Origin of the sequence: Allobosea sp. CS1GBMeth4 (assembly GCF_900185715.1) — a bacterium.
GTDB lineage: Bacteria > Pseudomonadota > Alphaproteobacteria > Rhizobiales > Beijerinckiaceae > Allobosea.
Genome location: NZ_FYAS01000007.1, coordinates 220,082 through 276,760, shown reverse-complemented (window position 1 = coordinate 276,760; position 56,679 = coordinate 220,082). Strand labels below are relative to the sequence as shown.

General features: G+C 67.6%; 48 protein-coding genes and 3 tRNA genes (2 of these 51 only partly in view). 21 read left to right on the top strand and 30 right to left on the bottom strand.

Features of this window, described 5'->3' with window-relative positions; all coding sequences use genetic code 11:
• From CS1GBM4_RS04685 to CS1GBM4_RS04670, 4 genes are all read right to left on the bottom strand, one after another.
• On the bottom strand, nt 1-1,455 hold the 5' portion of the coding sequence (locus CS1GBM4_RS04685; RefSeq protein WP_186417513.1) for an ABC transporter substrate-binding protein. Its footprint begins 57 nt before the window's first position; the window shows 1,455 of its 1,512 coding nt (coding positions 1-1,455); its start codon is at nt 1,453-1,455; the stop codon falls past the left edge of the window.
• A gap of 61 nt (nt 1,456-1,516) precedes the next feature.
• Nucleotides 1,517-3,025, bottom strand: a complete 1,509-nt coding sequence (locus CS1GBM4_RS04680) for a M81 family metallopeptidase (RefSeq protein WP_186417512.1) — start codon at nt 3,023-3,025, stop codon at nt 1,517-1,519.
• Nucleotides 3,026-3,141: 116 nt separating this feature from the next.
• Nucleotides 3,142-4,449 (bottom strand): alanine racemase, encoded by a 1,308-nt coding sequence (locus tag CS1GBM4_RS04675; protein ID WP_186417511.1) that lies wholly within the window; start codon nt 4,447-4,449, stop codon nt 3,142-3,144.
• Entirely contained in the window at nt 4,440-5,900 is a 1,461-nt protein-coding gene (locus tag CS1GBM4_RS04670; protein WP_186417510.1) for a M81 family metallopeptidase, read from the bottom strand. Before CS1GBM4_RS04670 ends, CS1GBM4_RS04675 begins: the two co-directional genes overlap by 10 nt.
• 181 nt (nt 5,901-6,081) lie before the next feature.
• Between CS1GBM4_RS04670 and CS1GBM4_RS04665 the strand changes: the two genes are divergently transcribed.
• The 10 genes from CS1GBM4_RS04665 (at nt 6,082) to CS1GBM4_RS04620 (ending at nt 17,186) form a co-directional block, all read left to right on the top strand.
• Nucleotides 6,082-7,584, top strand: a complete 1,503-nt coding sequence (locus CS1GBM4_RS04665) for a M81 family metallopeptidase (protein ID WP_186417509.1) — start codon at nt 6,082-6,084, stop codon at nt 7,582-7,584.
• A gap of 589 nt (nt 7,585-8,173) precedes the next feature.
• Nucleotides 8,174-9,760, top strand: a complete 1,587-nt coding sequence (locus tag CS1GBM4_RS04660) for an ABC transporter substrate-binding protein (protein ID WP_210201526.1) — start codon at nt 8,174-8,176, stop codon at nt 9,758-9,760.
• Between the two features lie 96 nt (nt 9,761-9,856).
• Nucleotides 9,857-11,281 carry an amidase gene (locus CS1GBM4_RS04655; RefSeq protein WP_186417508.1) on the top strand — a complete coding sequence of 475 codons (1,425 nt, stop codon included), beginning with the start codon at nt 9,857-9,859 and terminating at the stop codon, nt 11,279-11,281.
• Nucleotides 11,282-11,321: 40 nt separating this feature from the next.
• Complete coding sequence (locus CS1GBM4_RS04650; protein ID WP_186417507.1) at nt 11,322-11,513, top strand: hypothetical protein; 192 nt, start codon at nt 11,322-11,324, stop codon at nt 11,511-11,513.
• A gap of 8 nt (nt 11,514-11,521) precedes the next feature.
• Nucleotides 11,522-12,940, top strand: a complete 1,419-nt coding sequence (locus CS1GBM4_RS04645; protein ID WP_210201525.1) for an amidase — start codon at nt 11,522-11,524, stop codon at nt 12,938-12,940.
• 31 nt (nt 12,941-12,971) lie between these two features.
• Nucleotides 12,972-13,160 (top strand): hypothetical protein, encoded by a 189-nt coding sequence (locus CS1GBM4_RS04640; protein WP_186417505.1) that lies wholly within the window; start codon nt 12,972-12,974, stop codon nt 13,158-13,160.
• Nucleotide 13,161: 1 nt separating this feature from the next.
• A complete protein-coding gene (locus CS1GBM4_RS04635; RefSeq protein WP_186417504.1) occupies nt 13,162-14,568 on the top strand; it encodes an amidase in 1,407 nt (468 codons plus the stop codon).
• A 66-nt stretch (nt 14,569-14,634) separates the two neighbouring features.
• Entirely contained in the window at nt 14,635-15,513 is an 879-nt protein-coding gene (locus CS1GBM4_RS04630; RefSeq protein ID WP_186417503.1) for a DMT family transporter, read from the top strand.
• Between the two features lie 63 nt (nt 15,514-15,576).
• On the top strand, nt 15,577-15,780 hold the full coding sequence (locus CS1GBM4_RS04625) for a hypothetical protein (RefSeq protein WP_186417502.1): 204 nt from the start codon (nt 15,577-15,579) through the stop codon (nt 15,778-15,780).
• Entirely contained in the window at nt 15,777-17,186 is a 1,410-nt protein-coding gene (locus tag CS1GBM4_RS04620) for an amidase (protein WP_186417501.1), read from the top strand. Before CS1GBM4_RS04625 ends, CS1GBM4_RS04620 begins: the two co-directional genes overlap by 4 nt.
• 43 nt (nt 17,187-17,229) lie before the next feature.
• On the opposite strand, the gene CS1GBM4_RS04615 is transcribed toward CS1GBM4_RS04620, so the two are convergent.
• The 11 genes from CS1GBM4_RS04615 to CS1GBM4_RS04565 all read right to left on the bottom strand — a co-directional run bounded on the left by CS1GBM4_RS04615 (nt 17,230) and on the right by CS1GBM4_RS04565 (nt 28,866).
• The gene (locus CS1GBM4_RS04615; RefSeq protein WP_186417500.1) at nt 17,230-17,931 is read right to left on the bottom strand and encodes a GntR family transcriptional regulator; all 702 of its coding nucleotides are present in this window, start codon (nt 17,929-17,931) and stop codon (nt 17,230-17,232) included.
• 214 nt (nt 17,932-18,145) lie between these two features.
• Nucleotides 18,146-19,303, bottom strand: a complete 1,158-nt coding sequence (locus CS1GBM4_RS04610; RefSeq protein WP_186417499.1) for an AbrB family transcriptional regulator — start codon at nt 19,301-19,303, stop codon at nt 18,146-18,148.
• Nucleotides 19,300-20,214 carry a DMT family transporter gene (locus CS1GBM4_RS04605; RefSeq protein ID WP_186417498.1) on the bottom strand — a complete coding sequence of 305 codons (915 nt, stop codon included), beginning with the start codon at nt 20,212-20,214 and terminating at the stop codon, nt 19,300-19,302. The genes CS1GBM4_RS04610 and CS1GBM4_RS04605 overlap by 4 nt, the downstream gene beginning before the upstream one ends.
• A 2-nt stretch (nt 20,215-20,216) precedes the next feature.
• Nucleotides 20,217-21,218, bottom strand: a complete 1,002-nt coding sequence (locus tag CS1GBM4_RS04600) for an asparaginase (RefSeq protein WP_186417497.1) — start codon at nt 21,216-21,218, stop codon at nt 20,217-20,219.
• 33 nt (nt 21,219-21,251) lie between these two features.
• Nucleotides 21,252-21,962 (bottom strand): isochorismatase family cysteine hydrolase, encoded by a 711-nt coding sequence (locus tag CS1GBM4_RS04595; protein WP_186417496.1) that lies wholly within the window; start codon nt 21,960-21,962, stop codon nt 21,252-21,254.
• Nucleotides 21,963-21,986: 24 nt separating this feature from the next.
• Nucleotides 21,987-22,994 (bottom strand): ABC transporter ATP-binding protein, encoded by a 1,008-nt coding sequence (locus CS1GBM4_RS04590; protein WP_186417495.1) that lies wholly within the window; start codon nt 22,992-22,994, stop codon nt 21,987-21,989.
• Nucleotides 22,995-23,031: 37 nt separating this feature from the next.
• Entirely contained in the window at nt 23,032-24,078 is a 1,047-nt protein-coding gene (locus tag CS1GBM4_RS04585) for an ABC transporter ATP-binding protein (protein ID WP_244607056.1), read from the bottom strand.
• A 104-nt stretch (nt 24,079-24,182) separates the two neighbouring features.
• Complete coding sequence (locus CS1GBM4_RS04580) at nt 24,183-25,085, bottom strand: ABC transporter permease (protein ID WP_186417493.1); 903 nt, start codon at nt 25,083-25,085, stop codon at nt 24,183-24,185.
• Between the two features lie 10 nt (nt 25,086-25,095).
• Nucleotides 25,096-26,052: an ABC transporter permease gene (locus CS1GBM4_RS04575; protein WP_186417492.1), complete on the bottom strand. Its 957-nt coding sequence runs from the start codon at nt 26,050-26,052 to the stop codon at nt 25,096-25,098.
• An 88-nt stretch (nt 26,053-26,140) separates the two neighbouring features.
• Nucleotides 26,141-27,748 carry an ABC transporter substrate-binding protein gene (locus CS1GBM4_RS04570; RefSeq protein ID WP_186417491.1) on the bottom strand — a complete coding sequence of 536 codons (1,608 nt, stop codon included), beginning with the start codon at nt 27,746-27,748 and terminating at the stop codon, nt 26,141-26,143.
• A 410-nt stretch (nt 27,749-28,158) separates the two neighbouring features.
• A complete protein-coding gene (locus CS1GBM4_RS04565; RefSeq protein WP_186417490.1) occupies nt 28,159-28,866 on the bottom strand; it encodes an isochorismatase family cysteine hydrolase in 708 nt (235 codons plus the stop codon).
• A 381-nt stretch (nt 28,867-29,247) separates the two neighbouring features.
• Between CS1GBM4_RS04565 and CS1GBM4_RS04560 the strand changes: the two genes are divergently transcribed.
• The 5 genes from CS1GBM4_RS04560 to CS1GBM4_RS04540 are packed head-to-tail and all read left to right on the top strand — an operon-like array spanning nt 29,248 to nt 33,759.
• The gene (locus CS1GBM4_RS04560; RefSeq protein ID WP_186417489.1) at nt 29,248-29,457 is read left to right on the top strand and encodes a hypothetical protein; all 210 of its coding nucleotides are present in this window, start codon (nt 29,248-29,250) and stop codon (nt 29,455-29,457) included.
• A 1-nt stretch (nt 29,458) separates the two neighbouring features.
• Complete coding sequence (locus CS1GBM4_RS04555) at nt 29,459-30,892, top strand: amidase (protein ID WP_186417488.1); 1,434 nt, start codon at nt 29,459-29,461, stop codon at nt 30,890-30,892.
• 37 nt (nt 30,893-30,929) lie between these two features.
• On the top strand, nt 30,930-32,009 hold the full coding sequence (locus CS1GBM4_RS04550; RefSeq protein WP_186417487.1) for a DMT family transporter: 1,080 nt from the start codon (nt 30,930-30,932) through the stop codon (nt 32,007-32,009).
• 15 nt (nt 32,010-32,024) lie between these two features.
• On the top strand, nt 32,025-32,978 hold the full coding sequence (locus CS1GBM4_RS04545) for an acetamidase/formamidase family protein (protein WP_186417486.1): 954 nt from the start codon (nt 32,025-32,027) through the stop codon (nt 32,976-32,978).
• A 1-nt stretch (nt 32,979) separates the two neighbouring features.
• Nucleotides 32,980-33,759, top strand: a complete 780-nt coding sequence (locus tag CS1GBM4_RS04540; RefSeq protein WP_186417485.1) for an SDR family oxidoreductase — start codon at nt 32,980-32,982, stop codon at nt 33,757-33,759.
• 47 nt (nt 33,760-33,806) lie between these two features.
• On the opposite strand, the gene CS1GBM4_RS04535 is transcribed toward CS1GBM4_RS04540, so the two are convergent.
• The 3 genes from CS1GBM4_RS04535 to CS1GBM4_RS04525 all read right to left on the bottom strand — a co-directional run bounded on the left by CS1GBM4_RS04535 (nt 33,807) and on the right by CS1GBM4_RS04525 (nt 36,006).
• On the bottom strand, nt 33,807-35,240 hold the full coding sequence (locus CS1GBM4_RS04535; RefSeq protein WP_186417484.1) for an amidase: 1,434 nt from the start codon (nt 35,238-35,240) through the stop codon (nt 33,807-33,809).
• A complete protein-coding gene (locus CS1GBM4_RS04530; protein WP_186417483.1) occupies nt 35,237-35,443 on the bottom strand; it encodes a hypothetical protein in 207 nt (68 codons plus the stop codon). Before CS1GBM4_RS04530 ends, CS1GBM4_RS04535 begins: the two co-directional genes overlap by 4 nt.
• A gap of 486 nt (nt 35,444-35,929) precedes the next feature.
• Nucleotides 35,930-36,006: transfer RNA gene (locus tag CS1GBM4_RS04525), tRNA-Asp, on the bottom strand.
• Nucleotides 36,007-36,306: 300 nt separating this feature from the next.
• On the opposite strand from CS1GBM4_RS04525, the gene CS1GBM4_RS04520 reads away from it, so the two are divergent.
• Nucleotides 36,307-36,382, top strand: a tRNA-Val gene (locus tag CS1GBM4_RS04520).
• Between the two features lie 102 nt (nt 36,383-36,484).
• On the opposite strand, the gene CS1GBM4_RS04515 is transcribed toward CS1GBM4_RS04520, so the two are convergent.
• The 6 genes from CS1GBM4_RS04515 to CS1GBM4_RS04490 all read right to left on the bottom strand — a co-directional run bounded on the left by CS1GBM4_RS04515 (nt 36,485) and on the right by CS1GBM4_RS04490 (nt 45,089).
• Nucleotides 36,485-38,287 (bottom strand): methyl-accepting chemotaxis protein, encoded by a 1,803-nt coding sequence (locus tag CS1GBM4_RS04515; RefSeq protein WP_186417482.1) that lies wholly within the window; start codon nt 38,285-38,287, stop codon nt 36,485-36,487.
• A 140-nt stretch (nt 38,288-38,427) separates the two neighbouring features.
• Nucleotides 38,428-40,857: an endopeptidase La gene (gene lon, locus CS1GBM4_RS04510; protein WP_186417481.1), complete on the bottom strand. Its 2,430-nt coding sequence runs from the start codon at nt 40,855-40,857 to the stop codon at nt 38,428-38,430.
• A 335-nt stretch (nt 40,858-41,192) separates the two neighbouring features.
• Complete coding sequence (gene clpX, locus CS1GBM4_RS04505) at nt 41,193-42,461, bottom strand: ATP-dependent Clp protease ATP-binding subunit ClpX (protein ID WP_186417480.1); 1,269 nt, start codon at nt 42,459-42,461, stop codon at nt 41,193-41,195.
• A 269-nt stretch (nt 42,462-42,730) separates the two neighbouring features.
• Nucleotides 42,731-43,351 carry an ATP-dependent Clp protease proteolytic subunit gene (locus CS1GBM4_RS04500; RefSeq protein ID WP_186417479.1) on the bottom strand — a complete coding sequence of 207 codons (621 nt, stop codon included), beginning with the start codon at nt 43,349-43,351 and terminating at the stop codon, nt 42,731-42,733.
• Nucleotides 43,352-43,495: 144 nt separating this feature from the next.
• On the bottom strand, nt 43,496-44,920 hold the full coding sequence (gene tig / locus CS1GBM4_RS04495) for a trigger factor (RefSeq protein ID WP_186417478.1): 1,425 nt from the start codon (nt 44,918-44,920) through the stop codon (nt 43,496-43,498).
• An 84-nt stretch (nt 44,921-45,004) separates the two neighbouring features.
• Nucleotides 45,005-45,089: transfer RNA gene (locus CS1GBM4_RS04490), tRNA-Leu, on the bottom strand.
• Between the two features lie 168 nt (nt 45,090-45,257).
• Here CS1GBM4_RS04490 and CS1GBM4_RS04485 point away from each other — a divergent pair.
• Nucleotides 45,258-46,703, top strand: a complete 1,446-nt coding sequence (locus CS1GBM4_RS04485) for a multicopper oxidase family protein (protein ID WP_186417477.1) — start codon at nt 45,258-45,260, stop codon at nt 46,701-46,703.
• Between the two features lie 34 nt (nt 46,704-46,737).
• On the opposite strand, the gene CS1GBM4_RS04480 is transcribed toward CS1GBM4_RS04485, so the two are convergent.
• On the bottom strand, nt 46,738-48,357 hold the full coding sequence (locus CS1GBM4_RS04480) for a D-glucuronyl C5-epimerase family protein (RefSeq protein ID WP_186417476.1): 1,620 nt from the start codon (nt 48,355-48,357) through the stop codon (nt 46,738-46,740).
• A 176-nt stretch (nt 48,358-48,533) separates the two neighbouring features.
• Here CS1GBM4_RS04480 and kdsA point away from each other — a divergent pair, with 176 nt between their 5' ends.
• The gene (gene kdsA, locus CS1GBM4_RS04475) at nt 48,534-49,403 is read left to right on the top strand and encodes a 3-deoxy-8-phosphooctulonate synthase (protein ID WP_186417475.1); all 870 of its coding nucleotides are present in this window, start codon (nt 48,534-48,536) and stop codon (nt 49,401-49,403) included.
• Nucleotides 49,396-50,616, top strand: coding sequence for an MFS transporter (locus tag CS1GBM4_RS04470; RefSeq protein WP_186417474.1), 1,221 nt, complete (start codon nt 49,396-49,398; stop codon nt 50,614-50,616). Before kdsA ends, CS1GBM4_RS04470 begins: the two co-directional genes overlap by 8 nt.
• Before the next feature lie 4 nt (nt 50,617-50,620).
• Here the strand turns inward: CS1GBM4_RS04470 and queF are convergent, their stop codons facing one another.
• Nucleotides 50,621-51,076 carry a preQ(1) synthase gene (gene queF, locus CS1GBM4_RS04465; protein ID WP_092154312.1) on the bottom strand — a complete coding sequence of 152 codons (456 nt, stop codon included), beginning with the start codon at nt 51,074-51,076 and terminating at the stop codon, nt 50,621-50,623.
• A 159-nt stretch (nt 51,077-51,235) separates the two neighbouring features.
• On the opposite strand from queF, the gene eno reads away from it, so the two are divergent.
• Together eno and CS1GBM4_RS04455 are read left to right on the top strand one after the other, a co-directional pair.
• Complete coding sequence (gene eno / locus CS1GBM4_RS04460; RefSeq protein ID WP_186417473.1) at nt 51,236-52,519, top strand: phosphopyruvate hydratase; 1,284 nt, start codon at nt 51,236-51,238, stop codon at nt 52,517-52,519.
• 92 nt (nt 52,520-52,611) lie between these two features.
• The gene (locus CS1GBM4_RS04455) at nt 52,612-53,532 is read left to right on the top strand and encodes a DMT family transporter (RefSeq protein WP_186417472.1); all 921 of its coding nucleotides are present in this window, start codon (nt 52,612-52,614) and stop codon (nt 53,530-53,532) included.
• Between the two features lie 47 nt (nt 53,533-53,579).
• Here the strand turns inward: CS1GBM4_RS04455 and CS1GBM4_RS04450 are convergent, their stop codons facing one another.
• From CS1GBM4_RS04450 to CS1GBM4_RS04435, 4 genes are all read right to left on the bottom strand, one after another.
• The gene (locus tag CS1GBM4_RS04450; protein WP_244607049.1) at nt 53,580-54,404 is read right to left on the bottom strand and encodes a hypothetical protein; all 825 of its coding nucleotides are present in this window, start codon (nt 54,402-54,404) and stop codon (nt 53,580-53,582) included.
• Nucleotides 54,401-55,537: a tRNA guanosine(34) transglycosylase Tgt gene (gene tgt / locus CS1GBM4_RS04445; protein WP_186417471.1), complete on the bottom strand. Its 1,137-nt coding sequence runs from the start codon at nt 55,535-55,537 to the stop codon at nt 54,401-54,403. The genes CS1GBM4_RS04450 and tgt overlap by 4 nt, the downstream gene beginning before the upstream one ends.
• 144 nt (nt 55,538-55,681) lie before the next feature.
• Nucleotides 55,682-56,029 (bottom strand): ArsC family reductase, encoded by a 348-nt coding sequence (locus CS1GBM4_RS04440; protein ID WP_186417470.1) that lies wholly within the window; start codon nt 56,027-56,029, stop codon nt 55,682-55,684.
• A gap of 59 nt (nt 56,030-56,088) precedes the next feature.
• Nucleotides 56,089-56,679: the 3' portion of a hypothetical protein gene (locus CS1GBM4_RS04435; RefSeq protein WP_186417469.1), read on the bottom strand. 63 nt of this gene lie beyond the right edge of the window; the window shows 591 of its 654 coding nt (coding positions 64-654); the start codon falls outside the window, past its right edge — the gene reads right to left on this strand; the stop codon is at nt 56,089-56,091.

The following is a 56,679-nucleotide window of genomic DNA, read 5'->3' as shown; positions in this document are numbered from 1 at the left end:
GCCGATCTTCCCGGAGGCGACGATCAGGCCGACATCGTAGGAATTGGTCGGGATCCCGAACGCTTCATCGACCAGCACGCGGTTGAGGTTGTCATAGGCCGCCTTCACCTCCGCCTCCCCGCCGGCCGCGGCATCCACCTTGGCGATCGCGGCGACATAGGCCGGGTGCGGGTGCGGATCCTTGAGGATCGGATTGCCGGAGGTGCGGTAGATCGAATTCGTCGTGACGCGGGACGGGAACTTCTGGACGTTACCGACCGCGCCGAAGGTCGCGGCGAAGTCGCCGCCGAGCAGCGCCGTGACGTATTCGGCGCCCTGGCGCATGTCGAGCTCGATCGGAATGCCGACCTTCTGCAGCGAGCCCTGCACGATCTGGCTGATCGCGATCGAGGGCTCGTCGCTGCCGTTGACCAGCAGCTTCCAGCCCTTCATCTCGTCTGCCGACAGCCCGGAGGCGGCGATCAGCTTCTTCGCCTTGTCGAGATCGTAGGCGTAGGCCTTGGTGTAGCCCTCGTCGAAGGCCGGGCTCGCCGGCGCCCAGGGCAGCGCCACCACCTTGCCCATGCCGGCATAGCCGACACGCAGGATGCTGGCGCGATCCATCAGATGGTTGAAGGCCTGCCGAAACGACTTGTTGCGGAAGGGGCCGCGCGTCGAGTTGATGCGGAAGACCTGCACCAGCGGCCCGGGGCCGGCGAAGACCTGGTAGCCCGCGCCCTTCAGCCGGACGGCGCTGCGCGAGGAGCCGTTGTAGACGATGTCGACCGCGCCCGATTCCAGCGCGGCGGTGGCGGCCGCGTCCTCGCTGAACACGGTGAAGACGAGATCCTGCGCGATCGGCTGCTTCTCGCGCCAGTATTTCGGGTTGGCCTTGAGCGTCAGCCCCTGCCCGACCGCGCGGTTGACCAGCGTGTAGGGTCCGGTGCCGGCCGGGATGGTCTCGACCGTGTCGATACCCTTGGGATCGATCGGGATCAGGAACTGCAGGAGATCGAGGATCTGCCGCTCCGGAGCCGGCGCCTTGAAGTTGATCACGACCGTGCGCTCGTCCGGCGCCGACCAGTCCTTCACGATGGACATGGTCGAGAAGACGTTCTTGCCGCGCTTGGGGTCCGCGCCCTTCTGCAGCGTCGCCAGCACGGAATCGGATTTGAACGGCGCGCCGCTGTGGAAGCTGACGCCGTCGCGCAGCGTCAGCTTCACCGAGCTCTTGTCCGGCGCGATGGTCCAGGCGCTCGCCAGGCCCGGCTGCGGCTTTCCGTCCGGCGTGTATTCGATCAGGCTGTCATAGAGGTTCTTGATGACGTGGAAGTTGACCGTGGAGAGTTGCTGCGGGTCGAAATTGGCGAGCTCGCTCAACACGGCGACGCGCAGCGTGCCGCCCTTGAGCTGCTGAGCCGCTGCCGCTCCGGCGGCCAGCAGCGGCGCCGCTCCCGCCAGGGCAAGACCGGTCATGCAGACTTGACGTCGCGACAGCTTCATCATCGCTCTCCCCTCTTCTTGTTCGGATCGACCATCAGCCCGTTCCCGCTCCCGGCCGGGACGAATGCGCCCGCCAGTCGCTGATCGCTTCCAATGGATAGACAGGCCGCGGGATGCGCTGCCACGGCAGGGTGAACACGTCCGACTGGCCCGGCCCGCGCGTGTCGGCGCGGATCACCTGCGAGGTGATCGGCGCGAAATACTGGAAGTTCGAGGCCGTCTTGAGCACCGCAATCTTGTAGTCGGCGAGGTCGATGCCGAAGGCTTCGTAAACGCCGGGGACGTTGCCGGCGACGCCGCGGAGCTCGCTGATCAGCAGGGTCGCCGGCCCGACGTCGAAGACCACGGCGCGGCCCATCTCGACCTCGGTCTGGTGATTGAAGGCGAGCGGGATCGAGCCGCCGCCGATGCGCCGCACCCGACCGGTCACCGTGAGCGGCTCGAAGAACGCCGTCGCGGCGTCGCCGCCGAGCGGCAGGGTCACCTGCGCCCCCTCGCCGGCAGCGACCAGCGTCGCCACCGCCCGCGGCGAGATCAGCGGGATCAGGGCGCGGCTCCGGATGCCCTGCCGCAGGATCGATTCGAGGATCAGGTTGCTGTCGCCGGCCGCACCGCCGAAGACCGTATCGCCGGTGTCGCTCAGCACCACCATGCCGCGCTCGGCCTCCTCGGCCAGGCGCACCGCCTCGTCGACCGGAACCGCGTCGCGTCGCTGGAAATCGTCGCGCATCGACCAGGCGAGATCGGCGAGCTCGTCCGCCAGCCGTTCGGCCAGTCCCTGGTCGCCATCGGTGACGACGATGGTCGACCAGCCGCCCTCCGCGACGTCGAGCCAGGGCTGCATCGGATAGTTCGAGGCCTGCAGCACGCGCGGGTCGGCCTCGAGCGCCCTCGCCCGGTCGAACCAGCGCTTCATCGGGCCCTTCGAGGTCAGGAACTGCTCCTGATGCGAGAGCAGCGGGATCTTGCGCCAGGCCATCACCGGCTTCAGCTTGCCGGTCAGGATGCGCAGCAGCACCTGCGTGCCGACCTTGCCGGTGTCGAAGACATCGTGCGGCTGGGTGCGGTGCCCGACGATGGCCGTGCAATTGGCCATGATCTTGTCGGTGACGTTGGCATGATGATCGAGCCCGAGCAGGATCGGGACGTCGGGGCCGAGGATCCGCCGGCAGAGCTCGGCCTGCTCGCCCTCGACATCGTCGATGCCCTCGGCGGCGCAGGCGCCGTGCAGATGCAGGACGAGCCCGTCGACCGGCCCGACGGCTTCGAGGCCGAGGCGGATCTTCTCCTGGAAGAAATCGAAGGCCTCGCGCGAGATCCGGCCGCCCGCCACCGCCCAGGCACGGATGATCGGGACTGTTTCGACCGCGAGACCCGACTCGCGGATGGCGGCATAGTGGCCGCCGATCTGGCCGATATGGCCGAAATGCCGGGCGATCTCCTCGCCTTCGTAGAGGCCGAAGGCCTGGAAGTCGGCGAGCGTCGTCAGCACCGGATTGAAGTCGTTCGTCTCCTGCACGATGTGGATCAGGGCAAGACGCACTTCGCACCTCCGGACGTCGGCCTGCGGGCGGGACCAGAGGCCTGCGCCATTTCGGAAAGCGTAGTTGCGGCATATTCCGCGTCAAGGATCGCCCGTTTCATGGAGAGAAACGCCGATCAGAAGAAGGTCCGGATCGCACCGGTCACGCCCCAGGCGTCGTCGACCAGCATCAGCAGCCCCCATTTGTCGAAGGTCGTGCAGGGATGGCCGATGCCGAAGGCGACCATGTCGCCGACCCGGAGCGGGCTCTCCTCGGGGGTGCCGAGATGGCAGTGCTGATCGTTCAGCGCCAGCACCACATGCCCCGGCGGCATCGGCTCGGGCCGCGCCATGGTGGCGCCCGGCCGATACCAGCGCAGCGGCACCGGCAGTCCGGAATCATAGCTGATGTCGCGCTTGCCGACCGTCAGCAGGCTGCGCCCGCGCTCGGGCCGCGATTGGACATAGGCCCAGACCTCCAGAGCCGATTCCAGCCCGCCCGGCGGCAGGACGAGGCTGGTCTCCGACGCGATGCGGCGGAACGAAGCCGTGTAGGTCGTCGAGTCGTGGGTGAGATAGCAGCCGGAGCGCAGCAGCTTCAACACCGGCCGCGCGAAAGAGGCCGCGTTGAAACGCTCGCCCGCCCGGTCGAAGAGCGAGGTTCCGCCGGCGCTCAGCACCATGGGTTCGGGGCCGAGCAGCCTCTCTGCATCCGCCGCCGCGGCCGTCGCGACCACCTCGTCGAGCAGTCGGTCCGCCGCCCCGGTCTCGCTCAGCAGGCCCTCGAAGCATTCGAAGCCGGCGAGCCGCAGCCCCGGTGCGGCGGCGACGGCGCGCGCCACCGCCAGAGCCTCCTCCCGGCTGCGCGCGCCGGTGCGCCCGCCCATGAAGCCGATCTCGACGAGGATGCGCAGCGGATTGGCGTTGCGATGCCTCGCGGCCGCCTCCGCCAGCAGCCCCACGCCGGCGAGGCTGTCGGCGAGGCAATAGAGCTCGAATCCCGGTTGTCCCAGCGAGTCGAAGCAGGCGGCGATCTCCTGCCGGCCGACCGGCTGGTTGGCGAGGATGACGCGCTCGACGCCGAAATGGCGGCAGACGACGAGCTGCTGCACCGTCGCCACGGTGATCGCCCAGGCACCGTCGGCGATCTGCAGATCGAAGAGCTGCGGCGCCATCGTCGTCTTGCCGTGCGGAGCGATCAGCAGATCGTTGGCGGTGGTGAAGGCGGCCATCCAGGCGCTGTTGGCCTCGAGGACGCTCTCGCGAATGACGGCGAGCGGCAGCGGCATATCACCGGCGAGGAGGTTCCAGCCCTGGCGGCCGACATCGCCGAGCCGCAAAGAGGCGCCGGGCGGCACGCCCTTGATCGTGCCGTCGAGATGCTGGTTCTCAATCTCGGCGAGCGACAGGCGCGGCAGGACCGCGGCGGGACGAGCTACAGCCATGGGTTGGGATCCAGCGGAGAGAAGGGGCGCCTGACCTTGGTGTAGGGGATCTTGCTCGCATCGGGTGGATAGGGGCCGCCGCTGTCGAGATAGAGCACCTCTGCCGCGATCGGCGCGAAGGCGGCATGGAAGTGGTTCGAGGACTTGACCACGACCAGCGTCTTGCCGGCGAGATCGATGCCGAGATCGGTGAAGACCGGCGGGCTGAAGGTCTGGGCCCGGGTCGAGGCCAGGACGATGTCGAGCCGGCCGATGCGGATCGCGGCCGCCGGGCCGAGCGAGACCCGGCTCTGCTCGAACGGGATCAGCAGGTCCGCACTCGTGCCGACCACCTCGACCACCGCATCGATCGGCCGGCCCGAGCTCGGCGCCGCCTTGCCGGCGAAGCGCAGCGGAATCCGCGCCCCAGCGCCTGCGGCGCGGCACAGGCCGACCGCGACCGGGTCCCAGAGCGCGCCGATCGCAGCCGGGATGTCGGGATGGCGCAGCAGCGCCTCGACCATCACCGAGGAATCGCCGGCGACGCCGCCACCGGGATTATCCCAGCGATCGGCGAGGATGACGGGCCGGCCGGGCTCGGCCAGTTCGATGGCCGCCACAATCCCTTCCTCCGGTTTGTAGTGCCTGGGCGAAGCGCCCTGCCCCCAGCCGAGGATCTCGAGTCCGAGCCGTTTCGCCAGCGCCGCCGCCTTGTCCCGGTCGCCATCGGCGATGACGAGCACCTTGGTGCCGAGATCGGCGACATCCGCCGCCTGGAAGCCATGCGCGACGGAGACGCTGAGGATGCCGTCCCGGCCTTCCATCGCCTTGATGCGGTCGACGAAGCCGCGGCCCGGCTCGCGGCTGGTCATGAAGGCGGCGAGCCCGCGGCAGTCGAAGACGGCGCTCGCGGGCTTCACCTCGCCGCGCGCCGCCCTGAGGCAGAGCTCCAGCAGGTCTTCCGCCCGGGCCAGGAAATCGGTGTGGGGGAACTCCTTGAAGGCGACGACGATGTCGGCGTTGTCGACCATCCGCGCGCTCAGATGGCAGTGCATGTCGAGCTCGACGCCGATGACGCAGGCCGGCCCGGCGAGCGCCCGCGCGCGCTCGATCAGATCGCCCTCGCAATCATCGTAACCCTGCGCCACCATCGCGCCGTGCAGGCCGAGGAGCACGATGTCGACCGGCAGCGCCGCCTGCAACTGGCCGAGGATCTCGTCGCGCAGGCTCTCATAGCCCTCCCGCGAGACCAGGCCGGCCGGCTCGGCCCAGGTCGCCGTGCCCTCGATGAGGTCGTAGCCCTCGGCGGCGGCGCGGCGGCGTGCCGCGACGATCGGGGCCGAGCACAGGGTCGGCGTCTCGGGATGGCTCCCCGGCGGGCAGTAGAAGGCGTTCTCGAAGGCACTGCGGTCGACAAAGAGCGGCGCGAAGGTGTTGGTTTCCGTCGCCAGCGACGCGGTGAAGACGCGCATGCGGATCCGTTCCCGAGCAAGGCGGCGCCCACCCCTCCGGCCGCCCGCCGACCATGAAACCGGCAGCGGGCGCGCACTGTCAAAGCATCGACGTTCCTCCCAGCGGAACAATGCGGGCTTGATCCGGAACAGAGCCGCGGCCGAGATGCTCCGGCTTCGTCCGCAGGGAGCGGCCCGGATCATGCCCAAGCGTCGCAGGATCCTGCTCGGATCGCTCTTCCACGAGACCCACAGCTTCGTCGACGAGATCACGACACTGGCGGATTTCACCATCCGCGCGGGCGAGCAGCTGCTGCAGCGGCGCGGCGACGGCTCGACCGTCGACGGCTTCCTCGCGGTCGCCGCGGCGGAAGACTGGGAGGTCCTGCCGACCGTGGATTACACCGCCCTGCCCGCCGGCACGGTCGATCACGCCGTGTTCGAACGCTTCCTCAGCGAATTCGACGGCGGGCTGCGGGCCGCGCTCGCCTCCGGCGGCCTCGACGGCATCTGGCTGGCGCTGCACGGCGCGATGGTCACGACCGGGAACCTCGACCCCGAAGGCGCGCTGCTCGCCCATATCCGCTCGGTACCCGGCTGCGAGGCGCTGCCCGTCTTCGGCGTCTTCGACCTGCACGCCAATTTCACCGCCGCGATGGCGCGGCACGCCAGCGCGCTCGTCGCCTATCGCGAGAACCCGCACACGGATGCGCGGGAATCCGCCGTGCGCTCGGCCGAGCTGCTGGCGCGGGCCCTGAATACCGGCGAGGTGCCGCGCATGCTCTCGGCCAACGCGCCGGTGATGTGGCCGCCGACCGGAACCGGCACGGCCGACCGGCCGATGAAGGACCTCGAGGTGCTGGCGCGCCGGATCGAGGAGGAGAATCCGGCCATCTGGGTCACGAACGTCGTCGGTGGCTATTCGTTCTCGGATGTCCCGGAGGCGGGCGTCGCCTTCGCGGTCGCCTTCACCGGGCCGGACGATGACGCCGGAGACGCGCTCGCCCGCCTGATACGGACCACGACGGACTTGCGCGAACTCGGCCTGCCGGCGGAGTGGGACATCGACCACGCGATCACGGAGCTCCGGCGCGCGGCGGGCGGGCCCTATATCGTCGTCGAGCCGGCCGACAATATCGGCGGCGGTGCACCGGGCGACGGCACCTCGGTGCTGCGCGCCTTCCTGCGGCACCGCGTCGAGAACTGCGCCGTCGCCATCGCCGACCCGGCGGCGGTCGCCGCGATGGCGGGTGCAAGGCCCGGCGAGATCCGCCGGCTTTCGGTCGGCGGCAAGGGCAGCGCGATCGCCGAAGGGCCGGTCGAGATCGAGGCCGCCTTCGTCAGCGCGAGCGACGGCGCGTTCGCGCTCGAAGACCTCAACAGTCATCTCGCCGCCTCGCAGGGCTCGCATTTCGACATGGGAGCGTGCGCCGTGGTGAGGACCGGCGGCGTCACCATCCTGCTGACCAGCCGCAAGACGCCGCCCTTCGACCTCGGGCAATGGCGCTCGCAAGGCATCGAGCCGCGAGGGCTCAAGGCCATCGGCGTCAAGGCGGCGGTGGCCCATCGGCGCGCCTATGACGGCATCGCGAAGGGCAGCTTCACCGTTGCGACGCCCGGCCCCTGCACCAGCCGGATCGAGACCCTGCCGTTCCGGCGGCTGCGGCCCGGCGTCTTTCCGATCGATCGGCGCGCGTTCCGCTGACGGAATGCGGAGCGACCGAGGCTGGTGGCCCGAGCCTGTGCTGCCGGCCCAGCGGGACGGCCTTCATCGGGCGGGCTCGTCGTGCCGGACCACTCGATCGGGAGCAGGTCGGGTCCGGACAATCCGGCATCTCATCGAACGGCGTAGCAACGCGCACGGGCCTGCTGAAATTGCGCGCATCAGAGTAAATTGTATCCATTTGTGAGGCGCACGCCCCGTCGAGAGCGGCGGGCGGCGACTCGCGACCACGGCTCGCTTCATCCGGTCGGATTCGTCGCTTCAGATGTGTCGATAGCGCCCACGTGCTGGCCCGACGATGCAATTTCGGCGATTTCGTCGAGTCTTTTGGAGAGCCCAGCAGCGATCGACGTGGATGCAATCGCTCCAGAGACATTCGCGAATACGCGTCGAAATCCCCGCCCCTCGCCTCATGAAGAGGGGGTCTCCAGTCAATTGGATACAATAACGGATCGTTGGCACGGCGATTGCAGAAGAGTCTCTCGAGCCCTTTCAGCGTCCAGCAGTCGCCCATTCCGGAGGTCACATGCGGTTCCCGGCATCGCTCCCGAAGTCCAAGCCCGGCGCTCCGGTGTCTTTTCCAGCCATGGTCGCCGGGCTGACCCTCGGTGTCGCCGCACTGTTTGGTTCGGCCGCGCCGGCTCTTTCGGGGGAGAGCGTATTGCGGCTGGCCATGACGGCCGGCGACATTCCGGACTGGACCGGCCATCCCGATCAGGGCGCCGAAGGCCAGCGCTTCGTCGGCTTCTCGCTTTACGACAGCTTCCTGAACTGGGACCTCACGAGCTCGGAGCGCGAGGCGGTGCCGACCGCGGGGCTGGCCTCGAAGTGGTATCCCGACCCCGCAAACAACAGGCGCTGGATCTTCGAACTCCGGCGCGACGTGAAATTCCATGACGGCTGCCCCTGGAATGCGGAGGCGGCGCTGTGGAACATCGCCCGTATCACCGACGACAAGGCACCGCAGTTCAATCCGGTGCATTTCGCGCGCAACCGATCGCGCACCGTCAACGTCGCCGGCGCCGTCAAGATCGACGACTACACGATCGCGATCGACACCAAGGTGCCGGAATCGGTCTTCCCCTACAACATGGCCGTCTGGTTCGTGATCTCGAAATGCGCGCTGGAAAAGGCGGGCAACGACTACAAGGTCTATGCGCTCTCGCCGCAAGGGTCCGGGCCCTACAAGTTCGGCTCGGTCGTACCGCGCGAGCGGCTGGAACTCGTGAAGAACCCGGATTACTGGAACCCGGCGCGCATCCCCAAGCACGACCGGATGGTACTGATCCCGATGCCGGAGGCAACGACCCGGGCTGCGGCGCTGCTGTCCGGTCAGGTCGACTTCATCGAGGCGCCGTCGCCCGACACGTTGCCACGGCTGCGGGCAGCCGGCATGCGCGTGACCACGCTGACCTACCCTCACAACTGGCACTACCAGTTCAATTTCCAGCGTGGCGCCTTCAAGGACATCCGTGTCCGCCAGGCGGCCAACCATGCGATGGATCGGAAGGAGATGGTCGAGATGCTCGGCGGGATCGCCGAGGCCAGCGAAGCGCTGTTCACACCGCACCAGGCGATCTACGGCAAGCCGAAGACCTACCCCTACGACCCGAAGAAGGCGACCGCCCTGCTCAAGGAGGCAGGCTGCTACCCCTGCGCCATCACCGTCGGCATCTCGACCTCGGGGTCCGGCCAGATGCAGCCTCTGCCGATGAACGAGCTGGTCAAGGCGCAGCTCGAGGCGGTGGGCTTCCGCGTCAAGTTCGAGGTGCTGGACTGGAACGCCCTGCTCGACCTGTTCTTCAAGGGCTGGGAGCGCGCGCCCACCTACGACGCGATCAACATCTCGCTGGGCTCGGTCGATCCCGTATCCGGCATGATCAGCCATTTCGCCACGGCCCGGCGCGCGCCCGGCGGGCTCAACTGGGGCTGGTTCGACAACAAGGAATTCGACGAGCTCGCGGACAAGGCGATGAACACCTTCGAGCCCGAGAAGTCGCTCGCCATGTTCATTCGCCTGCACGAGATCGTCAGCGAGCAGGCAGGCCGGCTCTTCATCGTCCATGACCTGAACCCCCGCGCCATGTCGCCCAAGGTCAAGGGCTTCGTGCCGGCCCAGAGCTGGATGCAGGACTTCGTGACGATCAGCCTCGACTGATGCTTGCCGGGGGCGGGCTCCTCCCTGGCCCGCTTCCCCGCCCCCACCAATTTGTCCGGTCCCGCCGCGAGTCGGCGCCGCCAGAAGGCCCGTGCCATGTCCGCTCCACTGCATTTCATGACCGTCGCCGAACTTGCCGGGGCCATCGCCGCCAGGACCATCTCCCCGGTGGAGCTGACGAAGGCCCTGATCGCTCGGGTCGCCGCGCTCGACGGGCTGACCCACGCCTTCATCGAAGTCACGGCCGATCTCGCTTTGGCCCAGGCCAGGAAGGCGGAGGGCGAGGTCATGGCCGGCATCAGCCGCGGGCCCTTGCACGGCGTGCCCGTGGGGCTGAAGGACATCATCGACCTCAAGGGCGTGCGGACCACCGCCCATTCGCATCAGCTCATCGACAACTGGGCGAAGGACGACGCCGCCGTCACGCGGAAGCTGAAGGCGGCGGGCGCCGTCATCCTGGGCAAGCTCGCGACCCATGAATTCGCGATGGGCGGCCCCTCCTTCGACCTGCCGTTCCCGCCGGCGCGCAACCCCTGGAAGCTCGCGCATTTCACCGGCGGGTCCTCGTCGGGCTCGGGCGCCGCGGTGGCGGCGGGCTATGTGCCCGCGGCGCTGGGCACCGATACGGGCGGCTCGATCCGCCTGCCGGCGGCGTTCTGCGGGATCGTCGGGATGAAGCCGACCTATGGACTGGTGAGCCGGCGCGGGGTGCTGCCGCTCGCGCAGAGCCTCGACCATATCGGGCCGATGACCTGGACGGTCGAGGACAACGCGCTGCTGATGAAGGTGCTCGCCGGGCACGACCCGCTCGATCCCGCCAGTGCCGACCGTCCCGATCCCGCGCCGGAAGCGCTGCTGGAGGCCGGCGTGAAGGGGCTCCGCATCGGCTATGTGCCCTCGCTCGGGGCGCAGGCCGAGGCCACCGAGGAGGTCCAGAGCGCGGTCGCCGGTGTGGCTGCAACGCTGGCCGGTCTCGGCGCGGTGGTCGAGGAGGTGGCGCTGCCGCCGCTGGCCGATTTCGCCGCCTGCGGCTTGATGATCCTGCTGTCGGAGGCCTTCGCCGTTCATGAGCCCAACATCCAGGCCAGACCGGAACTCTATGGCGAGATCCTGCGCGATCGACTGCTGCTCGCCGGCATGATCGATGCGAGCGACTATGTCCAGGCGCTGCGCCTGCGCGCGGAACTGGTCGCGGCAGTGGCGCAAACCATGTCGCGCTTCGACATCATGGTCTGCGCCGCGACCGCGACTCCGGCCCCGGCGATCACCGAGGTCCCGAAGTTCGGCCTGTTCACCAAGCCGCCGCTGACCTTCCCCTTCAACGTCACCGGCATGCCGGCGCTGACGATGTGCTGCGGCTTCTCGGCTGCAGGGCTGCCGCTCTCCGTGCAGATCGCCGGCCATGCCTTCGGCGAGGCGACGATCTACCGCGCCGCCCAGGCCTACGAGGCCGCCACCGCCTGGCGCGCGCGCCGGCCCGATCTCGAAGCTGCGGGGCCGGCGAGCCTCGCGGCCGAATAGCCGCCGCCTGCTCCCCTCCGCCTGTCCCCGAGAGGCCATCATGACCGACAACTCCGACAAGCCGCTCCCGATCGAGGCCAAGCTCGCCGAATACGGCCTGAAGGTCGGCCCCGAGACGCTCGCGGCGCTGAAGGGCGCCGTCACCGATCTGGAAACCGCCGCCCGCTCCATCCGGGTCAAGCGCAGCTATCTGCAGGAGCCGGCCCACACCCTCCGTCTCTGGACGAAATGAGGTCCGCCATGACCGCGCTGTACGACCTGACGATCGCCGAGGCCGCCCCGCTGCTGAAGGCCAAGACGCTTTCCCCGGTGGAGCTGACAGCCGCCTACCTCTCCCGCATCGAGGCCTTCGACGGGCAGCTCAACGCCTATATCCGCGTGCTGCCGGAGCAGGCGATGGCCGCCGCCCGGAAGGCCGAAGCCGAGATCATGAAGGGCGGCTACAAGGGGCCGCTGCATGGGGTGCCGATCGGCCTCAAGGACATCTACAACACCAGGGGCATCCCCACGACCGGCCATTCCGCCCTCTACCGGGACCATGTCCCTGAAGAGGATGCGACGACGACTCGTCTGTTGGCGGAGGCCGGCACGATCCTGCTCGGCAAATTGTCGACCTGGGAATTCGCCATCGGCGGCACCTCCTTCGATCTGCCTTGGCCTCCGGCCAGGAACCCCTGGAACCTCGCGCATGATCCGGCGGGATCGTCCTCCGGTGCGGGGGCCGCGATCGCCGCCGGGCTGGCGATGGGCTCGATGGGAACGGACACGGGCGGCTCGATCCGCGGGCCGGCGGCCTGGTGCGGCATCGCGGGGCTCAAGCCGACCTATGGACTGGTCAGCCGCCGAGGCATCCTGCCGCTCTCCTTCAGCCTCGACCATGGCGGCCCGATGTGCTGGACCAGCGAGGACTGCGCGCTGATGATGGACGTGCTGGCGCAGCACGATCCGCTTGATCCCGGCAGCGCCGATGTCGCGAAGCCGGACTTCCGCGGCTCCCTGCAGAAGGATGTGAAGGGACTGCGCATCGGCGTCGTCCGGCATTTCTTCGAGACGGATGCCGAGAGCGATCCCGAGATCAAGGCGGGTATCGAGGCGGCGCTGACGACCTTCCGGGACCTCGGCTGCGAGGTAATCGACGTCACCCTGTCGCCGCTCTCCGCCTATGGCGATGTGGCCGCGTTGATCTCGCGCTCGGAAGCCTTCGCCTTCCACGAGGAGACCCTGAAGGCGACGCCGGAGCTGTATGGCGAGCTCGCCCGCCAGCGCATCATGATGGGGGCCTTCGTGCGGGCCTGCGACTATGTCAACGCGCTGCGCGAGCGCGGGCGCCTGATTGCGGAGATCGCGACGGTGTTCGAGGCCGTCGACGCCCTGATCTGCCCGACGATGCCGGGCGTCGCTCCGAAGCTCGGCGAGCTCGGCAACATGATGTCCCGCTCGCGGCCGTCCTTCACCCGCGTCTTCAACGTCACCGGATCCCCCGCGCTGTCGGTCTGCACCGGCTTCTCGGCGGCAGGGCTGCCGCTGAACATGCAGATCGTCGGGCGGCCCTTCCAGGACGATCTCGTGCTGAGAGTCGGCAGCGCTTTCGAGAAGGCGACGAGCTTTCGTGACCGGCGCCCCGCGCAATGGGCGCAGCCGGCTCTGGCAGCCGAGTGAGCCGACGCCCCCAACCGAACAGGAGTGGATCATGAGCGAGACGATCTCGGTCGAAGCCTTCAGGCTGCTGCTCGACAGGGCAGGCATCCGCGTCAAGCCGGAGAGTTTCGAGGACATGCGCAACGCCTACACGTTGCTTCAGGCGATGCGGGAGCGCGTCCGCACATCGCGGGGCTACGACGCCGAGCCCGCTCACATTTTCACCCCGGCGGACCGCTGAGATGGTCAGCGATCCCACCCTGCTCACGATCCGCGAGGCCTCCACCCTGATCGCGACCCGCGAGCTCTCGCCCGTGGAGCTGACCCAAGCCTGCATCGCCCGCACCGAAGCCCTCGATGCAACGCTCAGCACCTATGTCGCCTTCACTCCCGAGCAGGCTCTCGATGCGGCAAAGGCGGCCGAAGCCGAGATCCGCGCCGGCCATCACCGTGGCCCGATGCACGGAATCCCGATCGGGCTGAAGGACATCTACGACACGGCGGGAGTGGCGACGACCGGCCATTCGAGACTGCTGCAGAGCCGCGTTCCGGCAGAGGATGCCTTTACGGTGGCGAAGCTCCGGGAAAGCGGTGCGATCATCACCGGCAAGTTCGGCACCTATGAATTCGCTATCGGCGGCCCCTCCTTCGACCTGTTCACGCCGCCCGCACGCAATCCCTGGGATCCCTCCCGAACCACAGGCGGCTCGTCCTCGGGCTCCGCCGCCGCGGTCGCCACCGGGATGGTCCTCGGCGCGACCGGCTCGGATACCGGCGGCTCCATCCGCAGCCCGTCCTCCCTGTGCGGGCTGGCCGGCATCAAGCCGACCTATGGGCTGCTCTCGCGCCGCGGTATCCTGCCGCTGTCGCAGTCGCTCGACCATGCCGGCCCGATGTGCTGGACGGTCGAGGATGCGGCTCTGATGCTGCAGGCGATGGCGGGGCACGACCCGCTCGACCCGGCCTGCGCGAATGTCGCGGTGCCCGACTTCGCCGGGACGCTCGGAGCGCCGGTCAAGGGCAAGACCATCGGCCTGATCCGCCACTTCCACGAGACCGACCACGAGGCCGCGCCGCCGGTACTGGCCGCCATCGAGGCGGCGATCGCCGTGTTCCGCTCGCTGGGCTGCGTCGTCAAGGAGGTGACGCTGCCGCCGCTCATGGATTTCGCGGCCGTGGGGCTCATCATCATGTCCTCCGAAGCCTTCGCGATTCACGAGGCGGATCTGCGGGCGACGCCGGAACTCTATGGAGAGATCGCTCGCGACCGGATCAGCCTGGGCGGCCTGCTGACAGGAGCCGACTACGTGCAGGCACTGCGGCGGCGCCGGGAGCTCTGTGCCGCCGTCGCAGAGGCGATGATCGGCGTCGATGCGCTGCTGACAGCGGGCTCGCCTTTTCCGGCCCAGCCGATTGACCAGGTCCCGAAGTGGCTGATGTACCAGAAGCCTTCGATCACCATGCCGTTCAACGTCACGGGCCTGCCGGCGCTCGCGCTGTGTGCCGGCTACGAGGAGAAGACGGGTCTGCCGGTCGCGATCCAGCTCGCCGGCCGCCCCTTCGCGGAGACGACCGTGTTCCAGCTCGGCCACGCCTACGAGCAGGCCACCGACTGGCGCGCGAGGCGGCCCGGACTGCTGGCCGCCTGACCGTTTCGCCGGGCGGCCGCTCCGGGTCGCCCGCTCCTCCCCACCGACACAGGAATCCGCCACGCCATGGCCGAGGCCCGCAACACCGTCCAGGCCGGCATCCTCTGGATGATCCTGAGCACGGCCTTCCTGGCGGGCGGCAACTCGCTGGTCAGGCTGATCGCGACGGAACTGCACCCGTTTCAGATCAGCTTCCTGACCAACCTGATCATGCTCGTCTTCGTGTGGCCTCAGCTCCGGGGCGATGCGGCGCTGCCGGACCTGCGCGAGAAGCGCAAGCTCTACGGGCTCATGACCGCGATCGGCTGCATCTCGAACCTGACCTGGTTCTACGCGCTCGCCCACGTGCCGCTCGCCAAGGCCACCGCCCTGACCTTTGCGGCCCCGATCATCGTAACGGCGCTGGCCGGGGTGCTGCTCGGGGAGACCGTCTCGCGCAGCCGCTGGGCGGCGGTGCTGGTCGGCTTCGTCGGCGTGATGGTGATTTCGCGACCCGGCTTCGTCGCGCTCGATGGCGGGACGGTTGCGTTGATGATCTCGACCCTGTCGATGGCGTCGGGTTACCTGATCTCGAAGCGGCTCACGCAGATCGAGCGCATGAGCCGCATTGTTGCCGTCACCACCCTGATCCCGGTGGTCACCGGACTGACCCCGGCCGTGCTGTACTGGCGGACACCGTCCCTCGACATGATGCTGTTCCTCGTGGCGATGGCGGTGGCGATGTTCGTGGGTCGGCTGACGCTGTTCCTGGCTTTGCGCAATGCGCCGGCCTCAACGGTCATGCCCTTCGATTTCGCGCGCCTGCCCTTCGTCGCGCTGTTCGCCTGGCTGGCCTACCGGGAGATCCCGGATCGCTGGGTGCTGGTCGGCGCGGCCATCGTGATGGGCGCGACCCTCTTCATCTTCCAGGAAGAACAGCGCAAGCGCCGCCAGCTGGCCGCCTAGCGGTTTCCACCCTCGCCGCCCGCATGGTGCGGGCATCCGCATAAGCCGAAGGAGACGCGAGCCATGCCCACCCCGATCGCATCCGAAGCCGAGATGAGCGCCCTTCTGGCGCGCACGGGCTTCCAGCTGACGCCAGAGCAGATCGCCGAATATGCGCAAGCCTATGGCTACATCGTCGAGATGTCCGCCCGGATCCGGGGCGAGCGCAGCTACATGGCCGAGCCGGCCCACGTCTTCGGCTTCCCGAACGAGGAGGCCGCCCGATGAGCACGGACATCCTGACCATCGCCGAGGCCGCCGCCTTGATCAGCGCGGGCAAGCTTTCTCCGGTCGAGCTCACGGAGGCCTGTCTCGCCCGCGTGAAGGTCTTCGAGCCCGAGCTGCACGCCTTCGTCACCCTGACCGAGGAACGTGCCCGCGCCGACGCCCGCCGGGCCGAGGCCGAAATCAGGGCCTCGGGGCCGAAGTCGCCGCTGCACGGCATCCCGATCGGCCTGAAGGACATCATCGACACCAAGGGCATCCTGACGACCTGCCAGTCGGCCCACAACATCGGCAATGTGCCCGGCAAGGACGCCGCATCCGCCGCGGCGCTCGACGCCGCCGGCACCGTGCTGATGGGCAAGCTCACCACCCACGAATTCGCCGACGGCGGCCCGTCATTCGACCTGCCCTGGCCACCCGCGCGCAATCCATGGGACACACAGCGCTTCACGGCCGGCTCCTCGAGCGGCACAGGCGCTGCCGTCGCGGCCGGGCTCGTGCTCGGCGGGCTCGGCACGGATACGGGCGGCTCGATCCGCGGCCCGGCGGCCCTGTGCGGCATCGTCGGTCTGAAGCCGACATATGGGCTGGTCAGCCGCGCGGGCGTCGCGCCGGCGGCCTATTCGCTCGACCATATCGGCCCGATGGCCTGGACGACGGAGGACTGCGCGCTGATGCTGCAGGCGCTGGCCGGCCATGACCCGGCCGATCCCGCCAGCGCCGACCGGCCGGTGCCCGATTACACGGCGGGGCTGGCCAAGGGGGCGAAGGGGCTCAAAATCGGTGTGCTGCAGCGCTGGCACGAGAGCGACCGCCCGGTCGCACCGGCCGTCCAGGCCGGTATCGACGCAGCGATCGCCGCCTATCGGAGCCTGGGCGCCGAGGTCGTCGAGATCAAGCTCTCGGCACTGCAGGAATATACGGCCGCCGGCTTCTTCATTGCGACCGTCGAGCGCGGCGCCGCCTATGAGCGCATGATGCTGAAGAACCCCGAGAAATTCGGACAGCGCTATCGCGACCGCCTCGTCTTCGCCGCCCTCTGCACGGGCATGGACTATGTCCAGGCGCTGCGGCGGCGACGCGAGCTGATCGCGGAAATGACGGCGGCGATGGCCGGAGTCGACGTGGTGCTCACGGCCGGCAACCCGGACGAGGCCCCGCCGATCGATCAGGTGCCGCGCTGGGACAATCTCGACAAGCCGAATTTCACCATGGCCTTCAACCTGACCGGGATGCCCGCGATCTGCGTGCCCTCGGGCTTCGGGCCTAACGGCCTGCCGGTGTCGATCCAGCTCGCGGCACGCCCATTCGGCGAGGCGGTGCTGCTGCAGGCGGCTCATGCCTTCGAAAAGGCCACGCCCTGGCGGCAGCGACGGCCGGCCATGCTCGGCCTCGCGGAGGCCGCCTGACGCGATTCCCGCCGCGGCACGCTCCCTGCCGCGGCGGGTGCCATCAGGCCGCGCGGGCCTTGGCGGCCGCGGCCGGCTTGCGCGTGTCCATCTTGCGCCAATGCTCGATGATGCGCTGGCCCGAGCGGTAGACGTGTTCTGCAGCAATGCTTTCGGCGCGCACGACCTGCCCGCTCGTGATGGCGGCGAAAACCTGGCAGTGGTCGTCATGCGAACGAGCGAGAGTCGCCACGTCGAACCAGCGGAACTTGAGCTGGTTGAGCAGCGGAATCGCCCGCGACTTGCGGAGCATCATCGCCAGATGGGAGTTGCCCGAGGCCTCGATGAGCGTGTTGTGGAATCGGTCGTTCAGATCCCGCCAGACGTCCGACACCTCGTCGGTCCAATCTTCGGCGTTCTGAAGCTGCTCGCTCTCCTCCAGCACCTTGTGAATGAGGCCGCGATGGAGGTCCGACAGGCCCTGCTGCGCCACGAGACGGGCGCACAGCCCCTCGAGATCGGCCCGCACCACATAGATGCCCTCGATATCCTTGGCGGCGAAGGCCTTCACCACATAGCCGCTGTTGGGGCGATATTCGAGCAGCCCCTCGGCCGCCAGCGTGGAGAGAGCGGCCCGGATCGGTGTCCGCGACACCGCGAGAGCCTCGGCCAGATCGACCTCGTTCAGACGCGTGCCGCCGGCATAATCGCCCCCGAGCACGGCCTCCCTGAGCTTGTTCGTGACCGAGACGCCGCGCGTCGCCATGATGTGCCATCCCCTCGAAGAAGCAGCTGGCGAAGGCCTGCCGCAGCGCCGACCTGACTACGTCGGCAGCAGGCACACGCCGATCGTGTACAGTCGGGAGGCAGCTAGTGCGTTTACGGCGGCTAGTCAACGCCGGATCGGCATTATCGAGCGGTCAATGTGCATAATGCCTGCCCACCAGCTTTGAATGTATGCAATCGCCATGATCCCCAGCTCACTCCGCCGGAATTCGTGACGGCGACGAGCCGGCTTCGATACCGCGGCTGCGGAGGCGGTCCAGCAACGCGTAGACGGGGGCGGCCGCGACCATCACGACGAAGATGCGGATGATATGATGAGCGGCCACGAAGGCGACCTCGGCTTGGACCGCGAGCGCGATCAGGCTCATCTCGGCGAGCCCCCCGGGTGAATAGGCCATCAGCAGCGAGATGGCCCGATGTTCGGTCAGCCAGGATACCGCGCCGGCGCACACAGCCGTCCAGAACAGCAGGATTGCGGTCGACCCCAACGAGAGCAGGATAATGTGTCCGACGGTTCGCGACGGCGTGCCGGCAAAGCGGCAACCGATGACCACCCCCAGGATCAGCTGCGCGGCGTTCACGATCTCGAATGGCGGCTTGAAGTCGCTCCACCCCGCGAGATGGACGAGGGCGCTGGCGAGCATCGGCCCGAGAAGATATCTGGCGGGCAGGTTGAGCCTATAGCCGAGGAAACAGCCGGCGAGACCACAGCCCAAAAGCCAGAGCTCGGAGATCACGGGCGTGGAAAACAGGGAGACGGCACCCGCCATCCGGTTCAGCGACACGCTCTCCAGCCATTGAATGGCGAAGGGCAATGTCATCACGATCAGCAGAATTCGAACCGAATGGACCAGCGCGATGACCTGGCCGTCACCGCCACGCTCCTCCCCCAGGCTGATCATCTCGACCAGCCCGCCGGGCATGCCGGCGAAATAAGCCGTCGTCCGGTCATAGCCGCCCACCCTGCGGAAATACCAGACGACCGAACCGCCGCAGAGCGTGATGAAGGCCAGCAGCCCGAGGATCGCCGGCCACCACTGCAGGATGCGGGTCATCAGATCGGGGCTGAAGGCGGCGCCGAGCATGACGCCGATCACCATCGTCATGGGCGGGCGAATGACCGGCGGCGCCGCGACCGGCACGCGCATCAGCGCCGCGACCGTGCAGGTCAGCATCGGCCCCATCATCCAGGGCAGCGGAAGCGCCAGGCGCAGAAACAGCAGACCACCGCCGAAGCCCAGCACCAGAGCCAGACAGAAGCGCCGATACGGAAAGCGCGACGGTTTCAGGGCGGAGAAACCGGCCCGGACGTCGTCCAACCAAGCGGCGATCGAGGAGATCGGGGAGATCATGGGGCCTCTTCGAGCCGAGCCGCCGCGGGCACGGGTCTCGGCGCCAGATAGACAAGGGCACTCGCCGCGATGACGATCGCCGAACCGGCGAGCACGAGCATGGTCGGCACGTCCCCGAACCAGACGAAGCCGACGATCAGCGCCCACAACATCTTGGTGTAGGACAGGGGCGCGATCATCGCGACGGGCGCGTGGAAGAGCGCGCGGGTGGTCAGGTATTGGCAGGCCCCCGAGGCCAGGCCGTTGCCAATCAGCAGGGCCCACTGGGCGGACGTCGGCTGAACCCAGTTGAACGGCAGGCTCGGCAGCACCAGCAAGGCTGATCCCGCCAGGGTCCAGAAGGCGATCGCGAGCGACGTCTCGTTGCGCGAGAGATTGCGCTGCTGGATCAGCGAGAGCGCGCTGAAGACCGTGCCGATCACCGACATGCCGAGACCGAAGAGGCTGCCGCCGCCGCTCGGCCGCACCATCAGCAGGACGCCGCCCAGCCCGAGCAGCAGCGCGAGCCAGCCCAGCCGCGTCACCTTCTCGCCGAGCAGCGGTGCGGAGAGCAGCATCACCAGAACCGGCTGCAGGAAGGAGATCGCGGTGGCGTCCGCCAGAGGCATGTGGCGATAGGCCACGAAGATGAAGAGCAGCACGGCGGTGAACTGCACCGCCTGCAGCGCCATGCCCCGCCGGTTCCGGACGCGCAACGCCGACACGCCACCCAGCCCTCGCGCCATCATCAGCAGGGTGATCAGCGCGATGCCGTTGCGGAAGAAGACGATCTGGTTGACCGCAAAGCTCTCGGCCAGCGCCTTGACCACGCCGTTCAGCATCGAGAACAGCGCGAGACCGACGAGCATCATCACCACGCCGCGCCGCGCGTCACGCTCCTCCCCGAGGGTCGCCTTCAGGATCGTTCCCATCGTCAATAGGTCAGGAAGGCGCGTTCGATCTCGGCCGGCTCGGCACTGATCGTCAGCGCCAGCGCGAGCAGGAGCCGCGCCTTTTGCGGGGTGAGATTGTCCGTCGTCAGGAAGCCGGCCTCGCGCAGGCGCTTGCCCTTGAATGTGCGGCCGGATCCGGCGCGGGTCGACTGCATCACCACGACGCCGTCCGCCGCCGCCTGCTTGAGGACCTCGAAATCGGCGGGGCCGGCGAAGCCGGGAGCGAAGCCGGCGGAGACGATGCCCCTGGCGCCGGCCGCGACGAGGGCGCGCGCGGCCGTGCCGTCCGAGCCGGTATAGGCGAGGACGATATCGACGCGCGGCAGGGCGGCGAGCTCGCGGATGTCGAACTCGGTGTCCGGGGCCGCGCGCCGCATCGGCCGCCGGTAGAACACGACCGCATCGCCATCGGCATGGCCGAGAACGCCGAAATCCGGCGAGCGGAAGGTCTGCAGACGAAAAGTCGAGGTCTTGGTGACCTCTCGGGCTGCGTGGATCTCGTCGTTGAGGAGGACGAGAACGCCGAGGCCGCGCGCCTCAGGCGAGGCAGCGGTCCGGATCGCATTGGCGAGATTCATCCCGGCATCGGTCGAGAGTGCGCTCGCCGGGCGCTGCGAGCCGACGACGACCACGGGCACGGATACCTTGACCGTGAGGCTGAGGAAATAGGCGGTTTCCTCCAGCGACGCGGTGCCGTGCAGGATCACGATCCCGGCGAGATCGCGATGCTCGGCGACCAGACGATCGCACGTCAGGACAAGCGCCTTCCAATCGTCGAAGAAGATGTTCGGGCTCGGCACCGCCTTGAACGGAACGGCGACGATCTCGGCGAGCTGGGCGACTTCGGGGAACTTTGCCACGAGCGCGTCGGCGTGCAGCATCGTCTCGTTGGCGCCGTAGTCGAGGATGTCGAAGGGGCCGACTCCGACAGAACAGATCGTGCCGCCGGTCCCGACGACCGCGACTTTGGGCAGAGCAGACATGGGCTTCTCTAGGCTGCGGGCGCGTGCGCCGGTTTATTCGGCCGCCTCGCTGAAGCGGGCGTTGCTCTCCAGGCATGCGATCAGCATGTCCGTATCCATGATGTCGCCGAAGGTGAGATAGAACGCGATCAGCGAGGCGTTGTGCTCTGCGTCGGAGTTCGCGGCGTTTCCGTCCGTCACCATGATGGTCCTGAAATTCAGCATCATGGCGTCGCGCGCGGTGGACTCGCAGCAGACATTCGTCACCGTGCCGGTGATGATCAGCGTGTCGTAGCCCTGCGCCCGCAGCCTCGCCTCGAGATCGGAAGAGCCCTGGATGAAGGCGCTGAACCGTGTCTTCTGGACGATCTCGTCTTCCGGCTTGACCTCGAGATCGGCCCAGAGCTCATGACCGAGCTTGCCGGCCGACATGGACTCCACGCGAGCGGCGCGGCGCTCCGGCCTCGTCAGGTCCTCGTGGAGATGCGACCAGGAGGCCAGGCAGCTCTCATCGTGGGTGTTCTTGATCCAGAACACCTTGCCACCGGTCCGGCGCACGGCGTCGGCGATGCGATTGACGTTGGGAACGATCTCGCGCGCGGTGTCGCAGAGGGCATGCGCGACGCCCGGCATCATGAAGCCGTTCTGCAGATCGACGACGATCAGCGCCGTCCGGGCGGGATCGAGATCGGCATAGACATGCTCCACTCCGCGACGGGCGAGCACACGCTGGGTGACATGGGCGGGAATCTCGACCTTGTGCATGGCAGGTTCCTTCCTGGAGATGGTTCAGGACGACAGGATGGGCGAGCCGGCCTTGAAGCAGCAGACCGAGCGATCCGCCGCGAGGGAGGTTTCCGGCGGGCTCGCAGACCGGCACTGCTCGTCGGCGAATTTGCAGCGCGGCGCGAAGGCGCAGCCCGGCGGCAGGCGGCGCATATCCGGCGGCGAGCCGGGAATCGCCTCGATGTCGACGCCGCGCGGGCTGCCGTGCACGGACGAGGCGAGCATGCCGCGGGTGTAGGGGTGCTGCGGATCCATCAGGACGTCGCGCACCGGTCCCGCCTCCACGACGCGGCCTGCATACATCACGGCGACCCGATCGGCGATCTGGGCCGCGACGCCCAGATCGTGAGTGACGAAGATCACGCTCATGCCCATCTCGCGCTGGAGCTTGCGCAGGAGCACCAGAACCTGGATCTGAACGGTGGCGTCGAGCGCGGTCGTCGGCTCGTCGGCGAGCAACAGCTGGGGCCGGCAGGACAGCGCCATCGCGATCATCGCGCGCTGTCGAAGACCGCCGGAGAGTTCGTGCGGATAGGCCTTCAGGCGACGCTCCGGCGAGGGCACCTTGACGAATTCGAGCAGTTCCAGACCCCGCTTCAGCCCGTCGGCATAAGAGCACCCTTCGTGCTTGACCACGGTCTCGGCGATCTGGTGGCCGATCGTATAGACCGGATCGAGTGCGGTCATCGGCTCCTGAAAGATCATCGAGATCGTCGCGCCCCGGATCTGCGTCAGCTCCTTGTCGCTCAGCCCCACGATGTCATGGTCGCCAACGCGCATCCGGCCGCCGATCCTCGTGCGCCCCTTGGGCAGGAGCCGCATCAGCGCGCGCATCGTCACGGACTTGCCCGAGCCGGATTCGCCGATGATGCACAGCACCTCGCCGGGCTGGATCGCGAAAGAGACGCCGTTCACGGCCGAGACCGTGGCCTCGCGGCTGACGAATTGGACACGGAGATCCTCGACCTCGACGAGCGGCCTTGCGGCCGCAAGGGCGACGGGACCGGTCATGGCGGAGGTTGCTGTCATTGTCGTCATCGGCCTGTCCTCAAGCGGTGGCGGCGAGAGCGGCGGCGGCTTGCGGCCTGGAGACCAGCACCGGCGCCTTGCCCGCCAGGCTGTGGCCGGATCCGGGGGTCTGCACGTGGCAAGCCGCGACATGCGTGTCGGCAGGCACCGCACCCACAAGACGCGGCGAGGTCTGCTCGCAGACGCTTTCCGCCATGGGGCAGCGGGTGCGGAAGCGGCAGCCCGAGGGCGGGTTGATGGGATTGGGCGGGTCGCCGGTCAACGGCGCCTCGTGGACGCGCTCGGCGGGGTCGAAGGAGAGCCGCGAGGCCAGGAGCGCACGGGTATATGGGTGCTTGGGATGCTCGTAGATCGCGTCGACGGGACCGATCTCGACGATCTCCCCAAGATACATCACCAGGACGCGGTCCGAGATGTATTGCACCACGTCGAGATCGTGGCTGATGAACACGTAGGTCAGGTTGAAGTGACGCTTCAGCTGGCGCAGCAGGTTCAGCACCTGCGCCTCGACCGACTTGTCGAGCGCCGAAACCGCCTCGTCGAGGATCAGCAGCCGCGGCTCGAGCGCCAGGGCGCGGGCGATGTTGACGCGCTGCTTCTGGCCGCCCGAGAGCTCGTGCGGATAGCGCTGGGCGAAGAGATCGGGCTTGAGCCCGACCTTGGTGAGGAGCTCGCGCGCGATCTGCCTTGCTTGCGAGACCGGTGTGCCGTGGACCCGCGGGCCATAGGCGATCGATTCCTCCACCGGCAGCCGCGGATTGAGGGAGGAGTAGCTGTCCTGGAACACCATCTGCATGGCGCGCCGGAACTCCCTCATGGTCAGGCCGCGGACACCGCCGATCGTCTCGCCGTCGAACAGCACCTCGCCCTCGTCATACGGGATGAGGTGCATCAGGAGCCGAGCCAAGGTGGATTTGCCACAGCCCGATTCGCCGACGACGCCCAGGGTTTCGCCCTTGAGCACGGTGAAGGAGACGCCGTCGACGGCTCTGACATACCCCTGGGTCCGGTTGAGAACTCCCCCCTTGATCGCAAAGTGCTTCCTGAGATCGGACACGATCAGCATCGGCTGGGAGGGGCCGCCGCGATCACGGAGATCCCCTTCCGGAACCGAAGAGAGCTGGGGCGGGCGGGCGATCGGCGCGGTCGTCGTTGACATGGCAGCCCCTTTCACAGTCTGACGTCCATCGCCTGGCGCAGCCCATCGCTGAGCATGTTGAAGGCGAGTGAGGTGACGAAGATCATCACGCCCGGCAGAGCGCAGACGATCGGATTGACGTAGATCGACTGGCGCAGCGTCGAGAGCATCAGGCCCCAGTCCGGATGCGGTGGCTCGACGCCGAGGCCGAGGAAGGAAAGCCCCGAGGCGATCAGGATGGAAACCGAGACGAGCCCGGAGGCGTAGATGAAGATGGGCCCGAGCACGTTGCCGAGGATGTGCGTGGCGATGATGGAAGGGGTGGAGCCGCCCGTGGCCCGCGCCGCCTCGACGAAGTCGAGCCCGCGAACCTGCGAGGTGGCGGTCTCGGCGATGCGGCAGAGCGGCGGAATGAAGACCAGCGTCAGCGCGACGATGCCGTTCATCATCCCGCCGCCCATGGCGCCGGAGATCGCCACCGCCAGCAGGATCGAGGGAAAGGCGTAGAAGACGTCCATGGTGCGCATGATCGCCATGTTCAGCCGGCCGCCGATGAAGCCCGCCAGCACGCCGAGGAAGCCGCCGATCAGCGTCGCGAAGACCACCGGCACCACTCCCATCAGCAGCGACATGCGCCCGCCATGGATCAGGCGCGAGAGGATGTCGCGGCCGAGTTCGTCGGTGCCGAGATAGAAGTCGCGGAAGCCGACGGGGCGGAGGCGGAACGCCATCGAGGTCTTGTAGGGGTCCTTCGGCGCGATCCAGGGAGCGAAGACCGCCATGGCGACGATCAGGACGATGGCGAAGGCGAAGATCAGCGTCACGTAGTCATAGCGCAGGCGATAGCCGACATTCTGCCAGTAGCTGCGGACCCGGGTGGCCGGAGCCTGCTCTTCGGCGGCGAGGATACGGGTGGCGGTCGTGAAATCGGTCATGGCCACCTCCTCAGGAACGCTTGATCCGCGGGTCGACCGCCGTCTGGAACAGGTCGACGACGAGGTTGGTGAAGACGAAGACGAGCGCGAGGATCAGGATCGTGCCCTGCAGCACCGGGATGTCGCGCGTCAGGATCGCCTTGTTGAGGAGGAAGCCCGTACCCGGCCAGTTGAAGATCGTCTCGACCAGGATCGAGCCGCCCATCAGATAACCGAACTGCAACCCCATCACGGCCAGGATCTGGGGCATGGCGTTCTTCAACGCATGGCGGATCACCGCCAGTTCGCCGAGCCCCTTCGCGCGCAAGGTGTTGACGAAGTCGTTGCCCAGCACCTCCGAGACCGCCGAGCGCGTGGTGCGGGTGATCATCCCGACCGGGACCATGCAGAGCGTGACGACCGGCAGGATCACATGTTTGAAGTGAGACCAGTTGAAGAGGTCGAAGGTTTCCGAGCCGCGCGGGCCCATGCCGGTGGCGGGGAGCCAGTTCAATTCGACCGCGAAGACGATGACCAGAACGATGCCCAGCCAGTAGTTCGGGATCGAGACGCCGACGATCGAGAGCGCCGTGACGCCGCGGTCGGTCGCGCCGCCGCGGTAATAGGCCGCCAAAGTGCCGAGAACGAAGGCGATGGTGAAGGCGAGCACTACCGCTCCGAATGAGAGGAAGACCGTGTTGCCGAGCGCGCGCAGGACCTCGTCGATGACGGGCCGGTTGGACTGGATCGAGACGCCAAGATCACCGGCGACCGCCCGCGTCAGCCAGGTCCAGTACTGGACCGGCAGCGGCCGATCGAAGCCGTAGGTCTTCATGATGAGATCGACGACCTCCTGGCTGGCATCGGCCGGCAGCAGCATCTGAACGGGATTGCCGGGAGCCAGGAAGACGAGCGCGAAACAGAAGACCGTGACGCCGATCGCAATGGGGACCGCGTAGACGATGCGACGGGCAATGTAGTGCCACATGGAGGTCTCCTTTGGTGGGCTCTGTCCTGGATCGCATTTTGGCTCGGGACAGCGGCCCTGCCGGGCCGCCTTCCGGTGGCGGGGCCGGTCAGTTCGTCGTGCCGACCGTGATCGGGGTCAGGTCCTGGAACCAGCTCTGGGCCTGCACGAAGCCCTTGAGCTTCGGCGACAGCGCTCGCGGGTTCAGATCATGGGTGACGAAGAGCATGGCCGCGTCCTCGTTCATGATCTCGTGGACGCGCGTGATCATCGCGTCCCGCTTGGGCTGGTCGAACGTATTGTAGATGTCGGTGATCAGCTTCTCGATCTCAGGGCTCTCGTAGTGCCCCCAGTTGCCGCCAGCCGGCGCCCATTGCTTGCGCATGACGAAGCGGAAGATTCCCGAGAAAGGATCCTGCGTGGCGCGGCTGACGTTGACGGCATGGTAAGCGGGAAACTTCTCGCGACCCTTGAAGGTCACGTCGAGCAGCGCGTTCCAGTCCATCACCTCGAGCTTGACCTTGAAGCCGACGGCCTCGAGCTGGGACTTCACCAGTTCGTTCATCGGCAAGGGCTGCATCTGGCCCGATCCCGAGGTCGAGATCGCCAGCGTGACCTCGCACGGGTAGCACTTCGCCTCCTTGAGCAGCGCGGTCGCCTTCTTCTGGTCGAGCTTGTAGAGGAACGGCTTGCCGAAATAGGGCGAGCTCGGCGGCGCCGTCGCATAGCCCTCCTGGGCCAGCCCGTTCAGCATCTCGACCATCTCGCGGCGATCCATGGCAAAGTTCGCCGCCTGCCGGACGCGCTTGTCCTTGAACGGGCCATCGACGAAGTTGAACTGGTAGTGCCAGTTGTGCGGGTAAGGCAGGGTGATGACCCGCATGCCGGCCGACTGCAGCCGCGCGATCGTATCCGGCGACGGCGCCTCGATGAAGTCGACCTGGCCCGACAACAGCGCAGCGGCGCGCGTCGTCGCCTCGGGCATCGGCTGCAGAACCAGCCGATCGTGCTTGGGAATGCGCCGGGGGTTCCAGTAGCTTTCGTTGCGGATCAGTTCGAGGCGCTCGCGCGGCACGATCCCCGCAAAGCGGTAGGGACCGGTGCCGGACGGCATCTGCGCGTACTTCTCGTACGAGCCTGCCTTCTCGAACTGCGCCTTGGAGATCATCATCCAGAAGCTCATCTGGATGTAGAAGAGCGAGTCAGGCTCCTTGGTGATGATCGCGATCGTGTAATCATCGATCTTCTCGGCACGGTCGATATTGACGGTACGGGTCCGCATCGCCGCGAACTGCTTTGCGTTGAAGTGCGGCACCTTCTCGTCGATCAGGCGCGCAATGTTCCAGAGCACGACATCGGCATTGAAATCCGAGCCGTCGTGGAACTTGACGTCCTTGCGCAGCTCGAAAATCCAGCGCCGGTTGTCCTTGGGATCAATCTCCCATTTGGTGGCGAGGCCCGGCGTCAGCGAAGCCTCCACGTCCGAGCGGGACAGGTCCCACAGGATCAGGGAGTCGTAGAGCGTGTAGCCGACGAACCGATATCCCTCGAAGCCCTGGTCGGGCTGGCCGGTCACATCGGGGATATCGCCCGCCGTCATGGCGACGCGCAACGTGGTCTCGGCCCGGGCGGGGGCCGAAACGGCCGCGACGGCGGCTGTCAGCCCCAATGCGAGCCCGGCAGCGCAACCACGGTACGTCCTGATGAATCGAAGCATGCGGGGATCCCTCCGAATGTGCGGGCGAGGTCGTCGGCGGTGTCCCGGGAATTTAGCAAGGCCCGTGCCAAGTCGTGCGAATTGTGTCCAATCTCTAAAGTGCCCACCTCCCCGCGGCGCGGCGCCATGTTGCCGGAGCGGCGCCGATTAGCGCGCATATGCGCATATTTTGCTCTGTTCTGCCGAGATCGAACGGCTCTGGCGCCGTGCAAAGGGTGGAGAGCGAAACTCGGCCGCCGCTCTATTGCACACAATTTTATCACCGGAACGCCGAATCTAGGCAATCCGGAGGAGCGCATCGCAATCACCGTGCTGCGCTGCACAATCTTTTGCCGATAAAGCGAGCGCGAGCGACGACCGCGCTCGCGAAAAGGCGCGGCAGCCCGACCGACAAGCGGCCGGGCCGAACGTCATTCGGCCGCCTGCGGCAGCGCTGCACCGGCGTCGAGCGCCGCGATCACGTCCAGGGTCGACTGAACATCGCCGAAAAGCGCCAGAATGTTGCCGAGCGTCGCATTGTGCTCTTCATCCGTGCGGCAGGCATTGGCATCCGACACGAAGACGACCTTGTAATTCATCATCATGGCGTCACGCGCGGTGGATTCGCAGCAGACATTCGTGGCGGTTCCTACGATGATCAGGGTGTCGATGCCGCGTTCCTGCAATTGCGCGTGCAATCCGGACGAGCCTTCGACGAAAGCGCCGAAGCGCTGCTTCTCGACCCTCCAGTCCTGAGGCATGACCTCGAGCTCCGGATAAATGGCGTGACCAAAGCTGCCGCGCGTGAAGGCGGCAATCATGCGCTCCCTGAATTCGCCCCGGGTGAAATTGTCGAACCACACGCACCATTCAGCCTGCGTGGCCTCGGTGATGGTGTTCTGGATATAGACGACGAGGCCGCCCGCCGCCCGCAGCGCTTGGCCGATCCGGTTGACGTTGGGCACGATCTCGCGGGCATAGGGGATTTCAGCCGGCTGCCCCGGCGCCATGAAGCCGTTCTGCAGATCCACCACGACCAGCGCCGTTCGGGCCGGCTCTAACGCCTCGAACAGCCTGACCTTGCCGCGGCGTTCGACGACGCGCTGGAGAACATAGTCCGGGATTGCGATGGTGTGCATCGGTCGCTCCTGATCCGAGGGAGAAGGCAGTCGCCTCGTCCGAAGCGCGGGCGACGACGCCTCCCCGCCAGCAGCAAGTGCCGTGCCATGCGCGCCTGATTGCATCCAATGCAGCACTGACGCGAAACTAGACACATGCCCGAAAGGCCGCCCTGCGGCCCGGGAGTCCGAAACGAAAGCCCCTCGCATCCGGCCACTTCACACGCAAATTCACCCAGCATGTGGTTGACGCGCGTGAACGCATCACCTCAGGGCCGCGCTGAGAATCTGGGCAGCCGCCGACCCGACCGCGCCGCGCGCCAGCCATTTTGGATACAATCATGCTCATTATGGCATGACGGTTGCATACCGTTCCCAGAGCATTGCAACAGGGGACTGGCGATGGGCGAGATGAGCGCAGCCGATCTGAAACTCGAACTGGAGATGCTGCTGCGCCGCTCCGGCGTGACGGTTCCTGCGGACCGCATGGACGCGGTCCTGTCCGGCTACGCGGACCTCAAGCGGATGTGTGCGCTGCTTCGCCAGCCGCGCACGGCGGCGGCTGAGCCCTCCAATGTCTTCTCCCTCGTCACCCTGATGAAAGGCGCCTGACATGACCGCCACCGGGACGGCCAAACCCCTGCACGAACTCTCGATCGCCGAGGCAGGCGCCGCCCTGCGGGCCGGGACGGTCACCGCGACCGCGCTCGTCCAGGATGCGCTGGCCCGCATCGCAGCGCTCGACGGTGCGCTCAACAGTTTCATCACTGTGACGGCCGAGCGCGCCCTCGCCGATGCCGAGGCCGCTGACGCGGCCTTCCGGGCCGGGGTCGATGCCGGACCGATGCAGGGCGTGCCCTATGCGCTGAAGGACATCTACGACACGGCCGGCATCCGTACGACCTGCCACTCCAAGCTGCTCGTCGACAATATCCCGACAGCCGATGCGGTGGTCGCGGCGAAGCTGAAGGAAGGCGGCGGCGTGCTGCTCGGCAAGCTCTCGACCCACGAATTCGCCCTCGGCGGCCCGAGCTTCGATCTGCCCTTCCCGCCGGCGCGAAACCCCTGGAACCCCGATCACATTCCGGGTGGATCGTCGTCAGGCTCCGGCGCAGCAGTGGCGGCCGGCTTGTGCCGCATGGCGATGGGGTCGGATACCGGCGGCTCGATCCGCGGGCCGGCCGCCTATTGCGGAACGGTCGGGCTGAAGCCGACCTATGGGCTGGTTTCGCGGCGCGGCGTCTTCCCGCTCTCCTATACGCTCGACCATTGCGGTCCGCTGAGCTGGACGGTCGAGGATGCTGCGATCGCGATGGAAGTCATCGCCGGCCACGATCCGCTCGACCCCGCGAGCGCGGAGGTGCCGAAGCCCGACTTCCGCAGCGGACTGGACGGCGACGTGAGCGGTCTCAGGATCGCGCTTCCACGCCATTTCTTCGCGCAAGCGGAAGGCGTCTCGCCCGAGGTCGTCGCCGCCATCGACAACGCCGCCGGCCTGCTGGCGCGCGCGGGAGCGCAGGTCGACGAGGTAACCATCCCCGATTACGCGCTCTTCAACGCAGTCGGCAGGGTGATCATGTTCTCGGAGGCCTTCGCCATCCACGAGAAGGATTACCGCGAGCGGCCCCTGGATTTCGGCCGCCTGACCTTCACACGCATGGTCCTGGGCGCGACGACCAGCGCCGCCGACCTCACTCAGGCCTATCGGCTGCGCCGGGAACTCGCAGTCGCGATCAATCGGGAACTGCTCAAGCGCTACGATGCGATCCTGTGCGCTTCGGCTCTCGCGCCAGCGGCGCGCTTCGACAGCATGTCGGAGGCCGTCCCGCCGAACTGGCCCATCCAGACCATGCCGTTCAACGTTACGGGCAATCCGGCCATGTCGATGCCGGCGGGCTTCTCGACATCGGGACTGCCGCTAGCCGTCCAGATCGTCGGGCGTCCATTCGACGAGCCGACGGTGCTGCGTATCGGCGCGCAGCTCGAGCAGGCGCTCGCGCTGACCGGTCTGCGGCCGGCCGTGGCTGCGCTGCGGCAGGCGGCTTGACCCCCGCGCCGAACGAACTCCGCGCCAAGGCCGGCCGATGAGCGAGGGCAACGCCTTGCGATGTGAGTTCGACGCGACCAGCGAGGAGATTCCGGTGCCGGCGATGGAGCCGGAGGAGCTTGCGGCGGAGGGGCCGGTCTCGGCGCCGCTCCCCGCCGCCGGCGCGGCCGTGACGGTGGGCAGGCCGGGCCTGTTCATGCGCGCCCATGGCTGGTGGGGCACCGCGGCGCCCAATCTGCGCGGCACCCTGCTGATGATCGCGGCGTTCGCCGTCTTCACGGCGATGATGACCCTGATCAAGCTGGCCGGTGGCCGGGTGCCGCTGCCGCAGATCCTGATCGTGCGCCAGCTGGTGATGACGCTGATCCTCGGCGTGATGGTCGGCCCCGCGCTGCCGCGGATCATGCACACGAAACGGCCGGGGTTGCAGATCCTGCGTGGCTTGTTCTCGCTCGGTGCGATGCTCTGCGGCTTCACCGCCATGATCTCCCTGCCGATGGCGGAGGCGACGGCACTGGGCTTCGTGCAGGTGCTTTTCGTGACACTGCTCGCCATTCTCGTCCTCGGGGAAGTGGTCGACCGACGCCGCTGGATCGCCATGGCCATCGGCTTCGTGGGTGTGCTGATCATGCTGCGGCCTTCCGGCGAAGCGATGAACGGCTATTCGCTGCTCGCCATCCTCGGCGCATTGTTCGGCGCCGGCATCACCGTCTCGGTCCGCATTCTGGGCCATACCGAGCGCACGGAGACGATCCTGTTCTGGCAGGGCGTCGTGGTGCTGATGGCCCTCGGCCTGCCCGCCCTGTTGCTCTGGACGCATCCGACGCCGGCCGAATGGGGCCTTCTGATCGGCATCGGCATCGTCGGCACGGCCGGTCAATGGTGCGTCACCCGCGCCTATCAGCTGGGCGAAGCCTCCGCCCTGGCTCCGCTCGACTTCGTCCGCCTGCTGCTGGCCACGGCGAGCGGCTACCTCGTCTTCGCCGAAATGCCGCAGCTGTTGACCATGATCGGAGCAGCGCTGGTCGTGGGGGGCACCATCTATACGATGCGCAGCAACGCCAGCGGGCCGCCTCGGGCGATCACGCCATTGCCCAACACCCTGCCCTCTCCCTGAAGCGGACGACAGCGCATGACACATCACCATCTCAAGGCCAGCGGCGCCACCTGCCATTGGGGCTTCTTCGATGCGACGCTGAAACCGAAGCTCGTGATCGCCAGCGGCGACTCCGTCACCATCGACACGGTGACGGGCGCGCCGGAGGTCCAGCCCGAGTCGGGCGCCGGTTTCACCACGCCTGCGGAGATCGCTGACGTTCACGCTCATGCCGAGAAGACCCTGCCGGGCCACATCCTGACGGGGCCGATCGCGGTCGAAGGCGCCAGGCCCGGTCATGTGCTCGAGGTGCGGATCGACGATGTCCAGCTCCGCCAGGACTGGGGATACAATGTGATACGCCCGCTCGCCGGCACGCTGCAGAGCGATTTTCACGACGTTCGACTCCTGCACATCCCGCTCGACCTCAACGCGAAGATTGGCAAGCTGCCCTGGGGTCTCGAACTGCCGCTCGCCCCCTTCTTCGGCGTCATGGGCACCGCGCCGCCGCCTGCCTGGGGCCGCGTGTCCTCGATCGTGCCGCGCGCCTTCGGCGGCAACCTCGACAACAAGGAGATGGTCGCGGGCGCAACGATCTTCCTTCCCGTCTTCGCCGAGGGCGGTCTGTTCTCTTGCGGAGACGGCCATGCGGCACAAGGCGACGGGGAGGTTTGTGTCACGGCGATCGAAACCGCTCTGCAGGGCCGCTTCACCTTCATCCTGCGCGACGACCTCAGCTTCACCTATCCACGGGCGGAAACGCCGACGCATTACCTCACGATGGGCATGGATCCCGATCTCGACCGATGTGCCGAGATGGCGCTCCGCGACATGATCGTGCTCATCGGCGAGGTCGCGGGACTGTCGCGAGAGGACGCCTATACGCTGTGCTCCCTCGCTGCCGACCTGCGCGTTACGCAGACGGTCAACGGCTCGAAGGGCATCCACTGCATGCTCGCCAAGGCCCTGCTCGCGCCGAAGGCCAGGTGACATGGACCTTGGTCTGCAGGGAAGGATCGCACTCGTCACCGGCGGCAGCCGCGGCATCGGCAAGCAGACCGCGCTCCTGCTCGCCACAGAGGGGGTACGGCTCGCGCTCGCCGCGCGCGGCGAGGAGACGCTCGCCGAAGCGGCCGCCAGTATCCGGGAAGCGGGCGGAGAGGTCATCACGATCCAGGCGGACCTTCGCAGCCCGGCGGAATCGGCCCGGGTCGTCGCGGAGACGATCAGCAGCTATGGCAGGCTCGATATTCTCGTCGCCAACGCCGGAGGCAGCATCGGCGAGCGCGATTTCGCCGCCGCCTCAGATGCCGACTGGGAGGAGACCTTCCGCTTCAATGTCGGCCATGCCGTCGCCGCATTGCGCGCCGCAACGCCCGCCCTCGCCCGCAGCGAGATCGGCAATGCCGTCTTCGTCGCCTCGATTTCCGGGCGTGCCCCGGCATCGCGCGGCGCCCAATACGCCGCCGCGAAGGCCGGCCTCATCCACGCCGCCCGCTCGCTCGCCTGGGAGCTCGGGCCGCACGGCATCCGCGTCAACGCGGTCTCGCCGGGCTCGACCCTGTTCCCGGGCGGCGGGTGGGAGCGCCTCCGCGCCGAGCGGCCGGAAGAATTCGCCAAGTTCGAGGCCGAGGATTTTCCGGCGAGGCGGCTCGCCACGGTGCGGGAGATTGCCGATGCCATCGCCTTTGTGGTCTCGCCGCGCGCGTCCGGGATCAACGCAGCGGATATCCAGGTCGACGGCGGTCAGCGCCGCCCCTCGCTGCGCTGACAGGCACGCCGTGCCGGCTGCGGGCCGGCACGGCGCTGCCCTGCTCCTCAGGACGCGTGCCGCGGCAGGCGGCGGTGCCAGTCCGTGTCGCGCTGATAGGCGTCGGCGATCCTGAGCACGCGCGCCTCGGCGAAGGGCCGGCCCTGGATCTGGAAACCGATGGGCAGGCCGTTCGAGTCGAAGCCGCAGGGGATGCTGACCGACGGCAGGCCGAGATAGTTGATCGGCCTGGTGTTGAGCGAGACATCCTGAAAGGTCTCGATGGCACCCGTTGTCCCGGCGTCGATGTCGGTCGCGAGGAGCGTCGGAACCTTCATGCGCAAGGTGGGCGTGATGAAGGCGTCGCATGCTCCGAACACCTCGGCCGCGACCGCCTTCAGGATGGCTCCGCGCCGGGCGACGGCCTCGACATAATAGGTGCCGGGAATGCCCTGCGAGGGGTAGAGCCGGCCGCTGAGATGCACGGCATAATCCTGCGGGCGCTCGCGCATCCACTGAGCGTGGATGGTGCCTCCCTCCACGCGCGAGACGATGCCGCCATAGGCCGCGACGGCGTCCATATGCGGGATCGTCACCGGCACGATCACGGCACCGCGGGCCTCCAGCACCGCGACTGCGGCATCGAAGGCGGCCTGGACCTCGGGATCGATGGCGTCGAAGAAGTAGTTCGTCGGAACGCCGATGCGCATCCCCCGAACATCGCCGGTCAGCGCGGCCTCGTAGTCGGGAATGGGCTCCCTGGCCGAGGTCGGGTCCTTCGGATCATGGCCCGCGATCACAGCGAGGAAGCGGGCCGCGTCGCGCGCCGTCTGCGTCAGTGGGCCGACATTGTCGGCGGAGAAGGACAACGGCATCACACCATGGCGCGAGACTCGGGTCTGCGTAGGCTTGATGCCGGTGACGCCGCAGATCGCGGCGGGAAGCCGGATCGAGCCGCCGGTATCGGAGCCGAGCGCCCCATAGACCAGCCGCGCCGCGACGGCGGCGCCCGAGCCCGACGACGAGCCGCCGGTGCAGTAGTCGGGATGCCAGGGATTGCGGCAATGGCCGTAATGCTGGTTGTGCCCGGTCGGATTCTGAGCAAACTCGGCCATGTTCAGCCCTCCGAGCGTGACCGAGCCGGCCTCCTCCAGCTTCTCAAGGACGGTTGCCGTATAGGTCGGGCGGAAGTCCTTGCGGATGGCCGAACCGCAGGTCGAGAGCTTGCCGGCCTTGTAGTACATGTCCTTGTGGGCCATCGGCACGCCGTGAAGCGGCCCCAGCACCGCGCCGGATTTCCGCTTCTTGTCGAGCGCCTCGGCCGCCTCGAGCGCGGCGGCACCCTCGAGCCAGATTGCCGAGTTGATGGCCTCGTCCACGCGCGCGAACGCTTCCAGCGCGACGGTGGTGAGTTCGACGGCGGTGACCGAGCCGTCCTTGAGCGCATCGGCCGCGTCGGTCAGCGACAGATGCAGCAGGGAGCTTTTCGCCGGCGCATTCATGGCCGCGGCTCCTTCGTCGCCTGGAGAGCGGCCTCGAAGCTCGACGGCTCATCCTCGAAGGCAAGCTGCCCCCGCAGGGCCGTGAACGCCGCAATCGTGCCGGCCAGCGCATCGGCCATGACGCCCGCCGCCTCGTTCGGCTGTTCGATACCCGACCAGGTTTGGCTCTGCGCGGCGACAATCACTCGCAAAGGAGTCTGCATGCCTCTCTCCCATCTGTAGGCGTGACGACAACAGGTTTGATTGTATGCAAACAGCGTGCCCAAGTTCGCGATCGAGCGTCCGAACGCCATATTTGGATACATTTGAATGGCAAGAATGCCGGACACGGACGAGTGCGACCGTCCCGCCGATGCTGCGCAGGCCGTGTCCGATCGCGCCAAATGCTCGGGCCGACCTGTTCCATGGACCGAGCGGTTCTCCAACGCTGGTCGCAGGCCCTCGAGCATCGGCAATCTCAGCCCGGCCGAGTTCGAAAGGACACTGGAACTAGCTCAACCGAGCGTCCACACAACTGGCAGCAGGCCAAAACCGACAACCCGGTCAACATCGCCGCCGCGCAAAATGTCGATGCCAATCGTCGCGAAGGCCGCGCGAAGCTCAAAGAGAACGGATCGGGGCGGAAAGTGTAACGAGACCGCTCACAGAAGCGCAATGAACGCGCCGCCAAGCTAATCTTTTGATTTAAATGGCGCGGGCGACGGGGCTCGAACCCGCGACCTCCGGCGTGACAGGCCGGCACTCTAACCAACTGAGCTACGCCCGCGCGGGCGGCTGAGGAACATGTCCTCGGCGGCGTTGGGATTATGGCCCCCGGCCCTGCCTGTCAAGCACCGAAGCCGTCAAATTATCGATCGCCTGCAAAGCGCAGCGAAAGGGGGCCGAAACCGGCGCGATCTGCGAGTCCCGAGCCACGAGAGCGCAAGGCAACCCGCGCCCGCCCCCACCATGGCGGCGAATCTCGGTGACGGCCTCTGCTCGGTCCGGAGCTCGCAGCCGAGCAAAGGCGTCGCGGGCCGTCTCTGTCGCTTGCGAAGCCGGACGGGTGGCCTTAAACGGCGGGCAAGGGCGGTTAGCTCAGTCGGTAGAGCGCCTCGTTTACACCGAGGATGTCGGCGGTTCGAGCCCGTCACCGCCCACCAGTCTTCCCTTTTCGTCTGCCGGATCGGCAGGGCCGACGTGTGAACGGATCCGCCTGTCCTCGGCCGACGGCATGGCACGCAGGCGCCGCCGGGCCATCGCGCCTACAGCGCCTTGAGCTCGTCGGCGAAGGCGTGGGCACGTCGGTCGAGCCGACCGGCCGCATCGTCGACTCGCCGGGAGGCCGTCTCGAGGGCGAGAAGGCTTTGCTGGGTCGAGGCCGCGGAATCGCGAATATGGTCGAGCGTCTCGAGCAGCGAGCGCGCCTCGGTGAAGACCCCGCGCAGATGCTGACCGACATCGGTCGAGACCCTGGCGTGCTCGCGCAGCTTGCCGCCGAGCGTTTCGGTGATCTCATTGTCGTCGGTCAGGCTGGCCATGATCGAACCGATCGAGCCTGCGACATCCGCCGTCGTGCTGCGAACGGCGCCAATGCGCGCAGTGATATCGGCGGTCGCGCCGGCCGTCCGATTGGCGAGTTGTTTGACCTCGGCGGCGACCACCGCGAAGCCCTTGCCGGCGTCTCCGGCGCGCGCCGCTTCGATCGTCGCGTTGAGCGCCAGAAGATTGGTCTGCGCGGCGACGTCGCCGATCAGGCCGACGATGTCGCCGATCCCCGAGACATCGTCGGCCAGGCGGTGCATCAGCCGTTCGGTCTCGCGCGAATACTGCATGACGTTCTCGGTTCGGCGGGACGATGCCTCGAGGTGGGCCTCGACATGGTTCACCGCCAGCTCGACCGCCTCGGTACGAGCGAGCACGTTCGAGCCGGCCGCATCGAGGCGGTTGGCCTGGGCCCCGGCCCGAGCGACGACGTCGGAACTGGTCCCGGACAGGACCGCCATCTCGTCGACCGCCTTGCGCACGGCCAGCGACGAGCTCGCGACCTCGGCGTGCAGCTGGCGCAATTCGCTGTCGAACTCGGAGGCGAAGGCTTCGAGCTTCGCGGCTCGCTCGATCCTCGCCTCGGCCTGCCGGCTGGCGGCGTGCTGCAGGGCGATGCCATGCTTGCGGTGCTGCTTCAGCACGGCGATCGCGCGGGCGACGGTACCGAGTTCGTCGCGGCGGCGCGTATGCGGGATATCGAGATCGATCCGATCCTCGGCGAGATCGCCGATCGCCCCGGTCAGATCCCGCAGCGGCGCTATCACCCGCATCGTCACGACGAGAACGACGCCACACAGGAGGAGCATGGCCAGGGCCGCGCCGATGGTCAGGCGCAGGGCTATGCTCTGCGCTTCCGACGCGGCAGCCGCCAGCGGCTGCTTCAGCTCGATCATGCCGCGCACGTCGCCGACCTTCCAGTCGCGCTTCGGCGACTGCGGATGGCTGTTGTGGCAATCGACGCAGCTCTGCGCCATTCGATCGGCGATCGCGACGCGTAGCACGGCATCGACGCCGCTCCCCTCGATCCGGCTGAAGGCGGTATCGCGCTCTTCTGACAAGGCGCGCCAGGCGGCCAGCTGAAAATCGTCGAACGGCAACCTGTCCTTGCGGCCGGGCCACGGAAAGGGGCTGATCAACCGCACCTCGCCGCCGGCCGCCATCTGCCTGCTGAAATCGAGGATGAAGGTGGTCGGCACGGGAACCCTGCCGGGGATACCGAGATATTCGGCCTGCGCCTCGACATCGCCGGCGCCGGCGCCGGCGATCTTGGCGGCGACATGATCCGAATAGAAGGCGCGCAGCGAGAGCAACTGCGCCGCGGTCGCGATGGCGCGTTCACGCGCCGCCCTGGTCTCGACCGAGACGATGGATCGCGGAACATAGAACGCGATGGCCGCGACGAGCGCGGCGCTCGCCAGCAGGATCGGCAACAATATCGACCAGCGCAGCGACCGGAAACCAAACCGGCCCGCCCGGCGCGCCCGCTCGGCAGGCGCCCGCTCACCCGCAATCACAGCCATTGCTCTGTCGCCCCCGCACAGAACTCAAAGTCCGACAGTCGTGCGACAGACTTAAAGAACCGTATAGGCTGCGGTTATCACACGTCAAAAAGAGAGGCCGCCGGCGATGCCGGCGGCCTCGTTCTTCACCTGCGATCGGCTCAGTGGGCGACCAGCCCTGCTGCCACATCGTCCTCGGCGACCTTAGGCGCCGCGGCCTTCAGGTCCTCCTCCCAGACGATCGGAACCGGCTGGCGCACCAGCGCGTGCTGCAGCACCTGGTCCATCCGGGCGACCGGGACGATCTCGAGCCCGTTCTTCACGGATTTCGGCAGATCGACCAGATCCTTGGCGTTGTCCTCGGGGATCAACACCTTCTTGATGCCGCCGCGCAGGGCCGCCAGGAGCTTCTCCTTGAGGCCGCCGATCGGCAGCACCCGGCCGCGCAAGGTGACCTCGCCGGTCATGGCGACGTCGCGCCGGGTCGGAATGCCGGTCAGCACCGAGATGATCGCGGTCGCCATGGCGATGCCCGCCGACGGCCCGTCCTTCGGGGTCGCCCCCTCCGGCACGTGCACGTGGATGTCGCGCCGGTCGAACAGCGGCGGCTCGACGCCGAAATCGATGGCGCGCGAGCGGACATAGGACGCCGCCGCGGAGATCGATTCCTTCATCACGTCGCGCAGATTGCCGGTGACGGTCATCTTGCCCTTGCCGGGCATCATCACGCCTTCGATCGTCAGGAGCTCGCCGCCGACCTCGGTCCAGGCCAGGCCGGTGACGACACCGACCTGATCCTCGGTCTCCGCCTCGCCGTAGCGATAGCGCGGCGGGCCGAGATACTCCTCCAGCACCGCGGGCGTGACCGCGACCTTCTTCTTCTTCGACAGCACGATCTCCTTGACCGCCTTGCGGACGGTGTTGGCGATCTCGCGCTCGAGGTTGCGGACGCCGGCTTCGCGCGTATAGCGCCGCACCAGCATCGTCAGGGCCTCGTCGTCGATCGACCATTCCTTGGATTCGAGGCCGTGCTTGCGGATCGCCCCCGGGATCAGGTGGCGGCGCGCGATCTCGGCCTTCTCGTCCTCGGTGTAGCCGGCGATGCGGATCACCTCCATCCGGTCCAGCAGGGCCGGCGGAATGTTCAGCGTGTTCGCCGTGGTCACGAACATCACGTTCGACAGGTCGTAATCGACCTCGAGGTAATGGTCGTTGAAGGTCGAGTTCTGCTCGGGATCGAGCACCTCGAGCAGGGCCGCCGACGGATCGCCGCGGAAGTCCTGGCCCATCTTGTCGATCTCGTCGAGCAGGATGAGCGGGTTCGAGGTCTTGGCCTTCTTCATCGACTGGATGATCTTGCCGGGCATCGAGCCGATATAGGTGCGGCGGTGGCCGCGGATCTCGGCCTCGTCACGGACGCCGCCGAGCGACATGCGCACGAACTCGCGGCCGGTCGCCTTGGCGATCGACTTGCCGAGCGAGGTCTTGCCGACGCCTGGAGGGCCGACGAGGCACAGGATCGGGCCGGCGAGCCGGTTGGCGCGCTGCTGCACGGCGAGATATTCGACGATGCGATCCTTGACCTTGTCCAGGCCGAAATGATCGTCGTCGAGCACCTGCTGGGCGGCGGCGAGGTCCTTCTTGATCTTGGACTTCTTGCCCCAGGGGATGCCGAGCAACCAGTCGAGATAATTGCGCACGACCGTCGCCTCGGCCGACATCGGCGACATCTGGCGCAGCTTCTTGACCTCGGCGAGCGCCTTGTCGCGCGCCTCCTTGGTCAGCTTGGTCTTGGCGATGCGCTCTTCCAGCTCGGCCAGCTCGTCGCGGCCTTCCTCGCCGTCGCCGAGCTCCTTCTGGATCGCCTTCATCTGCTCGTTGAGATAGTACTCGCGCTGGGTCTTCTCCATCTGGCGCTTGACGCGCGAGCGGATGCGCTTCTCGACCTGCAGCACCGACATCTCGCTCTCCATCAGGGAGAGCACCTTCTCCAGCCGGTGCGCGACGTTCATCACCTCGAGCACGGCCTGCCGGTCGGCGATCTTGACGGCGAGATGCGAGGCGACCGTGTCGGCGAGCTTGGCCGGCTCGTCGATCTGGGAGACCGCCGCGACGATCTCGGGCGAGATCTTCTTGTTGAGCTTCACATAGTTCTCGAACTCGCTGACGACCGAGCGGGCGAGCGCCTCGACCTCGACCTTCTTGCCGGCCTCCTCGGCGAGCGCCTCGGCTTCGGCCTGGTAGAAGCTGTCGGTGGCGGTGTAGGCAGCCGCCTTCGCCCGGCCGATGCCTTCGACGAGCACCTTGACGGTCGAGTCGGGCAGCTTGAGCAGCTGCAGCACGCGGGCGAGCGTGCCGATCTCATAGATGTCGCCGGTTTCCGGATCATCGTCGCCGGCGTTCTTCTGCGTGGCGAGCAGGATCAGGCCATCGTTCTTGACCACCTCCTCGAGCGCGCGAATGGATTTCTCGCGGCCGACGAAGAGCGGCACGATCATGTGCGGAAAGACGACGATGTCGCGCAGCGGCAGCACCGGATAGGTATCGGTCGTCCCGGGGACGAGCGGAGCGCGGGGCGTCGAGCCAGTCATGTCCAGTCCTTCAAGTTTTCGCCCGGCCGATCCCCGAATAGGCAACCGAACGGACGTACCGCGCGGCGCGACCATTCGCGCCAGACGCCCCCGCAGGCCACGCCCTCGACAGGCACGCGAGTCTTGCAGGTGCCCCTAAGGTGGAGGTTTCATCGCCGGCTTTCAAGCGACGGCAACGCGAACTCCACCACAGCTTCCGCCGCAGCCGGCACACGAGCGCGTGACGGCGCCGGAGAGGCGAGAGCGGTGTCCGGGTGGCAGGGCCGCCGCGATTCACAAAGCAAAACGCGCGCCAGCGGGCGCGCGTTCCAAGCCGAAGCAGGGTCGAGCTTCGTTCAGGCGGAGGCGGATTTGGCCTCTTCCTCGCGATCCGCATAGATGAACAGCGGACGCGACTTGGATTCGACAGCCTCCGGCCCGATGACGACCTGCTCGACGCCTTCCAGCCCCGGCAGCTCGTACATGGTCTCGAGCAGGATGCCCTCCATGATCGAGCGCAGGCCGCGGGCGCCGGTCTTGCGCTCGATGGCCTTGCGCGCGATCAGGCTGACCGCCTCGTCGGTGAAGGTGAGCTCGGTGTCCTCCATTTCGAAGAGGCGCTGATACTGCTTGACCAGCGCGTTCTTCGGCTCGGTGAGGATGGTCTTGAGCGCAGCCTCGTCGAGGTCCTCGAGAGTCGCCAGCACCGGGAGACGGCCGACGAATTCGGGGATCAGGCCGAACTTGAGCAGGTCCTCCGGCTCGACCTCGCGGAAGATCGCGCCGGTGCGGCGCTCGTCCGGGGCCTGGACGCTCGCGCCGAAGCCGATCGAGGTGCCCTTGCCGCGTCCCGAGATGATCTTGTCCAGCCCGGCGAAGGCGCCGCCGCAGATGAACAGGATGTTGGTGGTGTCGACCTGCAGGAACTCCTGCTGCGGATGCTTGCGCCCACCCTGCGGCGGCACGGAGGCGACGGTGCCCTCCATGATCTTGAGCAGCGCCTGCTGCACGCCCTCGCCCGAGACGTCGCGGGTGATCGAGGGGTTGTCCGACTTGCGGCTGATCTTGTCGATCTCGTCGATGTAGACGATGCCGCGCTGCGCCCGCTCGACATTGTAATCGGAGGCCTGCAGCAGCTTGAGGATGATGTTCTCGACATCCTCGCCGACATAGCCGGCCTCGGTCAGCGTCGTCGCGTCCGCCATGGTGAAGGGCACGTCGAGGATGCGGGCGAGCGTCTGCGCCAGCAGCGTCTTGCCCGAGCCGGTCGGCCCGATCAGCAGGATGTTCGACTTCGCCAGCTCGACATCGTTGTGCTTCGTCGCGTGCGAGAGCCGCTTGTAATGGTTGTGGACCGCGACCGAGAGGACCTTCTTGGCGTGATCCTGCCCGATGACGTAATCGTCGAGGACCTTGCGGATCTCCTTCGGAGTCGGCACGCCGTCCTTCGACTTCACCAGCGCGGATTTCGATTCCTCGCGGATGATGTCCATGCAGAGCTCGACGCATTCATCGCAGATGAACACGGTCGGGCCCGCGATCAGCTTGCGGACCTCGTGCTGGCTCTTGCCGCAGAACGAGCAGTAGAGCGTGCTCTTCGAATCGCCGCCGCTGGACTTACTCATCGTGGTTCTCCATCTCGGAGGACGAAATCCGCCACCGAAAAACGGCAGGCTGATGTCGTCTCCCCGTCATAATAGGCGCTCAGATCACGATTATTAGGTTAACGCGTCGCTCTGGCGCAGGCGGCGACGAAACTGACCCAAAACCGGACCGCTCGAGCGCCTTGCGCGCCCTTCCGATGCCCCATGCAAACATGGGGCCTAGTCTCAAGGCAATATGGCCCTTCGGGAGCCGCTCGCCAACCCACAGGCGCGTCGTATCGGGACAAGCCTCAGGCGGCCTCGTCGGCCCGCTTGTCGATGACCTTGTCGATCAGGCCGAACTCCTTGGCCTGGTCGGCGGTCATGAAATTGTCGCGCTCCAGGGCCGCCTCGACCTCGGCGTAGCTGCGGCCGGTATGCTTGACGTAGATCTCGTTCAGTCGCCGCTTCAGGCTCTCGACCTCGCGGGCGTGGATGAGGATGTCGGTGACCTGGCCCTGGAAGCCGCCGGAGGGCTGGTGGACCATGATGCGGGCGTTCGGCAGGGCGAAGCGCATGTCCTTGGCGCCGGCGGTGAGCAGCAGCGAGCCCATCGAGGCGGCCTGGCCGACGCAGAGCGTCGTCACCGGGCAGCGGATGAACTGCATGGTGTCGTAGATCGACAGGCCCGAGGTCACCACGCCGCCGGGCGAGTTGATGTAGAAGGAGATCTCCTTCTTCGGGTTCTCGGCCTCGAGGAACAGCAGCTGCGCCACGATCAGCGAGGCGGAGTAATCCTCGACCGGGCCGGTCAGGAAGATGATGCGCTCGCGCAGCAGGCGCGAATAGATGTCGAAGGCGCGCTCGCCGCGGCTCGACTGCTCGACCACCATCGGGACGAGATTGTTATAGGTCTCGATCGGGTCACGCATCATCGTCGGTCCTTGGGGTCAAAGCGTGCGGGGAATCAGCCGGGATCGGCGAACCCCCACATAAGCATGCCGGCGGCGGCTGAAAAGGGAAGCGCCGCCCGGGCGGATGCGGGCGGCGCGCAGATCGTAAACCGGCGGTGAGGATCAGGCCGACGCCTCGTCGGCTGCCTTCTTGGCCTTCTTCGCCTTGGCGGCCTTCGGCTTGGCCTCGGTGGTCGCCTCGTCCGCCTCGTCGTCGGCGAAGAGCGCCTCGCGCGAGACCGGCTTGTCCTCGACCTTCACCTGCCCGAGCAGATGGTCGACGACCTTCTCCTCGAAGATCGGGGCGCGGATCTCGGCGAGCGCCTGCGGGTTCTTGCGATAGAACTCCCAGACCTGCTTCTCCTGGCCCGGGAACTGGCGGGCGCGCTGGATCAGGGCCTGCGTCACCTCGTCATCCGAGATCTGGACCTTGGCCTGCTCGCCGATCTCGGCCAGCACGAGGCCGAGCCGCACGCGGCGCTCGGCGATCTTGCGGTACTCGGCGCGGGCCTCGTCCTCGGTGGTGTCCTCGTCGGCGAAGGTCTTGCCGGCGTTCTTCATATCCGCCTCGACCTGGCTCCAGACCGCGGCGAACTCCTGCTCGACCAGGGTCGGCGGCAGCTCGAAGCTGTACTTGGCGTCGAGCGCGTCGAGCAGGCTCTTCTTGACCTTGCGGCGCGACTGCTCGCCGAATTCGCGGCCGATCTGCTCACGGATCGCGGCCTTGAGTGCGTCGAGCGATTCCATGCCGAAGCCCTTGGCAAGCTCGTCGTCGATCTTGAGCTCGCCCGGCGCCTGGACGTCGTCGACGGTGACGGCGAACTCGGCCGGCTTACCGGCGAGATGGGTCGCAGTGTAGTTCTCGGGGAACGTCACCGAGACGGTGCGCTGCTCGCCCTTCTTGACGCCCTCGAGCTGCTCCTCGAAGCCCGGGATGAACTGGCCGGCGCCGAGCTCGAGCGGGATCTCCGAACCGGTGCCGCCGTCGAAGGGCTTGCCCTCGAGCGTGCCGACGAAGGAGATCAGCAGCCGGTCGCCCTTGGCGGCCTTGGCGCCGTCCTTCTTCGATTCGAAGCTGCGGTTCTGCGAGGCCATGCGCTCCAGCGCGGCGTCGACATCGGCCTCGGGCACCTCGGCGACCGGCTTCTCGAGCGCGATGTCGGAGACGTCGACGATCTCGATCTTCGGCAGCACCTCGAGCGCGACGGTGAAGGCGAGATCGCCCTTGGCCTCCATCGCGGCCTCGATCTCGTCCTTGTTCTCCGGGAACTTGATCTGCGGCTCGAAGGCGAGCTTCAGGTTGTTGTCGGCGACGATCTTCTGGTTCGCCTCGTTGACGGCGTTCTGCAGCACGTCGGCCATGACCGAGCGGCCATAGAGGCGGCGCAGATGGCCGACCGGAACCTTGCCGGGACGGAACCCGTTGATGCGGGCCTTGCCCTGCAGGCCGACGAGGCCGTCATCCAGCCTGGTCTTGAGGTCGGTGGCGTTCAGCACCACCTGAAATTCGCGCTTGAGGCCCTGGGACAGGGTTTCCGTCACGTTCATCGTTCTGATCCGCCAACAGCTCTTTACTTCAATGTCCAAAGCGCGACGCCGGGGATCCGCCGCCGCGCTCGCGAAACTCGATCCTGGTGCGGGCGAAGGGACTCGAACCCCCACGACTTGCGCCGGCGGAACCTAAATCCGCTGCGTCTACCAATTCCGCCACGCCCGCCGACCCGGTGCGCCGCACCGCGGTCGTCGCGACAGCAGCACCGATAGGCCGCGCCGCTATAGCATTTCGGACGCGCCATGCAGCAAAAAAATGCGACATTTCTGCGAAGGCCGCCGCGGCGCAGCTTTGCACTCGCCAGGCGGGCGCGGCGCGGCTATGTCGCGAGGCATGAGCAAAGACGCTTCGCCCTGGGCCTCGCGCCTTCGTCCCAGCCGCCGCCTGGTCATCGCGCAGGGAGCCGGATTCGCCACGCTGCTCCCGCCCTTGTCGGCACTGCCCCAGCAGGCCGCCCCCTCGCCGCAGCCGGCCTCCGCCGCCACGGCACGAGAGCTCGTCGCCGCGCCGGCCAGGGCACGGCTGAGGCCGGCGCCCGCGCCCGAGACCGAGATCTGGGCCTTCGACGGCGCCGCGCCCGGCCCGGTGCTCAGGATGAGGCAGGGCGAGACATTGCGCCTCGCCTTGCAGAACCGCACCGACAAGCCACTCTCGCTGCACTGGCACGGCGTCCGCAACGATCACGTGATGGACGGCGTCGGCGGCTTCAGCCAGGAGCCGGTGCCACCCGGCGGCCAGTTCGAGTACCGGCTGACTCCGCCCGATGCCGGCACGTTCCTCTATCGGCCGATGCTGCTCGGCGGCTCGTCCGAGCCGGCCGGGCGCGGGCTCTCCGGCCTCATGATTGTCGACGAGAAGGAGCCACCCACCGTCGATCTCGACCTGCCCGTGCTGATCGGCGACTGGCTGCTCGGCGACGACCAGAAGCTCCTGCCTTTCGCGGCCGATGGCCAGGACGGCGCCGCCGCCGGCAGGCTCGGCAGCTGGCTGACGGTCAACGGCAAGGCACCGCCGCTGCCGATCCGGCTGGCGCCCGGCTCGCGCGTCCGCCTGCGCCTCGCCAATGCCTGCAATGCGCGGATCATGCGGCTGCGCTTCGACGAGATGAAGGCCTTCGTCGCGGCGGTCGACGGGCAGCCGACCGACACCTTCGAGCCGGTCAGGGCGCAGCTGCCCTTCGCGCCGGGCACCCGCTACGACGTGATCTTCGACATGCCGGAGGCGGCGGGCGCCGCAGCCAGCGTGACCGCCCTGATCGGGCCGGGCGTGCCGCTGGTGCGCTTCGTCGGCGAGGGCGCGGCGAAGCCGGCGCGCGCACCGGTCGCCCCCATGGCGCTCAACCCGGCGCTGCCGGCCGCGGTCCGGCTGCAGGATGCGCGGCGCGCGGAATTCGTGATCGAAGGCGGCGCGGCAGTCACGCCGGACAACAAGCTCGACCTCGCGGGGCTCGACCTCGCCAGGCCGTGGACCGTGAATGGCGGCCGGGGCGATCCGAAGGGCAAGCCGCTGTTCAGCGTCAGGCGCGGCTCGCCGGTCGTGATCGGGATCACCAACAGGACCGCCTTCCTGCAGCCGCTGCACGTCCACGGCCACGCCTTCCGCCTGCTGCATCCGCTCGACGACGGCTGGGAACCCTATTTCCTCGACACGGTGCAGATCCCGGAGGGCAAGCGCCTGCACATCGCCTTCATCGCCGACAACCCGGGACGCTGGCCGATCTCCTCGACCGTGCTGGAGCGCTTCGACCGCGGGCTGTGGAGCTGGTTCGAGGTGACGTGAGAGACAGCCGGCCAAACCGGTTCGCCGCTCCGTTTCACTGGATTCGGGACAGGTCGGACAGCCGGTAGGTCGACGCGCCGTCGCTGGCCACTCCCTCGTCCGCCTCGACGCGGAAGCCCATGCGGGCCAACACCGCCCGCCGCTTCTCGCCGTCGATGCCGCATGCGGGCAGCCTCGCGGCGGCGATGGCGAGATCGATGGCCAGGGGGTCGAGGCTCCGGAAGCAGTCCGCGATCATGGCGTCCTGCTGCGGATTTGCCATGTCCGGCGAACCGGCCGCGAACCGGCGTGTGGTCAATCGGGGAACGGTCGACGTCTTCGCGTGCTCGTAAGCACGATGATAGTTGGCAAAGCGCACGGCGCTCGCGAAGAACAGCGGAGCGCGCCGCCAACGGTAGAGATCCGCAAGAAGCACCGCGTGATAGAGGACGTACTCCTCGCCGGGCGCGTGCCATCCGAAATCCCGCACGCCGAACGGCACGCGCAGCCGGCCATAAGGTGAAGCCGCCGGCGGCACCGCGATCATCTCGTCGAGCCCCGGACGGACGCCCACAGCGTAGACGCGCGGCGCCTGTTCGCCGCGATAGAGAATGTTGAGATCGAGTTCGTCGCCTGGGGCGGGGCTGTAGCGGCGCAACGCTTCCAGACTGGCGAGGAAACGATAGGTGTTGCCGGCCCGCACCGCCTGCAGCGTCGCGTCGCAGCCGCTCTCGCAGGCGGACCAGCGCGCCTGCGGGTCATCACCGCCGTCGCGCACGCGCATCTCGATCAAGTCGACGTCGACATCCGGCTCGACGTGGACTTCGACATCCATCGCCAGATAGCGCGGCCGCAGATCGTAGCGGGTCCAGTAACCGGTATCGAACTTGTACAGCAGTCGCTCCAGCGACGCCGCCCCTCGCCGCGCGGCCTCGGCATACTTCCCATCACCGGTTCGCTCAGCGAGCAGGAAGAGCACATTGATGCTGTAGATGTGCGCATTGAGGATATAGGGGGCCAGTCCCCGGACGTTCGGGCCTTCCTCGAACCAGGTTTCGCCGTCCGCGTCATTCATCAGGCCGCCATCCGCGATCGGCGCGATGAGGGCATCCCCGGCCTTTCTCGCGGTCTCCAGGTAGCGCCCGTCGCGGGTCTGGCAGGAGGCATGGGCCATCAGATGGATGTTGACGGCCTGTGAGAACGCCGAGTTGAAGGGCGGCAGCAGGATGATGTCGTTTGCGTTCGCCTCCTGGGTGTACAGCCAGGTCAACGCGCCGTTCGGAAGTCGGTGCGCCTGCACGACGACATGCTCGGCGATCCGGCGCTGGCGTTCGGTCAAGCCCGCCCCCGCCTCGCAACCCATGCCCGGCGCAGTCCGGCGGCTGGAGAAGCGCGACATGTCCCGCGCCGGCAGCCCGAGAAGCCCCCAGTTCGACGGATTGACAAAGATGCGTTCATCATCGCGGTAGGCGAGGATGGCCTCGTCCCACCAAAAGGTACCACGCCAATATGGCACCGTCGGCGGAAGCACCTGGGGCTTTCCGCGGGTATTGCTGTAGAGAACTGAGCGGATCGGAATAGGCCCGATCGCGTTGACCTCCCGATCGCCGGCGCCACCTGCAAAGCTCGACAGGATGCCGAGAACCGCTGCCAACGCACCAAGGCGCAATCGCAAGACCAGCTCCAACCTGAGAGCGAACCGCCGCAATCCTACACGACATGGCTGCAAAGTCGATGAGGTCGCGGCCAAGCAAGCTCGGCTGCCCGCCTCGGGCGCGGTCACTTGACCCGGCGCCGGTGGCAGCCTTTAACCCCGCCGGCACGACCCGCCAACCGTTCCGAGGCCCCGCCATGACCGCCAACGCCATCGTCACCGTGGGGGCCGATCTCGCCAGGCCCGTCCGCTTCGGTAGCAGCCTGCCGCTCGCGCTGATCGCCGGCCCCTGCCAGATGGAGAGCCGCGATCACGCGCTCGAGATCGCCCTCGCGCTGAAGGAGACGTCCGAGACGCTCGGCATCGGCCTCGTCTTCAAGGCCTCCTTCGACAAGGCCAACCGCACCAGCGTCAAGGGCCAGCGCGGCATGGGCCTGGAAGCCGCCCTGCCCGTCTTCGCCGAGATCCGCGAGCGCACGGGCCTGCCGGTGCTGACCGACGTGCACGAGGCGGGCCAGTGCGCGCCCGTCGCCGAGGTGGTGGACGTGCTGCAGATCCCGGCCTTCCTCTGCCGGCAGACCGACCTGCTCGTCGCCGCCGCCGGGACCGGCCGCGTGGTCAACGTGAAGAAGGGCCAGTTCCTCGCCCCCTGGGACATGGTCAACGTCGCCGCCAAGGTGACCGAGAGCGGCAATCCCAACGTGATGCTGACCGAACGCGGCGTCTCCTTCGGCTACAACACGCTGGTCACGGACATGCGTAGCCTGCCGATCATGGCGGAGATCGGCGCCCCGGTGATCTTCGACGCCACCCATTCGGTGCAGCAGCCGGGCGGCAAGGGCGCCTCGAGCGGCGGCCAGCGCGAATTCGTGCCGGTGCTGGCGCGCGCGGCGGTCGCGGTCGGGATCGCCGGCGTCTTCATCGAGACCCATCCCGATCCCGACAAGGCGCCTTCGGACGGGCCGAACATGGTGCCGCTGCGGGACTTCCATGCACTGATCGCGGAGCTGCAGGAGTTCGATCGGCTTGCCAAGCGCCGGGCGCATTCTACGCTGGCGTATGTCTGACCAGCCCGCCGCCCCGCCCTCGCCGTCCCAGCCTCCGCAGGGCTCGCTCAGCGTCCTGATCCTCGTTCTCGGGGCCTGCGGCTTCGCCTCGACCTTCACCATGCGCCTGCTCGACCCGCTGGTGCCGACATTGGCGGCCGAGTTCGGGCGCAGCATCGCCCAGGTCGCCGCGATCGCGACCGCCTTCTCCTTCGCCTATGCGGTCGGCCAGCCCTTCCTCGGGCCGGTCGCCGATTCGCTCGGCAAGCTCAGGACGATCTCGACCTGTCTCGGCCTGCTCGCCCTGCTGTCGCTCGCCGCGGCCTTCGCGGGCTCGTTCGAGCTTCTGACCGCCGCGCGGATGATCGCCGGCGTCGCGGCCGGCGGCGTCATTCCGGTGGCGATGGCGGCGATCGGCGACCGCGCGCCGATGGCCGAGCGGCAGATCATGCTCGGCCGCTTCCTGGTGCTGATGATCGTCGGGCAGATGGCCGGCGCCGCCTGTTCCGGGCTGATCGCCGAGCATGTCGGCTGGCGCAGCGTCTTCGTCATGGCGGGCGGCATCGCCGCCGGCGCCGGGCTTCTGGTCGTGTTCGTGCTGAAGCCGAGGCCGGATGCGCGGCGTGCGCCGTTCAGCTTCGCCGGCGCGCTCGCGAACTATGCCGCGGTCTTCGCCAATCCGCGCTCCAAGCTGCTCTATGGGCTCGTCATCGTCGAGGGCAGCCTGATCTTCGGCATGCCGCCCTATATCGCGGCGATCCTGCATGAGCGCGCCGGCGTCGGCCCGTCGCAGGCTGGCCTCGTCATCGCCGGCACCGGGCTCGGCGGCATCGTCTACGGCGTGCTGACCCGTGTCCTGGTCGAGCGGCTCGGCCCGTCCCGGATGCCGCTGATCGGGGGCATCCTGATGGGGTTGGCCTTCGCCCTGTTCGCGCTTCCCTTCCTGCCCTGGTGGAGCGCGGTCGCGATCTTCACGCTGAACGGCTTCGGCTTCTTCCTGATGCACGGCACCTTCCAGGCGCAGGCGACCGAGCTCGCTCCGACGGCACGCGGCTCCGCGGTCGCCCTGTTCGCCTGCGCGCTGTTCTGCGGCCATGCGCTCGGCCCGGTGCTGATGGGCGCCGCCCTGCACCTGTTCGGCACCGGCGGCGCGATCCTCGTCTTCGCCGCCGGGATCACGCTGCTCGGCTTCGCGGCGCCGCGCATCCTGCCGCTGGCCGGGAGCCGGACGTAGAGCGTCAGCGCCCGCGATAGGGCGCGACACCCTGGTCGGGCAGCCAGAGCCCCTTGGGCGGCTCGCCGGTCTGGAAGAACACGTCGATCGGGATGCCGCCGCGCGGATACCAGTAGCCGCCGATGCGGAACCATTTGGGCTCCAGCAGCTCGACCAGCGTCTTGCCGATGCCGACGGTGCAGTCCTCGTGGAAGGCGCCGTGGTTGCGGAAGGCGCCGAGATAGAGCTTGAGCGACTTCGATTCGACCAGCCAGTCGCCCGGCAAATAATCGATCACCAGGATGCCGAAATCGGGCTGGCCGGTGACCGGGCAGATCGAGGTGAACTCGGGACAGGTGAAGCGGGCGAGATAATCGGTGCCGGCATGCGGGTTCGGCACGCGGTCGAGGCGGGCTTCCTCCGGCGAGCGCGGCAGCTCGCTCGCCTTGCCGAGCTGGAGGGTCGAAGCGTCGATGGTCATGGCTCAGTCCTGAACAGGTCGCGCCCGTCGATGACGGACGCCGAAGTTGCCGCGGCTTTTAATCCCCGCCCTGGATAAACGCCACCGCCCCTTCCCGTCGCCGCCGCTCTTGTCTAGAAGCGCGGCATCCCGTGCCCACCTCACCTTCCGGAGCCTGCCATGACCGCGATCATCGACATCATCGGCCGCCAGATCCTCGATTCTCGCGGCAATCCGACGGTCGAGGTCGATGTCGTGCTGGAAGATGGCTCGATGGGCCGCGCCGCGGTGCCGTCGGGCGCCTCGACCGGCGCGCATGAGGCGGTCGAGCTGCACGACGGCGACAAGAGCCGCTATCTCGGCAAGGGCGTGCTGAAGGCGGTCGAGGCCGTCAACGTCGCGATCGCCGAGGCGATCGTCGCAATGGACGCCGAGGACCAGACCGCGATCGACCAGACGATGATCGAGCTCGACGGCACGCCGAACAAGAGCAAGCTCGGCGCCAACGCCATCCTCGGCGTCTCGCTCGCCGTCGCCAAGGCGGCGGCCGAATGCTCGGGCCTGCCGCTCTACCGCTATGTCGGCGGCACCTCTGCCCGTGTCCTGCCGGTGCCGATGATGAACATCGTCAATGGCGGCGCCCATGCCGACAATCCGATCGACTTCCAGGAATTCATGATCATGCCGGTGGGGGCGCCCTCCTTCGCCGAGGGTCTGCGCATGGGTTCCGAGGTCTTCCACACGCTGAAGAAGGCACTGCACGATGCCGGCCACAACACCAATGTCGGCGACGAGGGCGGCTTCGCCCCGAACCTGAAATCGGCCGAGGCGGCGCTCGACTTCGTCATGGCGGCGATCGAGAAGGCCGGCTACCGGCCGGGCGAGGACATCGCGCTGGCGCTCGACTGCGCCGCGACCGAGTTCTTCAAGGACGGCGCCTATGTCTATGAAGGCGAACGCAAGACCCGCGATCCGAAGGCGCAGGCCAAGTACCTCGCCAAGCTGGTCGCCGGCTACCCGATCGTCTCGATCGAGGACGGCATGGCCGAGGACGACTGGGAGGGCTGGAAGGCCCTGACCGACGCCGTCGGCGCCAAGTGCCAGCTCGTCGGCGACGATCTCTTCGTCACCAACGTCAAGCGGCTGTCGCAGGGCATCAAGGCGAAGACGGCGAACTCGATCCTGGTCAAGGTCAACCAGATCGGCACGCTGACCGAGACGCTCGCCGCCGTCGAGATGGCCCAGCGCGCCGGCTACACCGCGGTGATGTCGCACCGCTCGGGCGAGACCGAGGACGCGACGATCGCCGACCTCGCGGTCGCGACCAATTGCGGGCAGATCAAGACCGGCTCCCTCGCCCGCTCCGACCGGACGGCGAAGTACAACCAGCTGCTGCGCATCGAGGAAGAGCTCGGCGCCCAGGCGATCTATGCCGGCCGCTCCGCCCTGAAGGCCCTCGCCTGAGCGGATTTGCTGCGCCGCAAGAGCCGCGGGCGCCGCAGCGCCATGCGCCCGCGCCACTAACCGCATGCTCCGGCCTCGCACTAGGCTGGAGCATGCATCAGACCGTGCCCCTTTCGGACGAGCGGCTGCGCCGACGCCGGCAGCTCGCCTTTGCCGGCATGGCCTTCGCCATGCTGATCTTCGGGGCCAATTTCGTCGTCAGCCGCCATGCGGTGCTGAACGGCCTGTCCTCGCACGACATGCTGGCGCTGCGCTTCGTCACCGCCGGCCTCCTGCTCCTGCCGAGCTTCATGATGGCCGGCGGGTTGCGCGATTGCGGCGGCCTCGGCTGGAAGCGCGGCCTGACCCTGGCGGTGATGAGCGGCTTCCCGATGAGCTTCCTGCTCATGACGGGGCTGACCTACGCCCCGGCCGCGCATGGCGCGGTGATCGGGCCGGGCACCGTCACCGTGATCGGCATCGTCGGCAGCGTCGCCCTGTTCGGCGCCATGCTGACGCGCCAGCTCGTGCTCGGCGTCGCCGCAGTGCTGGTCGGCCTCGCCTGCCTCGGCATCGCCGGCACGACCCACGCCAATCCGGGCATCGTCTTCGGCGATCTCTGCTTCCTCGGCGTCGGGCTGATCTGGGGCGGCTACCCGCTGCTGATCCAGCTCTGGCGGGCCGACGCGCTCAAGGCCACGGCCATCGTCTCCGTGCTGTCGATGGCCTATCTGCCGATCTACTTCGTCTTTTATTTCCGCGGCTTCGACGTCGCGCCCTGGTGGGTGCTGCTGGCGCACGCGATCAATCAGGGCGTGCTCAACGTCATCGTCGGCCTGTGGATCTGGAGCTGGTCGACGCCGGTGCTCGGCGCCTCCGTCGCCGGGCGCTTTCCGCCGATGATCCCGGTCGTGGGCACGCTGCTCGCCATCCCCGTGCTCGGCGAGATCCCGACCGGGCTGCAGATCGGCGGGATCGCGCTGATCATCGCCGGGCTTTTCGTCGCCTCGTGGCGCCGCGCGCCGGCGCGCTGACCCGATTTCCGAAAAGTCGAGGCCACCTCGGCGGCGCATGGTCCGGGCTAGCGCTTGCGCGAACTCGTCTCGCTCGCCGGCTTCCGGCCGGACCGGGCACGCGCCAGGCTCATCAGGCCGAGATTCCACAGGATACAGACCAGCAATGCGAGCCCGAGCGCCGGCCAGGAGCCGAGCGGCACGGCCGCGATGTGGAGCAGCGCGATCGCCAGTCCGAAGCCCAGCAGGCCCAGGAGGCTGTTGGCGATGACGGCGGCGCTGGCCGGGCCGCCGATGCGCGGCTGCAGGATCGCGATCAGGCTCGACAGCACGATCGGGAAGGTCGCGAGCACGCCGGACCAGGCCGGCCCGACATGGGCGCTGACGGTGGTGACCGTCCCGGCCAGGGCGGCGACGGCCGCCGCGCGCAAGGGGATGACGTACCAAGGGCGCCGCGGCGTGATCGCCGGCCGCGCCGCGAGGTAGGGGCGGACGATGCGATGCAGGGTCAGGAACACGGTCGGGGTCGCCGCCAGCAGCACGGAAAAGGGCAACGCCAGCTTCTGCAGACCGGTGACGAGGAGGAACCAGGTCGCCAGGGCCGCGGCCAGGCAGACCAGCGTGCCGAAGCGCTGCGCCAGCAGCACATAGACCAGCGAGAGGCCGGCATTGGCGAGATTGGAATTGAGGCTGCCGAGCGCGCCGGCCGAGATGAAAGCCGCGTCGTGATCCATGGCGAGGAAGACATAGACCGGCCCGGCCGAGATCGGCAGCGTCGCGATCATCGCCGCGAGCAAAGGCCCGCTCCGCTCGGCCAGCAGCGAGCAGCCGACGACGATGGCGGCCGCGACCGCCATCTTGAGCAGCAGCAGGCCGAGCCAGGGATCGATCACGCCGGCTCGCCTCTGGCCCAGCCTTCCTTGGTTTCAGCGATGAAATCCTCGAGCCGGCCGCCGGCGATGGCGGCGCGCAGGCCGGCCATCAGGTCCTGGTAATAGGCGAGATTCACCCAGGTCAGGAGCATCTTGCCGAGCATCTCCTCGGCCTTGACCAGATGGTGCAGATAGGCGCGCGAATAGGTGTTGGCCGCGGGGCAGGAGGATTGCGGATCGATCGGCCTGATATCCTCGGCATGCTTGGCGTTCTTGAGGTTCATCCGGCCGAAGCGGGTGAAGATCTGGCCGTGGCGGCCGGCGCGCGTCGGCATCACGCAATCGAACATGTCGACGCCGCGCCGGACCGCCTCGACGATGTCGTCCGGCGTGCCGACGCCCATCAGATAGCGCGGCTTCTGCTGCGGCAGATGCGGCTCGACCGTCTCGATCATCGCCAGCATGACGTCCTGCGGCTCGCCGACCGCGAGCCCGCCGATGGCGTAGCCCTTCAGATCCATCGCGGCGAGCTCGCGCGCGCTCTCGACCCGCAGGCCCGGCACCGCGCCACCTTGCACGATGCCGAACAGCGCCCGCCCCGCCGGATCGCCGAAGGCTTTCCGGCAGCGCTCGGCCCAGCGCAGCGACAAATGCATCGCCTTTTCGGCGACCTTGTCCTCGCAAGGCAGCGAGACGCATTCGTCGAGCTGCATGACGATGTCGGAGCCGAGCAGGTTCTGGATCTCGACCGAGCGCTCGGGCGTGAGCACATGCTTCGAGCCGTCGATATGGGATTGGAAGGTGACGCCGTCCTCGGTCAGCTTGCGCAGATTGGCGAGCGACATCACCTGGAAGCCGCCGGAATCGGTCAGGATCGGGTGCGGCCAGTTCATGAACCTGTGCAGGCCGCCGAGCTGCGCCACCCGCTCGGCGCCCGGCCGCAGCATCAGGTGGTAGGTGTTGCCGAGCACGACGTCAGCGCCGAGCGCCTTGACCTGCTCGGGATACATGCCCTTCACCGTCGCGGCGGTGCCGACCGGCATGAAGGCGGGCGTGCGGATCACGCCGCGCGGCATGCGCACCTCGCCGGTGCGGGCGGCGCCGTCCCGGCCGAGAAGATGAAAGCTGAAATCCGTGGTCTTGTCAGTCGTCATGGGCGCCGGCCTAGCCCAGCACCGCCTTGGACGGAAGAGCGATAACGCCGACCGTCATTGCGAGGAGCGCAGCGACGACGCAATCAGGGGCGACAGAACTTTACGCCCTCCTGGATTGCTTCGGTCCGCTCGCAATGACGTCCATCACTGGGCGAAAGCGGCCTCGTAGACATCCGGCTTGAAGCCGAGGATGCGACGATCGCCGAGATCGAGCACCGGGCGCTTGATCATGGTCGGCTGCGCCAGCATCAGCCCGACGGCCTTGCCGGCGTCGAGCCCCTGCCTGTCGGCCTCGGGCAGCGCCCGGAAGCTCGTGCTTCCTTTGTTCAGCACCTTCTCCCAGCCGAGCTCGCGGCACCACGCCTCGAGCCGGGCCTTGTCGATGCCGGCGACGCGGTAGTCGTGGAAGGTGTAGGGAACGGCGTGCGCGTCGAGCCAGCTCCAGGCCTTCTTCATCGTGTCGCAGTTCCTGATGCCGTAGAGCGTGACCATCGTCCCGACCGATCGCTTGAGTGCTGTCGGCGCTCGCGTGGCATGGCGCCTGCGGCCGATCAAGCCGGCGTCGACAGCCGTCCACCACCGAGCGGCCAGCGGGCGAGATGATCGTGACGGCTTTCGCCATGGACGCTGCGGACGAGCACGAACTCCCGAACCGGAAAGCTCACCGGCGGAATCATCGGCTTGCTGAATGAGCACTCGTCGTAGAGCAAGGCGACGTGCAGCCCGAACTTGGACGGCGTCCGAAAGCCTCTCCTCCGCATCTCGCGACGCAGGTTCCGCTGAAGCTTGTCGACGATCGGAAACGTCTCGCTCGTTTCCAGAAAGATCGCCTGCCGATCACCAGGTCTGCCATGTCCCGCAACATGGTCGAAGGCGACCGTGAACTGCGCAGCGACCATGGAAGCGGCGGTTCGCTCCAGGGCGGCGATCTCGTCGCGGGCAGCGCCGCCATACCGTTCGATGCCGCACAAGGTGACGTGATAGCGCTCTGGTCCAAGCGGCCGGCCGCGCAAGCCGTGCAACCAGCGAAGTTCATGGGCGAGCGCATCGATTGCAGCGGCGTCCTCCGGCGACGGCACGAGCGCGAAGAAGTATCTGACCCAGCCGGGGGCAATCAGGGTTTTCGACCAATCGCAGTCGGC

Excerpts from the sequence above, each read along its gene's own strand:
- CS1GBM4_RS04675 (WP_186417511.1), bottom strand. The coding sequence starts at position 4,449 with ATGGCTGTAGCTCGTCCCGCCGCGGTCCTGCCGCGCCTGTCGCTCGCC.
- CS1GBM4_RS04670 (WP_186417510.1), bottom strand. The coding sequence starts at position 5,900 with ATGCGCGTCTTCACCGCGTCGCTGGCGACGGAAACCAACACCTTCGCG.
- CS1GBM4_RS04665 (WP_186417509.1), top strand. The coding sequence starts at position 6,082 with ATGCCCAAGCGTCGCAGGATCCTGCTCGGATCGCTCTTCCACGAGACC.
- CS1GBM4_RS04655 (WP_186417508.1), top strand. The coding sequence starts at position 9,857 with ATGTCCGCTCCACTGCATTTCATGACCGTCGCCGAACTTGCCGGGGCC.
- CS1GBM4_RS04650 (WP_186417507.1), top strand. The coding sequence starts at position 11,322 with ATGACCGACAACTCCGACAAGCCGCTCCCGATCGAGGCCAAGCTCGCC.
- CS1GBM4_RS04645 (WP_210201525.1), top strand. The coding sequence starts at position 11,522 with ATGACCGCGCTGTACGACCTGACGATCGCCGAGGCCGCCCCGCTGCTG.
- CS1GBM4_RS04640 (WP_186417505.1), top strand. The coding sequence starts at position 12,972 with ATGAGCGAGACGATCTCGGTCGAAGCCTTCAGGCTGCTGCTCGACAGG.
- CS1GBM4_RS04635 (WP_186417504.1), top strand. The coding sequence starts at position 13,162 with ATGGTCAGCGATCCCACCCTGCTCACGATCCGCGAGGCCTCCACCCTG.
- CS1GBM4_RS04630 (WP_186417503.1), top strand. The coding sequence starts at position 14,635 with ATGGCCGAGGCCCGCAACACCGTCCAGGCCGGCATCCTCTGGATGATC.
- CS1GBM4_RS04625 (WP_186417502.1), top strand. The coding sequence starts at position 15,577 with ATGCCCACCCCGATCGCATCCGAAGCCGAGATGAGCGCCCTTCTGGCG.
- CS1GBM4_RS04620 (WP_186417501.1), top strand. The coding sequence starts at position 15,777 with ATGAGCACGGACATCCTGACCATCGCCGAGGCCGCCGCCTTGATCAGC.
- CS1GBM4_RS04615 (WP_186417500.1), bottom strand. The coding sequence starts at position 17,931 with ATGGCGACGCGCGGCGTCTCGGTCACGAACAAGCTCAGGGAGGCCGTG.
- CS1GBM4_RS04610 (WP_186417499.1), bottom strand. The coding sequence starts at position 19,303 with ATGATCTCCCCGATCTCCTCGATCGCCGCTTGGTTGGACGACGTCCGG.
- CS1GBM4_RS04605 (WP_186417498.1), bottom strand. The coding sequence starts at position 20,214 with ATGGGAACGATCCTGAAGGCGACCCTCGGGGAGGAGCGTGACGCGCGG.
- CS1GBM4_RS04600 (WP_186417497.1), bottom strand. The coding sequence starts at position 21,218 with ATGTCTGCTCTGCCCAAAGTCGCGGTCGTCGGGACCGGCGGCACGATC.
- CS1GBM4_RS04595 (WP_186417496.1), bottom strand. The coding sequence starts at position 21,962 with ATGCACAAGGTCGAGATTCCCGCCCATGTCACCCAGCGTGTGCTCGCC.
- CS1GBM4_RS04590 (WP_186417495.1), bottom strand. The coding sequence starts at position 22,994 with ATGACCGGTCCCGTCGCCCTTGCGGCCGCAAGGCCGCTCGTCGAGGTC.
- CS1GBM4_RS04585 (WP_244607056.1), bottom strand. The coding sequence starts at position 24,078 with ATGCTGATCGTGTCCGATCTCAGGAAGCACTTTGCGATCAAGGGGGGA.
- CS1GBM4_RS04580 (WP_186417493.1), bottom strand. The coding sequence starts at position 25,085 with ATGACCGATTTCACGACCGCCACCCGTATCCTCGCCGCCGAAGAGCAG.
- CS1GBM4_RS04575 (WP_186417492.1), bottom strand. The coding sequence starts at position 26,052 with ATGTGGCACTACATTGCCCGTCGCATCGTCTACGCGGTCCCCATTGCG.
- CS1GBM4_RS04570 (WP_186417491.1), bottom strand. The coding sequence starts at position 27,748 with ATGCTTCGATTCATCAGGACGTACCGTGGTTGCGCTGCCGGGCTCGCA.
- CS1GBM4_RS04565 (WP_186417490.1), bottom strand. The coding sequence starts at position 28,866 with ATGCACACCATCGCAATCCCGGACTATGTTCTCCAGCGCGTCGTCGAA.
- CS1GBM4_RS04560 (WP_186417489.1), top strand. The coding sequence starts at position 29,248 with ATGGGCGAGATGAGCGCAGCCGATCTGAAACTCGAACTGGAGATGCTG.
- CS1GBM4_RS04555 (WP_186417488.1), top strand. The coding sequence starts at position 29,459 with ATGACCGCCACCGGGACGGCCAAACCCCTGCACGAACTCTCGATCGCC.
- CS1GBM4_RS04550 (WP_186417487.1), top strand. The coding sequence starts at position 30,930 with ATGAGCGAGGGCAACGCCTTGCGATGTGAGTTCGACGCGACCAGCGAG.
- CS1GBM4_RS04545 (WP_186417486.1), top strand. The coding sequence starts at position 32,025 with ATGACACATCACCATCTCAAGGCCAGCGGCGCCACCTGCCATTGGGGC.
- CS1GBM4_RS04540 (WP_186417485.1), top strand. The coding sequence starts at position 32,980 with ATGGACCTTGGTCTGCAGGGAAGGATCGCACTCGTCACCGGCGGCAGC.
- CS1GBM4_RS04535 (WP_186417484.1), bottom strand. The coding sequence starts at position 35,240 with ATGAATGCGCCGGCGAAAAGCTCCCTGCTGCATCTGTCGCTGACCGAC.
- CS1GBM4_RS04530 (WP_186417483.1), bottom strand. The coding sequence starts at position 35,443 with ATGCAGACTCCTTTGCGAGTGATTGTCGCCGCGCAGAGCCAAACCTGG.
- CS1GBM4_RS04515 (WP_186417482.1), bottom strand. The coding sequence starts at position 38,287 with ATGGCTGTGATTGCGGGTGAGCGGGCGCCTGCCGAGCGGGCGCGCCGG.
- lon (WP_186417481.1), bottom strand. The coding sequence starts at position 40,857 with ATGACTGGCTCGACGCCCCGCGCTCCGCTCGTCCCCGGGACGACCGAT.
- clpX (WP_186417480.1), bottom strand. The coding sequence starts at position 42,461 with ATGAGTAAGTCCAGCGGCGGCGATTCGAAGAGCACGCTCTACTGCTCG.
- CS1GBM4_RS04500 (WP_186417479.1), bottom strand. The coding sequence starts at position 43,351 with ATGCGTGACCCGATCGAGACCTATAACAATCTCGTCCCGATGGTGGTC.
- tig (WP_186417478.1), bottom strand. The coding sequence starts at position 44,920 with ATGAACGTGACGGAAACCCTGTCCCAGGGCCTCAAGCGCGAATTTCAG.
- CS1GBM4_RS04485 (WP_186417477.1), top strand. The coding sequence starts at position 45,258 with ATGAGCAAAGACGCTTCGCCCTGGGCCTCGCGCCTTCGTCCCAGCCGC.
- kdsA (WP_186417475.1), top strand. The coding sequence starts at position 48,534 with ATGACCGCCAACGCCATCGTCACCGTGGGGGCCGATCTCGCCAGGCCC.
- CS1GBM4_RS04470 (WP_186417474.1), top strand. The coding sequence starts at position 49,396 with ATGTCTGACCAGCCCGCCGCCCCGCCCTCGCCGTCCCAGCCTCCGCAG.
- queF (WP_092154312.1), bottom strand. The coding sequence starts at position 51,076 with ATGACCATCGACGCTTCGACCCTCCAGCTCGGCAAGGCGAGCGAGCTG.
- eno (WP_186417473.1), top strand. The coding sequence starts at position 51,236 with ATGACCGCGATCATCGACATCATCGGCCGCCAGATCCTCGATTCTCGC.
- CS1GBM4_RS04455 (WP_186417472.1), top strand. The coding sequence starts at position 52,612 with ATGCATCAGACCGTGCCCCTTTCGGACGAGCGGCTGCGCCGACGCCGG.
- tgt (WP_186417471.1), bottom strand. The coding sequence starts at position 55,537 with ATGACGACTGACAAGACCACGGATTTCAGCTTTCATCTTCTCGGCCGG.
- CS1GBM4_RS04440 (WP_186417470.1), bottom strand. The coding sequence starts at position 56,029 with ATGGTCACGCTCTACGGCATCAGGAACTGCGACACGATGAAGAAGGCC.